At 42.4% G+C, this 57,671-nt stretch carries 54 protein-coding genes and 2 pseudogenes (2 of these 56 only partly in view); 33 read left to right on the top strand and 23 right to left on the bottom strand.

The genetic code is table 11. The features are described from left to right. From uidA to HMPREF9193_RS09150, 3 genes are all read left to right on the top strand, one after another. A protein-coding gene (gene uidA / locus HMPREF9193_RS09140; RefSeq protein ID WP_040848065.1) for a beta-glucuronidase crosses the window boundary here: on the top strand, positions 1-1,105 show its 3' portion. It extends 719 nt beyond the left edge of the window; the window shows 1,105 of its 1,824 coding nt (coding positions 720-1,824); its start codon lies beyond the left edge, outside the window; it ends in the stop codon at positions 1,103-1,105. 138 nt (positions 1,106-1,243) lie between these two features. Continuing rightward, complete coding sequence (locus HMPREF9193_RS09145; protein WP_021687842.1) at positions 1,244-1,519, top strand: type II toxin-antitoxin system RelE family toxin; 276 nt, start codon at positions 1,244-1,246, stop codon at positions 1,517-1,519. Continuing rightward, a complete protein-coding gene (locus tag HMPREF9193_RS09150) occupies positions 1,510-1,719 on the top strand; it encodes a DUF6290 family protein (protein WP_021687843.1) in 210 nt (69 codons plus the stop codon). The genes HMPREF9193_RS09145 and HMPREF9193_RS09150 overlap by 10 nt, the downstream gene beginning before the upstream one ends. A gap of 65 nt (positions 1,720-1,784) precedes the next feature. Here the strand turns inward: HMPREF9193_RS09150 and HMPREF9193_RS09155 are convergent, their stop codons facing one another. Continuing rightward, positions 1,785-2,603 (bottom strand): MFS transporter, encoded by an 819-nt coding sequence (locus tag HMPREF9193_RS09155; RefSeq protein ID WP_021687844.1) that lies wholly within the window; start codon positions 2,601-2,603, stop codon positions 1,785-1,787. A gap of 46 nt (positions 2,604-2,649) precedes the next feature. On the opposite strand from HMPREF9193_RS09155, the gene HMPREF9193_RS09160 reads away from it, so the two are divergent. Further along, the gene (locus HMPREF9193_RS09160; protein WP_021687845.1) at positions 2,650-3,132 is read left to right on the top strand and encodes an NfeD family protein; all 483 of its coding nucleotides are present in this window, start codon (positions 2,650-2,652) and stop codon (positions 3,130-3,132) included. Between the two features lie 149 nt (positions 3,133-3,281). On the opposite strand, the gene rplS is transcribed toward HMPREF9193_RS09160, so the two are convergent. The 5 genes from rplS to rpsP are packed head-to-tail and all read right to left on the bottom strand — an operon-like array spanning position 3,282 to position 5,593. Then, complete coding sequence (rplS, locus tag HMPREF9193_RS09165; RefSeq protein ID WP_021687846.1) at positions 3,282-3,707, bottom strand: 50S ribosomal protein L19; 426 nt, start codon at positions 3,705-3,707, stop codon at positions 3,282-3,284. Continuing rightward, positions 3,685-4,506: a tRNA (guanosine(37)-N1)-methyltransferase TrmD gene (gene trmD, locus HMPREF9193_RS09170; RefSeq protein WP_021687847.1), complete on the bottom strand. Its 822-nt coding sequence runs from the start codon at positions 4,504-4,506 to the stop codon at positions 3,685-3,687. The genes rplS and trmD overlap by 23 nt, the downstream gene beginning before the upstream one ends. 5 nt (positions 4,507-4,511) lie before the next feature. Beyond that, the gene (gene rimM, locus HMPREF9193_RS09175) at positions 4,512-5,096 is read right to left on the bottom strand and encodes a ribosome maturation factor RimM (protein ID WP_021687848.1); all 585 of its coding nucleotides are present in this window, start codon (positions 5,094-5,096) and stop codon (positions 4,512-4,514) included. Then, entirely contained in the window at positions 5,096-5,329 is a 234-nt protein-coding gene (locus HMPREF9193_RS09180) for a KH domain-containing protein (protein ID WP_021687849.1), read from the bottom strand. The genes rimM and HMPREF9193_RS09180 overlap by 1 nt, the downstream gene beginning before the upstream one ends. 18 nt (positions 5,330-5,347) lie before the next feature. Then, positions 5,348-5,593: a 30S ribosomal protein S16 gene (rpsP, locus tag HMPREF9193_RS09185; protein WP_040848070.1), complete on the bottom strand. Its 246-nt coding sequence runs from the start codon at positions 5,591-5,593 to the stop codon at positions 5,348-5,350. A gap of 249 nt (positions 5,594-5,842) precedes the next feature. Here rpsP and HMPREF9193_RS09190 point away from each other — a divergent pair. Both HMPREF9193_RS09190 and HMPREF9193_RS11430 read left to right on the top strand, forming a co-directional pair. Beyond that, positions 5,843-7,930, top strand: a pseudogene (locus tag HMPREF9193_RS09190) (methyl-accepting chemotaxis protein); the annotation flags it as partial. An 87-nt stretch (positions 7,931-8,017) separates the two neighbouring features. Beyond that, a pseudogene (locus HMPREF9193_RS11430) lies at positions 8,018-8,332 on the top strand (CZB domain-containing protein); the annotation flags it as partial. 38 nt (positions 8,333-8,370) lie between these two features. Here HMPREF9193_RS11430 and HMPREF9193_RS09195 read toward each other — a convergent pair. From HMPREF9193_RS09195 to HMPREF9193_RS09225, 7 genes are all read right to left on the bottom strand, one after another. Beyond that, complete coding sequence (locus tag HMPREF9193_RS09195; protein ID WP_021687852.1) at positions 8,371-9,858, bottom strand: sulfatase family protein; 1,488 nt, start codon at positions 9,856-9,858, stop codon at positions 8,371-8,373. A gap of 101 nt (positions 9,859-9,959) precedes the next feature. Continuing rightward, complete coding sequence (locus HMPREF9193_RS09200; protein WP_021687853.1) at positions 9,960-11,486, bottom strand: sulfatase family protein; 1,527 nt, start codon at positions 11,484-11,486, stop codon at positions 9,960-9,962. Between the two features lie 31 nt (positions 11,487-11,517). Then, the gene (locus tag HMPREF9193_RS09205; RefSeq protein WP_021687854.1) at positions 11,518-14,505 is read right to left on the bottom strand and encodes a polysaccharide lyase 8 family protein; all 2,988 of its coding nucleotides are present in this window, start codon (positions 14,503-14,505) and stop codon (positions 11,518-11,520) included. Positions 14,506-14,582: 77 nt separating this feature from the next. Next, entirely contained in the window at positions 14,583-16,148 is a 1,566-nt protein-coding gene (locus tag HMPREF9193_RS09210) for a type 2 periplasmic-binding domain-containing protein (protein ID WP_040848072.1), read from the bottom strand. A 166-nt stretch (positions 16,149-16,314) separates the two neighbouring features. Then, positions 16,315-17,220, bottom strand: a complete 906-nt coding sequence (locus HMPREF9193_RS09215) for a carbohydrate ABC transporter permease (protein WP_040848074.1) — start codon at positions 17,218-17,220, stop codon at positions 16,315-16,317. A 50-nt stretch (positions 17,221-17,270) separates the two neighbouring features. Beyond that, positions 17,271-18,200, bottom strand: a complete 930-nt coding sequence (locus tag HMPREF9193_RS09220) for an ABC transporter permease (RefSeq protein WP_021687858.1) — start codon at positions 18,198-18,200, stop codon at positions 17,271-17,273. 168 nt (positions 18,201-18,368) lie between these two features. After that, positions 18,369-20,561, bottom strand: a complete 2,193-nt coding sequence (locus HMPREF9193_RS09225; RefSeq protein WP_021687859.1) for a helix-turn-helix transcriptional regulator — start codon at positions 20,559-20,561, stop codon at positions 18,369-18,371. A 107-nt stretch (positions 20,562-20,668) separates the two neighbouring features. Between HMPREF9193_RS09225 and HMPREF9193_RS09230 the strand changes: the two genes are divergently transcribed. The 17 genes from HMPREF9193_RS09230 (at position 20,669) to HMPREF9193_RS09310 (ending at position 41,469) form a co-directional block, all read left to right on the top strand. Then, positions 20,669-21,712: an ABC transporter substrate-binding protein gene (locus HMPREF9193_RS09230; protein ID WP_021687860.1), complete on the top strand. Its 1,044-nt coding sequence runs from the start codon at positions 20,669-20,671 to the stop codon at positions 21,710-21,712. 69 nt (positions 21,713-21,781) lie between these two features. Continuing rightward, on the top strand, positions 21,782-23,494 hold the full coding sequence (locus tag HMPREF9193_RS09235; protein WP_021687861.1) for an ABC transporter permease: 1,713 nt from the start codon (positions 21,782-21,784) through the stop codon (positions 23,492-23,494). A gap of 11 nt (positions 23,495-23,505) precedes the next feature. Next, positions 23,506-24,585 (top strand): ABC transporter ATP-binding protein, encoded by a 1,080-nt coding sequence (locus HMPREF9193_RS09240; RefSeq protein ID WP_021687862.1) that lies wholly within the window; start codon positions 23,506-23,508, stop codon positions 24,583-24,585. Between the two features lie 32 nt (positions 24,586-24,617). Continuing rightward, a complete protein-coding gene (locus HMPREF9193_RS09245) occupies positions 24,618-25,805 on the top strand; it encodes a glycoside hydrolase family 88 protein (protein WP_021687863.1) in 1,188 nt (395 codons plus the stop codon). A gap of 18 nt (positions 25,806-25,823) precedes the next feature. Beyond that, a complete protein-coding gene (locus HMPREF9193_RS09250; RefSeq protein ID WP_021687864.1) occupies positions 25,824-26,738 on the top strand; it encodes an ABC transporter permease in 915 nt (304 codons plus the stop codon). A gap of 15 nt (positions 26,739-26,753) precedes the next feature. Then, complete coding sequence (locus tag HMPREF9193_RS09255; RefSeq protein ID WP_021687865.1) at positions 26,754-27,653, top strand: carbohydrate ABC transporter permease; 900 nt, start codon at positions 26,754-26,756, stop codon at positions 27,651-27,653. A 2-nt stretch (positions 27,654-27,655) separates the two neighbouring features. After that, complete coding sequence (locus tag HMPREF9193_RS09260) at positions 27,656-28,456, top strand: hypothetical protein (RefSeq protein WP_021687866.1); 801 nt, start codon at positions 27,656-27,658, stop codon at positions 28,454-28,456. Between the two features lie 113 nt (positions 28,457-28,569). Next, the gene (locus HMPREF9193_RS09265; RefSeq protein WP_021687867.1) at positions 28,570-30,126 is read left to right on the top strand and encodes an extracellular solute-binding protein; all 1,557 of its coding nucleotides are present in this window, start codon (positions 28,570-28,572) and stop codon (positions 30,124-30,126) included. Between the two features lie 17 nt (positions 30,127-30,143). Further along, positions 30,144-31,826, top strand: coding sequence for a DUF4091 domain-containing protein (locus HMPREF9193_RS09270; protein WP_040848205.1), 1,683 nt, complete (start codon positions 30,144-30,146; stop codon positions 31,824-31,826). A gap of 32 nt (positions 31,827-31,858) precedes the next feature. After that, positions 31,859-32,716: a 5-dehydro-4-deoxy-D-glucuronate isomerase gene (gene kduI / locus HMPREF9193_RS09275; protein ID WP_021687869.1), complete on the top strand. Its 858-nt coding sequence runs from the start codon at positions 31,859-31,861 to the stop codon at positions 32,714-32,716. Between the two features lie 86 nt (positions 32,717-32,802). After that, a complete protein-coding gene (gene kduD, locus HMPREF9193_RS09280; RefSeq protein ID WP_021687870.1) occupies positions 32,803-33,561 on the top strand; it encodes a 2-dehydro-3-deoxy-D-gluconate 5-dehydrogenase KduD in 759 nt (252 codons plus the stop codon). A 100-nt stretch (positions 33,562-33,661) separates the two neighbouring features. Further along, positions 33,662-34,933: an ABC transporter substrate-binding protein gene (locus HMPREF9193_RS09285; RefSeq protein ID WP_040848077.1), complete on the top strand. Its 1,272-nt coding sequence runs from the start codon at positions 33,662-33,664 to the stop codon at positions 34,931-34,933. A gap of 124 nt (positions 34,934-35,057) precedes the next feature. Next, the gene (locus tag HMPREF9193_RS09290) at positions 35,058-35,870 is read left to right on the top strand and encodes a carbohydrate ABC transporter permease (RefSeq protein WP_245565503.1); all 813 of its coding nucleotides are present in this window, start codon (positions 35,058-35,060) and stop codon (positions 35,868-35,870) included. Between the two features lie 3 nt (positions 35,871-35,873). Then, positions 35,874-36,743 carry a carbohydrate ABC transporter permease gene (locus HMPREF9193_RS09295; protein WP_021687873.1) on the top strand — a complete coding sequence of 290 codons (870 nt, stop codon included), beginning with the start codon at positions 35,874-35,876 and terminating at the stop codon, positions 36,741-36,743. 8 nt (positions 36,744-36,751) lie between these two features. Further along, positions 36,752-37,936, top strand: a complete 1,185-nt coding sequence (locus HMPREF9193_RS09300) for an enolase-like domain-containing protein (RefSeq protein WP_021687874.1) — start codon at positions 36,752-36,754, stop codon at positions 37,934-37,936. Between the two features lie 47 nt (positions 37,937-37,983). Further along, positions 37,984-39,408 carry a sulfatase family protein gene (locus HMPREF9193_RS09305; protein ID WP_021687875.1) on the top strand — a complete coding sequence of 475 codons (1,425 nt, stop codon included), beginning with the start codon at positions 37,984-37,986 and terminating at the stop codon, positions 39,406-39,408. A gap of 3 nt (positions 39,409-39,411) precedes the next feature. Further along, positions 39,412-41,469: a DUF2264 domain-containing protein gene (locus tag HMPREF9193_RS09310; RefSeq protein ID WP_021687876.1), complete on the top strand. Its 2,058-nt coding sequence runs from the start codon at positions 39,412-39,414 to the stop codon at positions 41,467-41,469. Positions 41,470-41,731: 262 nt separating this feature from the next. On the opposite strand, the gene HMPREF9193_RS09320 is transcribed toward HMPREF9193_RS09310, so the two are convergent. From HMPREF9193_RS09320 to HMPREF9193_RS09350, 7 genes are all read right to left on the bottom strand, one after another. Then, positions 41,732-42,805, bottom strand: a complete 1,074-nt coding sequence (locus HMPREF9193_RS09320) for a family 20 glycosylhydrolase (RefSeq protein ID WP_021687878.1) — start codon at positions 42,803-42,805, stop codon at positions 41,732-41,734. 305 nt (positions 42,806-43,110) lie between these two features. Continuing rightward, entirely contained in the window at positions 43,111-43,782 is a 672-nt protein-coding gene (locus HMPREF9193_RS09325) for a hypothetical protein (RefSeq protein WP_021687879.1), read from the bottom strand. Between the two features lie 50 nt (positions 43,783-43,832). Then, entirely contained in the window at positions 43,833-45,104 is a 1,272-nt protein-coding gene (locus tag HMPREF9193_RS09330) for a TRAP transporter large permease (protein WP_021687880.1), read from the bottom strand. Further along, positions 45,101-45,592 (bottom strand): TRAP transporter small permease, encoded by a 492-nt coding sequence (locus HMPREF9193_RS09335; protein WP_021687881.1) that lies wholly within the window; start codon positions 45,590-45,592, stop codon positions 45,101-45,103. Before HMPREF9193_RS09335 ends, HMPREF9193_RS09330 begins: the two co-directional genes overlap by 4 nt. Positions 45,593-45,615: 23 nt before the next feature. Further along, positions 45,616-46,614, bottom strand: a complete 999-nt coding sequence (locus HMPREF9193_RS09340; RefSeq protein WP_021687882.1) for a TRAP transporter substrate-binding protein — start codon at positions 46,612-46,614, stop codon at positions 45,616-45,618. 15 nt (positions 46,615-46,629) lie between these two features. Continuing rightward, a complete protein-coding gene (locus HMPREF9193_RS09345; protein ID WP_021687883.1) occupies positions 46,630-47,517 on the bottom strand; it encodes an N-acetylneuraminate lyase in 888 nt (295 codons plus the stop codon). Continuing rightward, positions 47,511-48,341 (bottom strand): SDR family oxidoreductase, encoded by an 831-nt coding sequence (locus HMPREF9193_RS09350; RefSeq protein WP_040848080.1) that lies wholly within the window; start codon positions 48,339-48,341, stop codon positions 47,511-47,513. Before HMPREF9193_RS09350 ends, HMPREF9193_RS09345 begins: the two co-directional genes overlap by 7 nt. A 140-nt stretch (positions 48,342-48,481) precedes the next feature. Between HMPREF9193_RS09350 and HMPREF9193_RS09355 the strand changes: the two genes are divergently transcribed. From HMPREF9193_RS09355 to HMPREF9193_RS09385, 7 genes are all read left to right on the top strand, one after another. Next, positions 48,482-49,201: a FadR/GntR family transcriptional regulator gene (locus tag HMPREF9193_RS09355; RefSeq protein WP_021687885.1), complete on the top strand. Its 720-nt coding sequence runs from the start codon at positions 48,482-48,484 to the stop codon at positions 49,199-49,201. A 143-nt stretch (positions 49,202-49,344) separates the two neighbouring features. Then, positions 49,345-49,863 (top strand): translation initiation factor IF-3, encoded by a 519-nt coding sequence (infC, locus tag HMPREF9193_RS09360; protein WP_371440105.1) that lies wholly within the window; start codon positions 49,345-49,347, stop codon positions 49,861-49,863. 13 nt (positions 49,864-49,876) lie between these two features. Beyond that, the gene (rpmI, locus tag HMPREF9193_RS09365; RefSeq protein WP_021687887.1) at positions 49,877-50,077 is read left to right on the top strand and encodes a 50S ribosomal protein L35; all 201 of its coding nucleotides are present in this window, start codon (positions 49,877-49,879) and stop codon (positions 50,075-50,077) included. A gap of 163 nt (positions 50,078-50,240) precedes the next feature. Then, on the top strand, positions 50,241-50,600 hold the full coding sequence (gene rplT / locus HMPREF9193_RS09370; protein ID WP_021687888.1) for a 50S ribosomal protein L20: 360 nt from the start codon (positions 50,241-50,243) through the stop codon (positions 50,598-50,600). Between the two features lie 3 nt (positions 50,601-50,603). After that, the gene (locus HMPREF9193_RS09375; RefSeq protein ID WP_021687889.1) at positions 50,604-51,152 is read left to right on the top strand and encodes a cell division protein ZapB; all 549 of its coding nucleotides are present in this window, start codon (positions 50,604-50,606) and stop codon (positions 51,150-51,152) included. A 12-nt stretch (positions 51,153-51,164) separates the two neighbouring features. Further along, complete coding sequence (zapA, locus tag HMPREF9193_RS09380; protein WP_021687890.1) at positions 51,165-51,512, top strand: cell division protein ZapA; 348 nt, start codon at positions 51,165-51,167, stop codon at positions 51,510-51,512. Continuing rightward, a complete protein-coding gene (locus HMPREF9193_RS09385; RefSeq protein ID WP_021687891.1) occupies positions 51,512-51,976 on the top strand; it encodes a YaiI/YqxD family protein in 465 nt (154 codons plus the stop codon). The genes zapA and HMPREF9193_RS09385 overlap by 1 nt, the downstream gene beginning before the upstream one ends. A gap of 3 nt (positions 51,977-51,979) precedes the next feature. Here the strand turns inward: HMPREF9193_RS09385 and HMPREF9193_RS09390 are convergent, their stop codons facing one another. Together HMPREF9193_RS09390 and HMPREF9193_RS09395 are read right to left on the bottom strand one after the other, a co-directional pair. After that, on the bottom strand, positions 51,980-53,221 hold the full coding sequence (locus HMPREF9193_RS09390; RefSeq protein ID WP_021687892.1) for a GAF and HD-GYP domain-containing protein: 1,242 nt from the start codon (positions 53,219-53,221) through the stop codon (positions 51,980-51,982). A gap of 98 nt (positions 53,222-53,319) precedes the next feature. After that, positions 53,320-55,041: an ABC transporter ATP-binding protein gene (locus HMPREF9193_RS09395; protein WP_021687894.1), complete on the bottom strand. Its 1,722-nt coding sequence runs from the start codon at positions 55,039-55,041 to the stop codon at positions 53,320-53,322. A gap of 209 nt (positions 55,042-55,250) precedes the next feature. Between HMPREF9193_RS09395 and HMPREF9193_RS09400 the strand changes: the two genes are divergently transcribed. Beyond that, positions 55,251-55,745 carry a DUF2147 domain-containing protein gene (locus tag HMPREF9193_RS09400; protein ID WP_021687895.1) on the top strand — a complete coding sequence of 165 codons (495 nt, stop codon included), beginning with the start codon at positions 55,251-55,253 and terminating at the stop codon, positions 55,743-55,745. A 113-nt stretch (positions 55,746-55,858) separates the two neighbouring features. Here the strand turns inward: HMPREF9193_RS09400 and HMPREF9193_RS09405 are convergent, their stop codons facing one another. Beyond that, positions 55,859-56,857 carry a hypothetical protein gene (locus tag HMPREF9193_RS09405; protein WP_021687896.1) on the bottom strand — a complete coding sequence of 333 codons (999 nt, stop codon included), beginning with the start codon at positions 56,855-56,857 and terminating at the stop codon, positions 55,859-55,861. 67 nt (positions 56,858-56,924) lie between these two features. Between HMPREF9193_RS09405 and HMPREF9193_RS09410 the strand changes: the two genes are divergently transcribed. Together HMPREF9193_RS09410 and HMPREF9193_RS09415 are read left to right on the top strand one after the other, a co-directional pair. After that, positions 56,925-57,566 carry a TetR/AcrR family transcriptional regulator gene (locus HMPREF9193_RS09410; RefSeq protein ID WP_021687897.1) on the top strand — a complete coding sequence of 214 codons (642 nt, stop codon included), beginning with the start codon at positions 56,925-56,927 and terminating at the stop codon, positions 57,564-57,566. A gap of 87 nt (positions 57,567-57,653) precedes the next feature. Then, on the top strand, positions 57,654-57,671 hold the start of the coding sequence (locus tag HMPREF9193_RS09415) for an efflux RND transporter permease subunit (protein WP_021687898.1). Its footprint extends 2,415 nt past the window's final position; 18 of the gene's 2,433 nt are visible here — the first part of the coding sequence; it begins with the start codon at positions 57,654-57,656; its stop codon lies off the right edge, out of view.

Here is a 57,671-nt window from a genome sequence, read left to right on the forward strand (position 1 = left end):
CACAGAAGGTTCATTAACCATCGAAAATGCGGTATTGTGGGAACCGCTTAAACCGTATTTATATGAAGTCAAAATCAGCTTCGGTGAAGACCGCTATACCCTGCCCTACGGCATCCGCAGCGTCGCAGTAAAAGGAAATAAATTCCTTATTAACAACAAACCGTTTTATTTTAAAGGCTACGGAAAACATGAAGACACCTTTCCTGCAGGCCGCGGTTTAAACATGCCTATGAACGCAAAGGACATCAGTTTAATGAAATGGCAAGGGGCAAACAGTTTCCGCACCAGCCACTATCCGTACAGCGAAGAAATGATGCGCTTATGCGATGAAGAAGGCATTGTTGTAATCGATGAAACGACAGCTGTCGGTGTACATTTGAATTTCGGCGGAGGGGCGGCACTAAAAGACGGTAAGCGCGTTAACACTTTCGATCCGATTGAACAAGGCGGTATACGAACGCAAAGTCACCATAAAGAAGTTATTAAAGACTTAATCGCTCGCGATAAAAACCATGCATGCGTTGTTATGTGGAGTATTGCAAACGAAGCGGACACCGGCAGCAAAGGTGCATACGAATATTTTAAACCGCTATTTGATTTGGCGCGCGAACTGGATCCACAAAAACGCCCCTGCACTCTTGTCAGCCTGCAAATGGTTAACTATAAAGAAGACTGCACTATAAAGTTAAGCGATGTTTTTTGTTTGAACCGCTATTACGGATGGTATACATGTGGAGCCGATTTGCAAGCTGCCGAAAAAATGTGCAGGGAAGAATTGGAATTCTGGAATTCGTTAGGTAAACCGTTTATGTATACCGAATACGGAGCGGACACTGTTATGGGCTTGCACGATACAACGGACAGTATGTTTACCGAAGAGTATCAAGTGGAGTACTACAAAACAAACCACAAAGTTACGGATACACTGGATTGCTTTATCGGTGAACAAGTGTGGAATTTTGCGGATTTTGCAACGAGTCAAGGACTGATACGCGTACAGGGTAATAAAAAAGGACTTTTTACACGGGACCGTAAACCAAAACTTGCCGCCCACTATTTTAAAGAACGCTGGTCAAAAATCCCTGACTTCGGGTATAAAAAATAAAAAACTGCAACCGATTTTTTAAAACGGTAAAAACACCTGCCGTCCTGTTGTTTTAGACAAGACGGCTGGGTTTTATTAAGTGTACAGCCTCTAATTTTAGATATTGTAAAAAATAAAAAAAAGTATTACCATATAAAAATGATAAAGTATTTGGATGAAATACTTAAAAAACTAAAAAAAGGTTTACTACCGAAAGAAATTTTCATTCATCTAAACAATGCATTTATAGCATTAGACTTAACAAAAGATCTGGATTTATTTGACATAAAACAACTGAAAACATCGAAAGATAAAAAAAGAGTTTATTATAGAATACGTAAAGGGAAATATCGTGCAATTTTTTATTTAGAAAAAGAGAACATTTATGTAATTGCATTGGATAAGCGAGAGGAGGTATATAAAAAATGGCAGTAGTATCCGTAAAAATAAATCAAGAAGAAGAAAAAATGGTAGATTATTTATCTGAATATTTTGAAGAAAAAAAATCATCAATAATAAAACGCTCTTTAACGGAAATGTATGAAGATATAGTTGATAAAAATATAATAGATAAATTTGAAAAAGAAAAACATACATTTGTAAATGCAGAAGATATTTTAAAAGAAATTCTCTAAATATTAAAGATCTGCTGTCCTGTACTTCCGACAAGGCGGCAGGTCTTTATTAAAAGTAAGTACAACTACCCTTCATTTCGCTCACTTAAAGCTTTTTGAATTTCTTCCGTTTTTTCCTTGCTGAGATTCCATATAAAAGTCATGCCTATAATTTCCAAAATAACAGCCAAAAACGGAACCCCTGTTCCCAACCTTCGGATATTGGCAACAACTTGTTCCGATTGCACCGCAGCGCTCGAAACGAAACCGATCGCAGCTAAGATACCGCTCACCCCGACCGAGGCGAGCGTCGAACCTATTTTTCTTGAAAACGTATAAATTGAATACAAAGAACCGTCATTTCTTTTGCCGGTTTCTTTTTTAAATTTACGCATTAAATAAGACGAATTTACATGAAACACTGTTGCGATTTCTTCAATCGATAACTGATCCGTAAATTTCTTATTGATATATTCCAAAACGCGTTCCGAAATATCCCCTGAAGTTTTAACCAATATACGCTGAGCACCGTCAATATAATCCTCAAAACATTCTTTATAAACTGCTCTTATTTCACTTTCCGAAGCGGCTCTTTCAAACATTACCGCATAACGTTCGGCTTTATAATGTGCGGTTACGGCATCCAGTCCGCCTTCTTCGGCTTGGTACGCATAGAGAGAGTTATAGGATAACATAATATTTTTAAGAGCACGTAATGTATCTCCGGTTCGCTTAAGAATTCCCAAGTCGGCGTTTTTAATAAAATAATAGAAAAAAATTTGCAATTCCTGCGCAGTTTTCCGATCGGCTTTCATAACCGCATGCATCAGATTCTTACGAATTTGATGAGCATACCGTATTTTTTCAGCGACAGGAAGTTTATCCAATTCTTGCAATGAAATCATCTTAAGCTTTATAGCGTAAAACGGTAAAAAATGCTATGCTGGTACTATGAAAGAATTCTTTTTAGCACATGCGCCGCTGGTGTGGTTTTTATGTGCAGTATTGTTTACGCTTATAGAAGCGATGAGTATGCAGCTTACTACCGTTTGGTTTGCGCTGAGTGCGCTTTTACTTACTTTTATATCATTTGCACCGATACGTCCGGTGTATCAAGTGTTGTTGTTTTTAATATTTTCCTGCCTTTTACTTGTATTAACCAGACCGTTTGCAATAAAAAAATTAAATGCGTACCGGACGCGTACAAACGTCGACAGCCTTATCGGGAAAAAAGCTTTTGTTATAAAAGACATCCGTAAAAATAAAAAAGGTCAAGTAAAAGCGGAAGGAGCCGTGTGGACGGCGCAAAGCGGCGACGGCGCCGAAATCGAAACCGGAAGCGAATGCATTGTAGAGCGGATTGAAGGGGTTACCCTTATCATAAGTGCCAAAAAAAGCGGCAGTGCCGACACTGGCGGAAACACAAAACTCTGACAACGGTGCAGCTCCGTGACGGCAGTCCCAAAAATCTTTAAAACAAAAAAACGGCTAAAGTTCCGCTCAAAAATTGTTCCGAGCAAAACCCCAGCCGTTTTTGTTTAACATCCGGTACTGTCGGCGACAAGCCGCCTGTTACGGGTTTATCAGCTTTCTTGTGCAGCCGTTTGCGCCGGTGCGGCAGCTGCAGGAGCGGCGCTGGAAACCGCACTTGAAGCGGAGTCGCTTTTTTTAACGATCAATTCGCGTATTTTTGCACCTTTTCCTATTTTACCGCGTACATAGTACAGTTTTGAGCGGCGCACTTTTCCGGGCCGTACCAATTCTACTTTTGCTATACGCGGAGAATACAGCGGAAACACGCGCTCAACTCCTACACCGTATGAGTTTTTACGCACCGTAAACGTGCGGCGCACTCCGGAGTTTTTAAGGCATAATACCAAACCCTCGTATACTTGCACGCGTTCGGTTTTTCCTTCAATAATCTTAAAATGAACTTTTACCGTATCGCCCACTTTAAAGGGTGCAACATCCCGCTTTTGGGATTCTTCAATCGTTTTTATTACATCCATCGCAATCTCCTTGTACTTGTGTTATTTCCGCAATGCACAATTCGGCTTCCGTATCAAGCATTCCGGCTTTGCGCGCCTCGGCAATCATATCGGGACGCACCGCAAGCGTTTTGGCTAAGCGTTGTTTCAGCCGCCATTTTCTGATTTTTTCGTGGTTTCCGGATAACAGTACGCTCGGCACTTTTTTACCGTCGAACAATTCCGGTTTAGTGTATTGGGGATATTCCAATAACCCGCCGGAATAACTTTCGTCGGCAAGGCTTTCAGCCGATATAACGCCGTCTATCAAACGATACACCGCATCTATAACGACTTGCGCTGCCGTTTCTCCGGAAGACAAAACAAAATCTCCTATGGAAATTTCATCGTCTACCCACTTGTCGATTATCCGCTGGTCTATGCCTTCATATCTTCCGCAAATAAAAACCAGCTCTTTTTCCAAGCTCAGCTGCGCCGCTTTTTTTTGGGTAAAAGGAGTGCCCGACGGGGTAACGTATATCACCCGGGCTTTTCCTTTTTTATGTTTTACCTTTGAACGCTTGCCAGATAAGGGCACTACTTTCGAAGGAAAACCCAAAACGGAACGCAATGCGGCATCAAGCGGTTCTGCCATCATAAGCATACCGGCTCCGCCGCCGTAAGGAGTGTCGTCGCAGGTTTTGTGTTTATCAAAGGCAAAGTCTCTGATATTCACCAATTCGTAGGCAATTATTCCTTTTTTTACCGCTTTAGCCATAATTGAATTTTCAAAAAAGCTTTGCAGTATTTCAGGAAATAAGGTCAGCACATGGAATTTCACAGATTTTACTCCAAAATCCAGAGGTGCATCAGCTGAATAGTTCCGTGCTCAATGTCAACCGCACCGATAAACTCCTTTTTAAAAGGAACAAGAGCCGTGCGCTTTTTTTGCGCATCCTCTTTTTTATCCGCACGGATGTCAACGGTATTCACGCTTTCGGCTACGGCAACTTCCAAAAGGTCGCCGTTTCCGCCTTCCAATACGCCCGTAACGACTCCCGCTTCTAGCGGCCAGTCCGCTGTTTCCGTTTGTGCACCGCCGTAATACAGCAGCGTACAGCCTTTTAAATCTTCAGCATAATACTCGTTCGCACGAAGCGGACAAGCCATGCTGCGGGGCACCGCTATTTCCCAAAGCATAAACGCTTTTGCTTGTTCGGGAGTATCGATACCCTTAAATTTTACCAAAAGATAGGACGTTCCGTTTTCAACGGATTCGATACGTTGCCGTATCTCTTTTTCGCCCTTTCTTAAAGTAACATCGGTTAACGTAAAAAAATGCTGCGTTTCACCCGACGTACTTTCCACTTTTACTTTACCCGCAAGACCGTGCACGGCGCGGATAATTCCGACTGTAAGCGTTTGCTCCATCAGTCTAAAATATCAAGACTGTAGTGTTTACCGGATTTTCCGGCTGTTGCGCTTAACACCGTCCGCAAAGCTTTGGCTATGCGTCCGTATTTTCCGATGACTTTACCGACATCGTTTTCGGCAACCTTAAGCTGAATTACCGGTCCGCGCTCTCCTTCGGCTTCTTCTACCGAAACCGCTTGCGGATCGTCAACTAAAGATTTCGCTATGTATTCGATTAAGTCTTTTTCCATAATCCGTCCCCTGTACGCTTAGCGTGTAAAATTCTTTTTGTTCAGTATTTTACGGACAGTATCGGACGGCTGAGCTCCTACGCCGAGCCAATAACGCACCCTGTCGGCATCGAACACAATTTGTTTGTCTTCGACTTCAATAGGATGATACAAGCCTATTTCTTCAATGGTCGTTCCGTCCCGAGGTTTTCGGGAATCCTGCACGACGATGCGGAAATAAGGACGTTTTTTCGTTCCGAATTTTTTCAGTCTTATTCGTACCATGAACACCTCCCTAACAAAGATTTGCATACGGCATGAAGTTTATTTTTATCACAAAACGCTCTTTTGGTCAAGGCAGCTGTTGACAGACGCCGATTGCCGTTGCGCTGATGACAGGCGTACCGATTGGCGCTGGTACGCTACCAAGTTAGCATTACCGATTATCTATTGTTCAATTGTTCAATCTTCACTTGTTCTTTTGCATAAAAAGGATTATAATATCCGCCGTAAAGGTAACAAAAGGAGAGCACTATGCAAAAAAGGTTTTCTTTACGCTACAAATTAATTATTATCTTCGGGTTATTGATTGCTTTAGCGTCGCTTATTGAGGGCTTGTTTGCCGTACGTACGGCGAGTAAAGCGGTAACCGAAAAGGTTGAAGCGCACCTTATCGATAAAGCAATAGATACGGCGGCTATTATAGACGAAAAAGTCAATATTTTGCTCAGTTTTATTGAAGGAATTGCCCGGATGCCCATGCTGTACAGCAATGAGTTTTCATATCAAGAAAAAGTAAAAGTGTTGGCACAAGAAGCAAAGCAAAACGATAAAATACTTGAATTAAATGTAACGGATCCGAACGGTACCTTTTACTATGTAGGCGGCAGCGTTAAAGTAAAAGACAGAAAATGGTTCCAAACGGCTTTGGGCGGTACCGGCTTTGTTTCGGAACCGTACATAGAAAGAGCAAACGGAACTTTAGTAATTACGCTTGCCGTTCCCATTTTCGATGCGGCACACAACGTATTTGCAGTATTGTCTGCCGATATCAAAGGCAGTTTGCTGTCTAACGATATTGCCGATATCGTTGTCGGTAAAACCGGACACTGTTACGTACTCGGTTTAACCGCTACGACGATCGCAGATACGAATCTTAGTTTGGTAGAATCACAATTTAACGCATCGGAACTTGCTAAAACGGATACATCCGTCGCTTCACTTGCCGCATTTGAAAAAATGGCTGTAGAAATAGACGAACCTTCAGTCGGTTTTTATGACTACAAAGGTATAGCTAAAATCGCTTCTTATGCAACGATGAAAACTACCGGCTGGACGGTTATCGTCAATGCACCGCGCAACGAATTTATGGGAACGGTAAATATACTTAAATGGGAGATGGTAGGTATCGGCGTGATTATCTTACTCGTTACGCTTACCTTTATATACTTTGTTGCAAGCACTATAGTAAAACCCGTACGAACCGTAGTGTCCGCACTGCAGAATATAGCGCAAGGTGAAGGAGATTTAACGGTGCGCTTGCCCACAACCGGCAACGATGAAATTACGGATTTGTCCTCATATTTTAACCAAACCATTGAAAAAATACGTGCATCCATTCAAAACATCGACATCAATACCGATACTATGCTGCATATCAGTGAAGATCTCTCAAGTAATATGACCGAAACTGCGGGCGCCGTAAATCAAATAAGCGCAAACATCGACGGTGTAAAACAGCAAGCATTAACACAAGCTGCCAGTGTAACCGAAACCGCCGCGACAATCGAAGAAATCGTACGCACAATAAAACAGCTTAATAACAGTATCGAAACACAAGCGGCAAGCGTCGCTCAGTCTTCAGCTTCCATAGAAGAAATGGTTGCAAACATTGCTTCTATCGGGCAAACACTGGAAAAAACGGATGAAGTTATTAATACACTTGCAAGCGCTACCGGAGACGGTAAAGAAACGCTTTTAACTTCAAATAACGTAACCGCAAAAATTGCAGAAGAATCCGGAGCTCTTATGGAAGCTTCCGGCGTTATTCAGCACATTGCCAGTCAAACGAATTTGCTCGCTATGAATGCTGCAATAGAAGCTGCCCACGCAGGAGAAGCGGGCAAAGGATTTGCCGTTGTTGCCGATGAAATCCGCAAACTTGCCGAAGAATCTTCCGCACAGGGTAAAAGCATAACCGAAACACTTAAAAACTTAAGCGGCGAAATAGAAACGCTTTCCGCTTCTTCTAAAACGGTTGAAGAAAAATTTAATGCAATTTTTACTTTATCTGAACAAGTAAAAGAAATGAGCGATCGTCTTACCGAAGCAATGAAAGAACAAGAACACGGCAGCAAAGAAGTACTTACCGCAATAAAAGACATAAACATGGTAACGACAGAAGTGCAAACCGGATCCGAAGAAATGCTAAGAGGCGGCGAAGGCGTTGCTTCGGAAATGAATAAACTCGACGGACTTACCCGCATCATCACCGAAAGTATGAACGAAATGGCTTCAGGAGCAATTCAAATCAACAACGCTATACACGAAGTTAACGAAATTACATACAAAAACAAAACAAATATAGAAAATCTTTCCGCCGAAATAAGCAAATTTAAAATCCAAAGCAACGATGCAAACCAAAGTGAAGCAGAAAAAACGATCGGCGAAATTGACTTTAATAAAGCAATTAGGCGGCATATTGAATGGAAAGTAAAGCTCCGTAATGCCATTGCAACACATACAAAACTTAACGCCGAAGAAATTGCCAAAGATAATATGTGCGAATTCGGCAAATGGCTGCACGATGATGCAAAAGCGCTGTATAAAGATTCACCTAATTATATACAGTGTATGGAAAAACACGCAACTTTTCACCGTGAAGCCGGAGCGGTTGCCTTAGCAATCAACAATGGTAATTTTACGCAAGCGGAAGCAATGCTTGGCTCGGACTCATCATTCAGCCAAGCATCAAGCGATGTTGCCGCTGCCGTAAGGCTTTTACAAAGCGAAGCAAAAGCATAAAAAACGCAGCCCCTTCCCCCGCCCCGTGCAATCAGGTTTTATACTTCAGGGGCTGCAGGTCCTTTGTGGTTACAGTAGCCGCAAGGATGACTTCGCCAACGCGGATCAGCTTTGTATTCGAGTGAGCGGTACGGGTCGTTTGTTAAATTTAAATACTTTTCAAACAAAGAACGCATGCGTTTTAAATCTGCAGTATATGCAGGATTTTTTGCTTGGTTTTTCTTTTCGTGCGGATCGCACACCAAATCGTACAGTTCTTCAAAATCGTCTTCGGCATAGTGAATGTATTTATGTGTTTCGGTCCTAATCATGCGGGCAGGAGATACGGTATAGCCCCACTCGGTGTGCCACTGGCATGCGGCATACGGACGGTCCGGTTTTGTACCTTTATATATGGAATCGTATAAGGAGATGCCGTCAAAATTGTCGGGGCACGAAAGTCCTGCAATATCGCAGAGCGTGGGTGCGATATCCAAAAGGCAGGCAAGACCGCCGATTTTTTCGGTTCGTTGAAAAATACCGGGGCCGCACACCGCCAAAGGTACTTGTATGCATTCTTCGTACATGTTTACTTGTTTCGTAACCGAGCCGCGAGCGGTTAAGTTGTCTCCGTGGTCGGAAAAGAATAAAACGACGGTATCGTTAAGCTTGCCGCGTTTGTCCAAAATGTGTAAAACGCGCCCTATTTCGCGGTCGACAAGCGAAAGATAGTGGCGGTATGCGGCAAGGTAGCGGCGGAAGGTATGTTTTTTCCATAAAGCTGCTTGAGCTTGACGTACGTGCGAACAACAAACGTAGCGTATTGATACCGCCCGGTTTCCAATATCGTCAAAGTCGAAATTGTCGGGAAGTTCCGGAAGTTCTTGGAGCTCGGAAAATTCCGGATATTCTGAATGTTTTTGAGCCGGAATACTGCATGCAGAACCGTCCTCTTTTAACGCCGCCGTTAAGGGAGTGTTTTGCGGAAGCGGGACATCGGCGGGCAAACCCTTGTTTGCACCGACCCAGCCGCAAATATTGTGGGGATTTACAAAATCGACCGCCATTAAAAGCGGTTGCGAAAAATTCCATTCGTTTAAAAAATGGCACGCTTTTTCGCAGGTATCACGATCTTCATAAGTATCCATATTATATGGGAATTCGGCGTGTTCGCTTTGTACGGCGATTTCTCCTTCGGGCGCACAGTCAAAACCGCGCAGCGTACCCGCATCGTGACATTTACCGAAGTGAACGGCTTTGTATCCTGCTTCCCGAAAAATTTCGCCAAGCGTTTTATACCTTGTGCCGAAATTTTGCACTTTCCACTTACGTCCATTGGAAAGTACGTCCGTTTTATGCGGATACATACCGCTCCACAAAGAAGCGCGCGACGGCTGACACAGAGGGAATTGGCAAAAGCAGTTTTCAAATACTACGCCGCGTGAACATAACTCGTCTATAACCGGTGTAACCGAATAACCTCCGTATGCTTTGAGTGCCCGGCTGTACAGTTGATCGACTTGAATAAGTAAAATATCGTTTTTCATATATACGTAGTTTTTTCCATTTACTCGGGTAAGTGCTGCGAATCGTACCGTGGCGTATGCCGATCAACACGACAAAACCGGCTGGCGCAGCAGACTCCGTTTTATTCGTTCCGTTCAAATAAAAAAAAGTCTTTGTGGCGGCGGCACCATGCCTTAAGCAATTTGTCGTAAGGCGCGCAGCGCGGATCCGAAGCGGATAATTCAATCGGATGCATTTGATAAGGGTCTTGCACATTGTCGTACAAAAAACGCCTTTGCTTTGTGTGCGGCTCGGTGCCGTTGTCGATAACGTAGGTTTTGTCCTTTGTGCGTATGCCGCGCCAGCCGAAACACTTACTGTCCAAACCTTCTTTTTTAAAGGGCTCGATTAATTCCGGCATTCCCGGAAGCATACACAAAAAAGCGTGCGACTTTCCCGTGTTGACCTTCCCGTCCGAAAAATCGGCACCGCAGCATGCGGCGGCTAAAGCAAGTGCAGCGCTTGTACCTTCCACGCAATCGGGTATCGGAACGCCCAATATGTCAAGCAATGTGGGCATGTGATCGCAGCTTTCGATTAAAGCAGGACAAACGAGCGGCGTATGCAAACGGACATCGGCAGACGTTCGGGATTGACTGTCTGCCCCCTCGCCGGCAAAGGACATCATCGCACCGCCGCCCACATACAACGGAATACGGATGGACTCTTCGTACCATACGTTTTTTCCGTACAAACCGTGAGACCCCATACAATCGCCATGGTCTGCGGATAGCACGATAAGCGTGTCGTCTTTTAATCCCGTTTTTTCCAAAAAGCTCATAATGCGACCGAATTGTTCGTCCAAGCCGCTGATTGCAGCATAGTATTCGCGCATTTTTTTTTGATAGCTTTCATCGCGCCGCATCGCTTCCGGTACGTTTTGCCTAAAGTTTAGTTTTCCTGCATACTGTTTAAGGTAGCGTTCGGGTACTTGATCGTAAGGCGGGTGCGGCGGATTCCACGATAAAAAAGCGCAAAAGGGCGTGTCCGCTTGAGCCGGAGAAACTGCCTGATCCAGTTGAGCCGCTTGTCCCGTATGTGCCGCACGCCAGCGTTCAAGGTACGAAAGCAGCACATCGGTTTCGTGCTCCGGCGACCATGTACGTATATCGCAGCGCTCGCCGTCGGTTGTCCAATAGTGCGGACTTAAGTGCTCGTCCATAGCCCCGTACGAGTACCAAAAGTCAAAGCCATGCCTGCGGCAGCCGGCAGGCGTATACGCGTCCCATCCGCTGCAAGCGCTTGCAGGATGTGCAGAATAATTCAAATCGCTTGAATCCAAGTGCCATTTTCCGATATAAGCGGTATCGTATCCGTTTTTTTTGAGCACGTCGCTGATAAGGGTTTCTTGCGGCGCAAGGCAGGGGCTGATATCCAAACCGGTTTTACAGTTTGTCCACATACCACACGACAAAGGATATTTACCCGTTAAAAGCGCAGCACGGTGGGGAGAGCACAGCGGATAAGTGCTGATCGCATTTGTACAGCACACGCTTTCGGCTGCAAAAGAGTCCATGCACGGCGTAAAAACCGTATCTTCGTGTGCGGCACCGAGCGCATGATAGCGCCACTGATCCGCAAAAATGTATAATAAATTCTTGCGCTGCATAGCCGTTTCTCCGTTCTCCCACCCCTGCCGTTTACTCAGCCGTTTTAATTTTTATATAAGACGATGCTCCGTTTGTTCCGGCAGTATATACCCGTATCACAAGCACATCGCCTTTTATTTCGGCTTTGACGTTGTCGCCGTGTTCCAAAACAGCAGCGGTTTTCTTTTGCAATTTAAGTTCAATATAATCGGTATTCTTCATCGTAGGATCGGAAACGGCAAGTTCGATTATACCGCCCTCTCCCTCTTTAAGTGTAACAGAGGCTTTGTGCAGCGAAACAAGAAAATCCGCTTGCGTTTCGGTATCCGTCCAAAAATTAAAACCGCTTACCTTTGTACGCGCATTGCGTACCGCTTGCACTTGCGCTGTGTTTGCTATAATCGTAATATCCGGTTTTTGAGCATAGTTTTTTACTTTTGCTTCGTTTGCGCACGGCAAAATAACATACGCATAGCTTTGAGAAACAGGATTTATTCCGTGGTCGAACCACAGTTCAAAAAAGTTCGTTGTTTCTTTTTCTTCAGTTTGTTTATAACCGATATTGCTCCAGCTTCCGGTATAGGCTGCTTTACGCACATACAATGCTTCTTTTTGAGCGTTCGGGAAATACACACCGATATCACTTGCACTGTCGTTTCCTTCAAGCCACAACCAATTCGCATCGTTTGAAAATTCAAGGCGCTGTCCTTCCATAGAAGCACTGCCTGAACCTTTGCCTTCGGTTTTTACGATTTCGGCAGTATCGAGCGCAAGCATATTTAAATCGAGCTTTGAACCGTTAAACACTACGGCATTTGAGCCGTCCGCTTTTAATTTACGGTTGAGCGCTGTCGTTTCTACCTTGAACGTGCTGTTTAAATCGCTTATACCGGCACCTAAACATACGATTTCATCGCCTGTCATAAAATAGGATTTGTGCGCTCGCAAATTCGGTTCGTACACAACGCTTTGCTCGTTGATGTCGCCGGATAATAGCATGCCGTTTGTACCGAAATTGTACAATGCGCTGCCGCCCGTCCAATCTTCTTTTGAACTGTAATCGCCTTCTTGGTAAAACCCGCTGCTGTCCGGTGTTCCGTTTCCGATATTTTTTGATACGGTTGTAGTTCCCGGCAAGCGGAACGGGTTTATCGTATTCCAATACCCTTCGGTATAATAAAGCGGCTGTCCGGTATACAAAAAGGTCATACCGTCGCCCTGGTGCCATCCGTACAGGTTTTCGCCGTTCATTATTTCGCAGTTAAAAATACGGCTTGAATACATGCTGAGTCCGAACAGCCAATTTTCGCTTCGGTGAATGACTCTGTCCATCAGCGGAAAATTGCGGTGAACGGGTTGTAATGCCGTATTTACGGATGTATCGTTTAAAAGCCGTTTTGCTTCGGACCGAACGGCAAGTTGTGTAATTTCGGTTAAAGAATTTATGTATTCCGGATCGTGTATCAGCCAGTTTTTTATGTAGCGCTTCATCGTTTTTTGTGTTTCGCTGTCCAAAGCGTCCATTAAAAGCAAAACATAAGTGGTAATATCGCGTCCGATACTTTTATCGGTTACTTGTTTTCGCGCTACGGCTCTTCCGCGCAGCATATCGAGCGCATAACCGTTGTACACCGAAAGACCGTAGCTTTCAATCATCATAGTTTTAAGAATGGCGCTTTTTTCTTTATCGTATTGCCACGGAGACTTATTCAAAATTGAAGCGATTTTACTTAAACCTTCAATAACGACGACACCGTATGAATTGGTATAAGGAGTGCGCGAGTGATCAAGATACGAGCCGTCTTCGTAATATCCGGAAGGGAATCCCTTTTCCGATAAAACAAGACTGTCTTCTATCGTTTGCAGCGCTATAGTTGAAGCGGAAGCTTGCTGCGCCAAATAGACGGATTCGTTGTCTTCCAACAGCAGCCCTATTCCCAATGCGCTCACGGAACAGTCCACTCTGTTTGCCGCAAATTGCATACGGTATCCTTTACCGTGAGTTGAAGCCGTTCCGATAGCACCGCCGTGGAACGGGTCGCTTTGAAAAAACACAACGGGCGTTATGTAGCGCTGCTTTTGTTCGGAGCTTAAATCATCGGCTAACAGTATTAAAGTCGGCACCAGCGATTTGGGTATACCGATTTCCCACGTCCACCAATTATCGGTTTGTGATTTGGGTGTATAGCAAAAGGTGGTAAGATAATCCAATATGGCAATCATATCGGAAAACAAATTTTTATTTTTATAGTATTCGCCATAGCGACTTTCGTACGCTACAGCCAAAGTGTACAATTTTTGAAAAGCGGCTCGGAATTCAACCGCATCGTCTTCGTATTTTATGTCCGGATTACCTTTTAATCCAATATCTTCCGGCCATGGAGGCGTTTGGCACGAGTTTTTTCCTTTATATGCATAAGAATTCCACACAGCAAAAGCTTGTTCGTCAACTTTTTTTACCGCTTGCACTGCAACATCATCATTCATATCGAGTGCGCCGCCGGTAAGCTGCGTTTTCCATTTTTCCCGTAATTTGTGATATTGTTTTTTATTTGCTTTAGGCAATACTTTTTTATCAACGGCATGGATAATCAGCTTCCATGTTTTTGTATTACCCTTTTCGTCGCTTGCGGCAATTGTTACAATTCCTTTTTCTTTTGCGTTTACGTAAACGCCGTCCGTACCGGGCGAAAGTTCTACTAAATGTTCAGCCGCCGCAATGCCTTCCGTGCGTCCTTTATCGTCTTCGCCTGCTTGCAATTCACGTTTAATTTTATAAAATCCCACATTTTTTAAAAATGTTCCGTCGAGTGCAGTAAATCCGCTCCTCCACATATTCGGAACAAAATCAACAGGATTTTTTATAAACACAGTGTTTCCGCAAACCACGTGTACAGTGTTTTGAGCGCTTTGAAAGTCTTGAGTGCTTTGAACGAACTGCGCATTTTCGGCACTTTTAGTATTTTTACCGTCGGATTTTCCGCGCGCAAAACAAGCACACGCAGAACAAAGCAATAACACGGCTGCCGCCTTTTTCATCTGAATCCCCCTTTGGTAAAAGAATGCGGAAGCGTTCAAAACCGCAGTTCGTAACACTTCCGCATCAAACAGTCAGCTTATTTTTTATACGTTATATCGTATGCTCTTTGTAAAATTTCAATAGCGTCTTTTATACCGCGTTTTTCCAATTCGGCTTTAAATGCAGGATAATCGCTGTCGAAATCCGAAGCACCCAAAACCCACGATTGGAATTTTTCGTCTACATACGGGCGTATCGACGTCATAATTTTTTTATAGCGTGCATCGTCTTCCGGTTTTACTTTCATAATAAGACGGGCGTCGGCAAACGGCGGTATGCGTTCCGGATACCACTGCGGATTATCGGTATACAGTTGAGCAACGGCTTTTGCCTCCGGCGACATAACCGAAATTTCGTATTCGCCGTCTTGCGCCATACCGATGCGGTATTGAGCTCCGATACTGCGTAAATAGCCGATGGGTGTTTGTCCCGATTTTGTTACCATGTCGGTAAATTGTTTTTTGCCCGAAGCGTCGCGGGTGTATTCCTGACCTTCAACACCCCAGTTCATAAGGTCACTTCCTTCTTGGGTAAAGAAAAAGTCAAAGAATTTAATAAGGGTTACCGGGTCTTTACACTGGGAAGAAATTCCCCAGCCTGCTCCGGCTGTTCTGGCGTCGCGCAAAGCAACTTTTCCGTACGGATCTTTGGGCGGTGCAATACCTTCGATTTTAAAACCGGGAATATCTTTTGCCAAAGAGGCATTGTAGTTGCCGGTACTTACCCAGTCAAAGGTAAAACCGCCTACGTTGCCCGACAACAAAATATCGCGCGCTTTTGCTCCGCGGGTAAAGAATTCGGGGTCAACCAAGCCTTCTTTGTACCACTTGGCAAAAGTTTTTACACCGAGCGCAAATTCTTTTTCCATCGGGTCGAATACCATTTTTCCGTTGCGTGCATAAAATTCGGTACTTGTGTCGAATAAATTCAAATACTTATCGGGAGCTTTTACCGCACCGCGGTCAAACAGCGGAACTTCATCTTTTTTGCCGTTACCGTTCGGGTCTTTGTTTCTAAAAGCCGACAATACCGTGTACAATTCATCGACGTTTGTAGGAGCTTTTAATCCCAGTTTTTTAAGCCAATCCGTTCTTATCCAATAGAATTCGGAAAACTTAAGCGTTTGGTCTTTAGGAATAAAATAGATATTGCCGTCCAAAGAATACGCGGTGCTGGCAAAGCCGGGAACCGTTTCGAGCCGTTTTTGGATATTCGGCGCATGTTTTTTTATTAAATCGTTTAAGGGAATTAAACCGCCGTCTCTTCCCAGTTTTTCCAAATCGGAAATACTTACATAGCCGATAACGTCGGCAAGTTTTCCGGAAGAAAGCATTAAGTTAAACGCTTCTTTTTCGTTTGAGTTTGCCTGGCTGATAACGCTTTTAAGCGATACGTTTGTGCGCTTTGCGATTTCCTGCCATACCTTCCATTCGGGATTAAACACCATGTTGTTGAAGTTTAAAAACACCGTAAATTCAACAGGTTTTGCGGATACCGTTCCGGCAGTCCCGAGCATATCGGATCCTGTTTTATCCGAAGAGCCCATTGCAAATGCCGAAAAGACGGCAAACAGCAAACAGACAATAAGTCCGATTTTTTTCATAGAAATCACTCCTACAAAAAAACTATACGGAGATCATCCGCCGCAAACCGGCGGAAAGTACAGTTCGACAAACAACGTTTTCGAACCGAAAACACCGGCTGACGTTTGCAGCTTGCCGGCGCTTCTCCTTTATGCGATGGCGTTTTATACCTTATAAAAACGCCTGTCAGCCTTTGTTAGCGCCGAGCGTAATACCGCTCCTAAAATACTTTTGTACATACGGATATGCGACCAGCATGGGCACAATCGCTATAATGATAATCGCATAAATAACCGTCAGCGGCGACCACGTGGAATTAAATGTTACGATTTGCGCTTCGGTTTCGTTTGAAATTTTATTGACAATCAGTTTTTTAAGCAAAACCTGCAGCGGCATTTTATTGTCGTCCGTAAGCAAATTCATTGCCCAAAAGTAACCGTTCCAGCGGTTAACACCGTAAAAAAGCCCGACCGTTGCAAGAGCCGGCTTGGAAAGCGGCAGGTAAATCATTGAAAAAATCCGCAAATTACCCGCACCGTCGATAAAAGCAGCTTCTTCAAGCGAAGACGGCACTTGTTCAAAAAAGCTTTTTAAGATAATCAAATTGTACGTATTGAGCGCAAAACCGCCTAAAACGGCAAAGCGCGTATTAAGTAAATGATAATCTCGGAACGTCATATACAGCGGAATAATTCCCGCACTGAACCACATGGTAAACACAACAAAAATAGTCAGCCATTTGCGCGCAAGCAAACGCGTTTTACTTAAAGCGTATGCCATAGTGGCGGTAAAAAACATATTAAACAGCACACCGAACACGGTATAAAAAATCGTATTGCCGTAAGCAATCCAAATGCTGTTTTTTGCAAACGCTTGTTTGTAGCTGTCGAGCGTAAAACCGATAATGCGGAACATTACGTCTCCGTTTTCCACATAGTAAGGCTTACTGAACGAAGCGATAAACACATAATACAGCGGATACAGTGCAAGCACCGTTATCAATATACCGAACACGTTCATAATGTTATTAAACATATGCTCGCCGCTGCCGATTACTTTTATACTTTCATCTTTACCGAATTTCTGTTTCATATAATACCCTTTGCTCTTTTGCAGTACTTGTTGCTTAGTACACCCGTTAATTACCACAACGAATTTTCGGTAACGCGTTTGCTGATTTTATTTGCAACGCTTACCAAAATAAGAGCCACTACGGCTTCAAATAAACCGGCTGCCGTAGCCAAACCGTAGTCGCCGTTTTCTATACCTATTCGGTACGAATACGTACTGATAACGTCGGCAACCGGATATGTCGTCGGCTGGTACAAAAGCAAAATAGACTCATAGCCTACTTTTACCATCTTTCCGATGTTCATAATAAACATAGTAATAACTGTAGGCAAAATACCGGGAACAGTTATGTGCACAATGCGTTTCCATTTGTTCGCCCCGTCCACAATCGCCGCTTCGTATAGCTGCGAATCTATACCCATAATTGCAGCAATGTACACGATTGCGTTAAAACCCGCCGTTTGCCACAGCGTCATCATCGTATATATAAGACGGAAATATTTGGGTTCTACCATAAAATATACGGGAGTAAAACCCAATTTTTTTATTATTAAATTAACTATACCCGTACTCGGCGAAAGAAAGTTTATAACCATACCGCACACAACTACTACCGAAATAAAATACGGCAAAAAAGTAGCGGTTTGTGTCAGCTTTCTGATAAAACGGTTTTTCATTTCCGTTACCGCTATGGCAAGCACAATGGGAAGCGGAAAACAAATAAATATTTGCCATAACGCTATCATCAGCGTATTTTTTATCGTACGCACAAAATCGGGACCGTTTATAAATTCGGAAAAATTGGCAAACCCGACAAAGGTGCTTCCCGCCAAACCTTTAAATACGTTGTAATCGTAAAAAGCCGTTATAAGGCCTGCCATGGGCTTGTAGCAAAACAGCAAATACCACACAAAACCGGGCAAAAGCAGCAGGTATAAATCCCAATCTTTTGCAATTTTGTTCAGTACGCTTTCTTTTTTGTTTTGAACGATTTTAGTCACCGCACGCCCTCCTTATTTTATTGTGAAGTATAAAAAAAGATTTGTAAATCATTATTTTTCCGCTTTTATCAACAATAAGCGTCAATACGCATTAGGCTGCGACGTACACCGCAGAGACGGTTACGGCGACTGCGGCTGAGCCGGCTATTCCGATTGCAGCGAGTACGTTTATTGCTCTTGTTGAGGCGCAATATTTTGCAGCACGCGATCGGCATATACTTGCGGGGATACGCCGGCATATTTATTGAACACGCGAATAAAACTGGTTGCGCTGTTAAAGCCGACTTTACCGGCAAGATCGACGGTTTTAACTAAAGGGTTTTCACAAATAATGTTTTGCGCTTTTTGTATACGCAGCGCATTAAGGTAATTCTTAAATGTATTATTGCTTAAGCGGGCAAACAGTTTGCTGCAGTATTTGGGAGTAATATTGAATTCGTCGGATAAATCCTGAAGCGATATATCGCGCTGAAAATTGCGACAAATATAATCGTTCATTAACTGAAGGATTTTTGTATCGGCGTCGAATTCTTTTTTTCTGACGGCATTCGCAATTTGAACGGCTATATTTTTTATTTCGTTAAAAGCTGTTTTGTCGGGCTGCCCCGTGTACAACGCGTTCCAATCCTCGGTTTTTCCGTACAATTGTTCGCTGGTTGTTTTTAATTCCTGCAAAGCCCGCATAAGGGTTGCCGAAAGTGCGTGTAACAAATTGCGCCGCGCCGAAAAAGACAAATCCTTATTACGTATATTTTCGTTTATAATTTCATCAAAACATACTGCCGTTTGCGTACTGCCTGCGATAACAAAATCGAGCAATTTTTTTTCGGTTGCAAGCGGATAATCGTAATGCTCCGCCGTGGCAAAGGCAACATCGCAAGCGGTTAAAATACTCGCGTGCGGACGGGTATGGCGGAATTCCAGCACATCGCGCGCTTGTTTTAGCGCTTCGGCTAAACACGCTTTTCCTTGAGTCGCACCGCTTAAAGCTGCCTGCATTCCCACAAACGCTGAATTTGAAAAAAGCTGCAGTTTTGCCAAAAACGTTTTTAGCTTTTCTTTTGCTTCGGTTTCGTCTGCGCAATCGAGTATTAGAGCAAACTCTTTTATGCCGTACTGTACATAATGTATGCCTTCTTCGCCGATCGAACAAGCTTCGGCGCACAGCTGCACATAGGGACGCCGGTCGCGCTCGGCGGTTCCTTCTTCCGCAGTTAATATAACCGAAGCGACAAAAAAAACATCCGTATTTTTTGCGTCTTCTTCGGATACTACTCCTTCAAGCAAGCCGCGGTTATATTTTTGAACGGCAAGAGCTTCGTTTTCTTCAATCGTTTTTTGCAGCTCTTGCGAAAGCAATTCCATTTTACGGCTATTTGTACGCAGTATTTCAAATTCGTCGTTTACCGCTCCCGCATTTTGCGGAATAAAGCGGCGTACAATTTCGCCCAAAGGAGAATACAAACGCCGTGCCGTGCGCGAAGCGGCGTATATGCATAAAATAAAAACACACAGTGAAAACACCAAGGGAACGGTTGCCAAGAGCAAGCGGACGGTTTTGCCGATACGGTATTCAACCGTCAAATTCCACGAGGGAATGTGCAGTGCTTGCGAATAAGATCGGTAATTTTTATTGTCCGCATGCATTGTGTTGCCGTTTTCGCCGCTTCGCGCATAAACCGAAACGCCGCGCGCAAGCGTAATGCAAAAGTTTTCGTTTTCGGCGGGTATAAACACGGGATCGGCAAACAGTTTTAAAACGACAAACGTAATTTGTGTTTTCCATTGTAAGCAGCGTATAAAATACAGTTCTTTTAATATGCCCGTGTTATCGTCGTATACGGGAAACACGGTTGTACCGTCTTGATTGCGCGCGGCATCACTAAGGCTTTTAAAACGTTCGGCGCTCAGCGATGTTTCGTATTTTACGTACCAGTCGCGCGGTCCCGAGCCTAAACCCGAAATAGTCATGGTATCGTAACGTTCGCCGATAACGGCAAGTTCGTAAGACAGTGGAGCGAGCTGGCTGGAAATGTTTTTTATATAACCGTACAGCACAACCGCTTTGGCGTAATAAGCGTTTGCGTTTTCGGCGTCCGCCCATTCGGCTAAATACGGATTTTTAATAAAATTATCCATAACGCCGGTTACTACGGCAGCGGCGGTATCGATAAGGTTGTAACGGTTTTGCGCAAAAGCTTTAAAAGCATTTTTTTCGTTTTCCGCCACGCGCAGCCCGATATAAAACGAAAACAGCGCAACCACTGCAGAAAATAAAACGGCGCTCCCTGTAAAAACGGCGAATAAACGTTTATAGTACTTTCCGCCGTAAAACCTGATGTCTGAAAGGCGCTTTTTCATCGCTTTAATTATAATACATAGTAAAAAATACCGCAATTAAAAAAAACTCCGGCTATTGACCCTTGTTTTTTCCCAAGAATAGGTTTATAGTTTTTACAGGAGTTACTATGAAAAAGCTATGGATAATTGCGTTGTGCGCCCTTGTAGCGACTGCGCTTTCCGCCGGCGGAGCAAAAGACCAAAATGCCGGAGAACTCGTTGTGTACGGTTCGTGTGAAGAAGAACACGTAGCCGCAATTTGCGCCAAATTCGAAAAACTTACCGGAATTAAAACAACCTTTCAAAGACTTTCCACCGGCGAAGTTTTTACGAAAATCGAAGAAGAAAACGGCAACCCGTCGGCAGACGTGTGGTTCGGCGGTACAACCGACCCGTATAATATGGCGGCAAAAAAAGGTTTGCTTTACCCGTACAAAGCGGAAAATGCAAAACACCTTATCGGTCAGCAGTACAAAGACAAAGACGATAACTGGTACGGTATTTACCGTGGCATTTTAGGCTTTTTTTGGAACAAAGAAGAGTTGGCTCGCTTAGGTTTGCAGCCGCCCAAAGATTGGGATGATTTATTAAAACCCGAATACAAAGGGCTTATTTCTTTTGCAAACCCCAACACTGCCGGAACCGGCAAATTAATCGTTAACACAATCGTTCAAATGCGCGGCGAAAAAGAAGCTATGAAATATTTTGCCGCACTGGATAAAAACATAGCTCAGTATACAAAATCCGGTTCCGGTCCGTCTAAAATGGTTCCCACCGGCGAAATCGTTATCGGTATCGGCTTTTTGCACGACATCGTATATCAAACGGTCGACAACGGTTACAACAACCTCGGTATGACCGCCCCCGCTTCCGGCACCAGCTACGAAATCGGCGCAACGGCAATATTCAAAGGAGCAAAAAACCTTGAAAACGCAAAAAAATTCATTGAATACGCTCTTTCGCCCGATTGTGTAAACCTTGCACAGGAAAACGGCGCATATCAGTTCCTCGTTATAGATAATGCTAAACCAGTTGAACCTGCCGTAAAATTCGGCTTGGATAAAATCAAAACAATCAATTACGATTTTGAAGACGCTGCGGTAAACGGTCCCAAATATATAAAAGAATTCTTTGAGACCATTGCAAACGACGATCGTATTAAAACAAAATAACAAAACAAAGGGGGATGTCTTAAAAACTAAAATTTTCGGACATCCTCGTATTACAATACAGGAAGCTTTATGTCTTTTTCACAGCGAAAAGAACTCGACAGAAAAAAACTGTTTGCCGACCCGTTTTTAATAACGGTTATTGTCGGTATTTTTTTGTTTTTAATATTTTTTATTCTCTATCCGTTAAGTATACTTTTAGTCGACAGTATGTATGTGGATGAGCGCTTTTCGCTGTCCGTGTTTTTTAGAGTATTGCAAATGCATTCCTTTAGAACAGCTATAACCAATACGCTGTTTTTAGGAATGATTACCGGCATTACGGCAACTTTGATAGGCTTTTTATTTGCATACGTAGATGCGTACGTTAATACCGGTTCAAAAGCGCTCAAAGGACTGTTTAACGCCGTTTCGATTTTACCCGTTGTTTCGCCGCCTTTTGTACTGTCGCTTTCGGCAATTCTTTTATTCGGCAGAACCGGAATCGTTACCAGACACTGGCTCAATTTAAACAGCACCGGTTTGTACGGACTTCCCGGCATTGCCCTCGTGCAAACACTAACTTTTTTTCCGGTATGCTATCTTATGCTCAAAGGTTTGCTTAAAAATATAGACCCTTCGCTTGAAGAAGCCGCACGCAACATAGGCGCTTCGCGCTGGCATGTATTTAAAACGGTTACCCTGCCCCTTTTGCTGCCGGGTTTGGGCAATGCATTTCTTATTACGTTTATAGAATCGGTTGCAGACTTTGCCAACCCGATGATTATCGGCGGTAACTACGATACACTTGCAACCTCAATATACCTTCAGCTGACCGGCGCGTACGATAAAAGCGGTGCTGCAGCAATGGCTGTTGTGCTTTTAACCATATCTATGGGCTTGTTCCTTATGGAAAAATACTATTTGGAGCGTAAATCGGTCGCGACTTTAACGGGCAAAGCTTCACGCGAACGGCTGCTTATGAACGATAAAAGCGTACGCATTCCGCTCATCGCTTTTTGCATTATCGTTACGCTGTTTGTTCTGATTATGTACGCTTTGGTACCTTTTGGCTCGCTATTTAAACTGTGGGGACGCGATTTTTCGCTGTCGCTTAAATGGTACCATTACGTGTTCAAAAATAACGGCTACCGCGTTTTTACGGACTCCATTTTACTTTCGTTAATTGCTTCTCCTTTAACCGCTCTTTTGTCTATGATGATTTCGTATTTAGTTGTAAAACGTAACTTTAAAGGCAAAGCACTTATGGAATTTACCGCTATGCTTGCAATGGCGGTTCCGGGAACCGTTTTAGGTGTCGGCTTTATACGCGGCTTTAACAGCGGATTATTCCACAGCGGATTTTTGCAAGGTTTGTATGGAACGGGCACCATATTGGTAATAGTCTTTATCGTGCGCTCGCTTCCCGTCGGCACCAGAAGCGGTATAGCGGCATTGCGCCAAATAGATAAATCAATTGAAGAATCCGCATACGATTTGGGAGCAAACAGCGCAAAAGTATTCACTTCGGTTACGCTTCCGCTTATTAAAGAATCTTTTTTTAGCGGCTTGGTAACCACATTTGTGCGCTCCATAACTGCAATTTCGGCAATTATTTTGCTGGTAACCCCCAAATATCTTTTAATAACCGTACGCATAAACGAACATGCGGAAAAAGGAAATTACGGCGTTGCCTGCACCTATGCCACTATTTTAATACTGATTACATACACGGCTATCGTCATTATGAATATACTGTTAAAAAAATTCGGTACAAGTAAACAAAGTCGTAATTCCGTGCGGTAAAGGGGAGACAAATGGAAAAATCTTCAAAAGGCGTACGCCTTGAACATATAACAAAAATCTACCGCGATCCGAAAACCAAAAAGGAATTCGCTGCCGTAAACGATGTAACGCTTAACATAAAACCGGGCAGTTTTGTAACGCTGCTGGGACCTTCCGGCTGCGGTAAAACTACGACGCTTCGTATGATTGCCGGCTTTGAAAGTCCGGACAAAGGCGAAATATATTTGGGCGATCAAGCCATCAACGCTTTAACGCCGAACAAGCGCGACACGGCGATGGTTTTTCAAAGCTATGCGCTTTTACCGCACTACAACGTATTCGACAACGTTGCCTACGGCTTAAAGCTGCGCAAAGTACCCAATGACGAAATACGCCGGCGCGTGCTCGACATGCTTAAACTGGTTGAACTGGAAGGCTTGGAAGAGCGCATGACCAATCAGCTGTCAGGCGGTCAGCAGCAGCGGGTTGCATTGGCGCGCGCTTTGGTGGTGGAGCCGGGCGTTTTGCTGTTCGATGAACCGCTTTCTAACCTCGACGCAAAACTGCGCGTCGCAATGCGAACGGAAATCAGAAAGATTCAGCAAGCGGTCGGCATAACGGCAATTTACGTAACCCACGATCAAGCCGAAGCGATGAGCTTATCCGACGAAATAATTATTATGCACAAAGGAGTCATTGCGCAAATCGGCAGCCCCGAAAAAATTTATTACAAACCGAACAGTGAATTCGTCGCCGACTTTATCGGAGAAGTAAATTTTTTGGACGGTACGGTCGTTTCTTTGAACGGTGCAACCGCTTCGGTTACGGTCGGCAATTCGCGCATTCAAGCTGCGGCAAACGAAAACTTACAAGAAGGTTCAAAATGCAAAATCGTACTGCGCCCCGAATCGGTGTCGTTATCGGATACGGGAATTCTTCCTTGTAAAGTAAGCCTTTCTACTTTTATGGGCGCTTATCAATACTATTGGGCGCAAACAGACGGCGGAACGGTAAAAATTACCGACTATAATCCGCAAAATAAAAAAATCTACCGTGCAGGCGATAAAGCATTTTTGACATTCGACAGTTCAAATCTGCACATACTGCCGTAAAACACGTAAAACATACCGGAGGCATTTTACTTATGAAAAACATCTTAACCGAACCGATTAAAAATCCCGAACGCTTTTTGTGTAAAAAGCTCGACAAAGCGTATATTGAACAAGCAATTAGCAAAGTGCTGAAAAAGATAGATATAATGATGGAGCGCTTCGGCGAACGCTTTCCCTTTTGCGCAAGCGAAAATGGAAAATACGAAGTTATTGAAAACATAGAATGGACAACCGGTTTTTGGACAGGCATGCTCCACCTTGCTTATGAATACACAGGCAACGAAAAATACCGCGCGCTTGCGGACAAACACGTGCTTTCATTTAAAGAACGCATAGAACGCAAAGGAAAAGACGTTCAGCACCACGATTTGGGCTTTTTATACACCCTCTCCTGCATTGCCGCTTACAAAGTATACGGAAACGAAACGGCAAAAAAAGCCGCGTTGGAAGCTGCCGATTTTTTATGTACGCGTTATTTAAAAAATGCAGGCATTATTCAAGCATGGGGCGATTTAAACGATCCTGAACAACAGGGACGCATGATTATAGACTGCAACTTAAACTTACCGCTTTTGTATTGGGCAAGCGAAACAACGGGAAACGGCGAATATAAAAAAATCGCATACACGCACGTAAAAAATGCGCAAAAATACATTATCCGCGAAGACGCATCCACTTTTCACACTTTTTATATGGACGTTGAAACGGGAAAACCGAAGTTCGGTAAAACGCACCAAGGTAAATCGGACGACTCGTGCTGGGCGCGCGGACAAGCATGGGGCGTATACGGCTTTATGCTGTCTTACGCATATACAAAAGACGTTTCGCTTTTGGAAACGGTACAAAAGTTAACTGCGTATTTTTTAAACAGACTACCGGACGATCTTATTCCCTATTGGGATTTGTCGATTGCAAATGGTTCGGATGAACCGCGCGACAGCTCTTCTGCGGCAATTGTAGTGTGCGGGCTTTTGGAATTGCTTAAATATCTTCCGCTTACCGATGAAAAGCGCGGTTTTTATGAAAACGTCGTATATGCAATGGTAAAAAATATGAACGAATTGTACGTTAGCACCGACAGCACCGAAGACGGAGTTTTAGCTCATTCAACTTATGCTCTCCCCCAAGGCAAAGGTATAGACGAATTTTGTTCGTGGGGTGATTATTATTATTTTGAAGCTTTAATGCGTATGTATAAAACATGGCAGCCGTATTGGTAAACGGCATACGGAAATAATATGCAAAAAAACAAAAGAAAAAGCAAAATAAACAGCGACCAAAAAACTTTATATCTAATCGCTTTACCCTGTTTTTTGTGGTATGTTATTTTCGAATACAAGCCCATGTACGGTCTTTTAATCGCTTTTCAAGACTACAGTCTTTTTAAAGGCATATGGGGGAGCACATGGGTCGGACTAAAAAATTTTGCCGATTTTTTAAGCAGCCCTTATTTTTATACTACGGTAAAAAACACGCTCGTATTGAATTTATGGGCTTTGTTTTTAGCGTTTCCCTTTGCAATTTTATTTGCTTTGCTTTTAAACGAAGTGCGCAACCGGTATTTAAAAAAAATTATACAAACCGCTTCGTTTTTGCCTTATTTTATCGCAGTTGTAGTAGCGTGCGGTATTCTTATAAACATGCTTTCTCCTTCAATTGGTATTATTAATCACTTGATAGAAAAAGCAGGCGGACAGCGGACATATTTTTTAGCTGCACCCGAATGGTTTCCTCCGATATTTACCGGCTTGGGCATTTGGAAACATACCGGCTTTAATGCGGTTATTTATCTTGCAGCTCTTACATCAATCGATGAAAATTTGTACGAAGCCGCCAAAATCGACGGCGCAAACAAATGGCAGCAAATTATCCGCATAACCATACCGTCGATTATTCCTACTATTGTGGTTATGCTCGTATTAAGAATCGGCAGTATGCTGAATGTCGCCTTTGAAACAGTATTGCTTTTATACCAGCCGGCAACCTATGCTACATCCGACGTTATAAGCACATACGTATACCGCTTGGGTATGGAACAGCAAAACTTCGGACTTGCTACCGCAGTAGGTATGTTTAACGCCATAGTAGGCTTTATTTTAGTGTACAGTTCCAATAAATGGAGCAAAAAAATAAGCGAAATTAGCTTATGGTAAAAAAAAGGAATCGCTATGAATAAAAGCCGTATACAAAAAAAAGTTCGCAAAGGTATGGATGAAACTATATTTTATGCATGTAATACCGTTTTTTTAATTACGGTAAGCATACTGTTTTTATACCCTATCATATACGTTTTTTCTGCATCGTTGAGTAAACCCGTGCACCTTATGCTCGGCGATATCGTATTATTTCCCAAAGGCTTTACATTCGATTCGTACAAAGAAGCTATACGCATTCCGAATTTTTGGCTTTCGTACTGGAACAGCATTCACATTACCGCAATCGGAACAATTGTCAATATGTTTTTTACCGTTACGGGAGCTTATGTTTTATCCAAACGGGAATTAAAAGGACGTACTTTTTTAATAATAGCAGTTGTTGTCGTTATGTGGTTTGATCCCGGACTTATACCGCGCTATTTAAATTTCCGCAGCTTGCATTTAATAAACAAGTACACGGCGGTTATATTAGGTTTTAGCGTAAATACGTTTAATTTAATTATTTTAAAAAGTTTTTTTGAAACAGTGCCAAAATCTTTGGAAGAATCCGCACGCATAGACGGAGCCGGACAATGGACTATTTTACGCAAAATATACATACCGCTGTCCGGCTCGGCGTTAACAACGGTAGCGCTTTTTTATGCGGTAAGCCGCTGGAACGGTTATTTTTGGACAATGATATTGCTTACCGACGATAAAAAAGCGCCGCTGCAAGTTTTATTAAAAAAACTGATTGTAGAAAAAAACGTAACGGCTGAAGCCGGCTCTTTAATGAATAAAGCCGGAACCGCTTCTTCCGACACTATCATCTATGCCGTTATCGTACTGTCGATTATTCCCATTATGTTGGTATACCCTTATGTACAAAAATTTTTTAGAAAAGGCATCACTTTAGGAGCCGTAAAAGGATAAAAATGAAAAACACATTAACATTTGAAATTAAAAACAAAAGCGGTGAAGTTCTCGCAAAACAAAGCGGACAAGATTTTGTACACTTGGTTTATGAAAACGAATACGCAGAAGGCGACTGCATTGTATTTTCCGTATCGCAAAAAAAAAGCTTTTTGGTTATTCAATTCGATACGGTTTTAAACCCCGCGTTCGTGTATATAAAAGAACATACGTTTGTATACGAAATTCCGTTCGGAGAAAAACGCTTTTCTTACGACCCCAAAACTTTCACCGGTAATCTGCATTTGCTAAAAGCCCGTGCAGCTCGGCCTGAAGAAATCGAAACATACAAAAACCTTGCATTAAACGACCACGATACGCACACAAACACTGCCTGCTTTCCACATGCAAAAGCCAATATCGAAACGCGCGGAGAATCAGTTTTTGCCGCACGCAATGCAATTAACGGCAATTGCGAAAATCGTTCGCACGGCAAATGGCCCTACGAATCGTGGGGTATCAACCGCGATCCGGAAGCTTTGCTTACGCTTGACTTCGGGCGCGAAATATACACGGATAAAATCGTATTGGTTTGCCGCGCCGATTTTCCCCACGACAATTATTGGAAACAAATAGAAATAGGTTTTTCAGACGGCAGTACACAAACGTTTTTTTTGGAAAAAAGCATTTTACCGCACGAAATCAAAATCCTTCCGAAAAAAACAACATATATAACTTTCGGAAAACTTATTAAAGACGAAACGCTCGATTCACCCTTTCCCGCACTGACTCAAATCGAAGTATACGGAACGGAAAGTACATAAAACATCTGTTATATCGTAAAAAATATCGACACTTCGTAAAAATACGTATTGACAGACGGAATAAGACATCTCATACTAAAGTTCCAAAGAATACGGACAATCGGAGGAAAACGATGGGAAAAAAAATTGCAGTACTGATAGTACTTGTAACTTGTGCAGGTCTTTTATTTGCTGCAGGCGGCTCTGAAAGCGCTAAAGCGGGAAATTCAAAACAATTAAGCATGCATTTGGTATTTAACGGTATAGTTTTTGATGAAAATTGGGACATTTACCGTTATGCAGCGGAAAAAACAGGAATTTCGCTTACCGGAACAGCTTCAAAAAACAATACCGATTCAAAACAAGCATTTAACTTAATGATAGCGTCCGGCAATTTGCCCGATATTATAAGCTATACCATAAGCGACCTTGAACTATTAGGATTTAAAGACGGTGCCGTTATCGACTTAAGCGATTTAATCGAAAAGCACGCGCCGAATATCAAACGGTTTATGAAAGAACATCCGCGTTTGGCAAAAGATATGTATGCATACAACGGAAAAATATATGCCCTTCCTACCTATTACGATTATGATAAACTAAACGTAACCACTACTATTTTTATCCGTACCGACTGGCTTAAAAAATTCAATTTAAAAGTACCGTCAACAATTGAAGAAATGGAAAAAGTATTAACAACAATTGTAAACGGTGATGCAAACGGCAACGGTAAAAAAGATGAAATAGGCTTATTCGGCAGGGGAACCGGAACTCAAACACCCTTGCGCAACAGCATGAACATGCTCGGAGCACGCTCCATAACCTCTTTTTATATTGATGAAAACGGGAAAATACAACATAACGTACTTGAGCCATCCTTTAAAACAGCGGTTGAAACAATGGCATCATGGTATAAAAAAGGTTTGGTAGATAAAGAAATATTTACACGCGGCTGGGCAGCCCGCGACCAATTGCTTCCAACCGATTTGGGAACGGCAACCTTTGACTGGCCGGCGTCCACTTCAGGCTATAATTATCGAAACGACACACCTGCAGGTTTTGAGTTTAAAGCAATACCGCCGCTTCGCGATAAAAACGGTAAATTAATTACTAAAAGCCCCAAACGGAATACTTCGGTTTCATGGGCATGGGGTATCAGCGCTACGGCAAAAGACCCCGTTGCCGCCATCAAATACATGGATTGGTGGTTTTCCGAAGAAGGCAGACGTACATGGAACTGGGGTATTGAAGGCAAGCATTACACTATGGTAAACGGCAAGCCGCAGTTTACCGATTACGTATTAAAAAATTCCGAAAATCTTACCCCCTTGCAAGTGCTGCATAAAGCGGGCGCGCAAGTTTCGGGTATCGGCGTACATCAAGATGCCGAATATGAATTTGCAACTGCCGCCAATGCCGTAGCGCTTGAAGCATGGAAAATATACATGGAAAACAACGGTACTGTTTCCGAAATTCCCATACTCAAATTTTCGCCGGAAGAACAAGCGGAAATAGCAAAAATAAAACCTGCCATCGATCAAACAACGAGCGAATACATACAAAAATGGATACTCGGCGCTTCCGACATCAATGCAGAATGGGACACTTACATAAAGCGCTTAAAAGAATTAGGACTTGATAAATTTATAGCACTGTATCAAAAAGCATACGATCGTTTTAACAAAAATTAATGATACTGGACTCGGTTATGGTTATAGCAAAAGAAATAAAAATCTACAACGTTTCGTCGCTTGAAAAAATTATGACAAGCAGACAGATGCATGAAGAACAAACCGACAGTGCTACGGCGCTTAGAGGAGAACGTTTTTCCTATCAAGCCGTACTGCAAGTAAAAGCAGAAGAACACTGCACTTCTTTTGCACAAATCAGCATAGAATCAAAACTGCTCGATTACTGCACCGTATACCGAGTCGGTACGGTTTGCGGACGTTATACCGCCCGCAAAGACCGTTGCGATCAAAATTACATTACAACCGAAGCAGGTTTGTTTCCCGATATACTCTACCCTATTAAAACCGAAAACGGCGTATTGCAAGAAAAAATGGTTTTAACTACCGAATACGCCGAATGTTTGTGGATTCAAGTAGACATACCCCAAGATATTCAGAGCGGACTTTATGAAATCGTTGTAAACGCATACGCTTGCGACGACAACATACAAAGCCGTTCGGTTTTTACGCTGCACATCGCCGAAGAAGTTTTACAAAAAGACTGTTTTAAGTATACCCAATGGCTGCACCTCGACTGCATAGCCGATTACTACGAAGATAAAATTTTTTCGGAAAGCCATTGGCAGCGTATTGAACAATTTGTAAAAACCGCATGCGAACACGGTATTTCTATGCTGTTGACCCCTGTTTTTACCCCGCCGCTCGATATGTATACCGGCGATGAGCGCAAAACGGTGCAATTGGTAGATATAGACTGTACGGACGGCGTATATTCGTTTTCGTTTGAACGTTTTCACCGTTTTGCTTTTTTGGCAAAAAAATACGGCGTACAGTATTTGGAAATAGCACACTTATTCAGTCAATGGGGGGTACATCATCCGGTACGTATAGAAGCGCGCGTTGACGGAAAGCACACCGTATTGTTCGACCGTCACACAGCAGCAAATGACGGCGCTTACGAGCAATTTTTATCGGTGTTTTTGCCGCGCTTGGTACAGGAAATAGAACAAGCCGGCTTTGCACAACACGCATATTTTCACGTATCCGACGAGCCTCACCTTGAAGACATTCAACGCTATGCGTATGCGCAAAGCATCGTAAAAAAATATATCGGAAACTACCCGATTATAGATGCGCTGTCGGATTACGAATTTATTGAAAAAGGAATTGCTCATACACCGGTGCCGGCAGTTAACAAAATCGCACCCTTTATAGAACACAAAGTACAGCCGCTGTGGACATACTATTGCTGCAGCCAAAACGTAAATGTAAGCAACCGTTTTTTAGCCATGCCCTCGTGGCGTAACAGGATTTTGGGCGTGCTATTGTATAAGTTCGACATCGACGGTTTTTTACATTGGGGCTATAATTTTTATTACAGCCAGTATTCAAAAACATTGATCGACCCGTTTACCGTTACCGACGCGCTCGGAGCTTTTCCGGCAGGCGATACGTTTAGCGTGTATCCGGGGAAAACGCAAACGCTTGCCTCGATTCGTTTAAAAGTGTTTTACGAAGCGCTGCAAGACAGATGGTTTTTAAAACAAATGGAAAAAAAGCTCGGAAAAAAACGCGTGCTTGCCGTACTTGAAGACGGACTGAACAGAGCGTTGCAATTTGACGAATTTCCTGCAAGTGCAGCCTACATTTTAAACATAAGAGAGCGTTTTTTAAATGAATTGAAAATGTCCGGAATTTAATATATACTACATTTATTATTCAGGAGGCAATTATGGACATTCGCTATTCGGTAAATCAACGTGATGTAAAACGGTACACTTCGCAAGAACTTCGCAACGAATTTTTAATCGAAAAAGTTTTTATAGAAGACGATGTAACCGCCGTATACAGCCACGTAGACCGCGTGGTTACTTTGGGCGCTTTACCTAAAACACAAAAGCTTAACATTGAAAAAAATATTGACTGTTGGAAAAACTTCGGCGTACATACGTTTTTAGAACGCCGCGAACTGGGCATTATCAATATCGGCGGAGAAGGAACCGTGTATGTAACGGACGCGCAAGGGGCGGCACAAACATATGATATGGGAACCTTGTACGGTTTATACCTTCCGATGGGAACAAAAAAAGTCGAATTTGAAAGCCTCGACAGACAAAAACCGGCAAAATTCTACATGTGTTCCGCCCCTGCACACAAAGCATTTCCTGCAAAACTGATTACGCAGGAAGCGGCGAACAAGGTGGCGCTCGGCTCTTCGGAAACTTCAAATAAGCGCGTTATCTATCAGTTTATTCACCCCGCCGTATTGGAAACCTGCCAGCTTTCGATGGGCTGCACCGCGTTGGACACCGGTTCGGTATGGAACACCATGCCTGTACACACACACGAGCGGCGTATGGAAGTTTACTTTTACTTTAATATCCCCGAAAACAATGTCGTGTTCCACTATATGGGCGAAGGGCAGGAAACCCGCCACATCGTTATGCAAAACGAACAAGCGGTCATCTCTCCGAGTTGGTCAATCCACTCCGGCTGCGGCACTTCAAACTATACGTTTATTTGGGCGATGGCAGGCGAAAATCGCGTATTCGACGACATGGACGGCATTAAAACAACCGACTTGCGCTGATACAGTAAAAGCGGCTGTTCTTCGGAGCTCCGCGCTATTTGTGCAGAGCTTTTAAATGTTCGACAAAAATACCTCAAGGAGTTAGCATGATTTTAGACGATTTTAAATTAACCGATAAAGTTGCAATCGTTACCGGATGCAATACCGGACTGGGACAAGGCATGGCATGCGCGCTTGCCGAAGCAGGCGCCGATATTTTCGGCGTATATCGAAGCGATGCGGGCGATACACCGGAACTTATAAAAAACTGCAGCAGACGTTTTGTCGGCATACAAGCCGATTTATCGGTAAGCTCAAACGCGTCCCTCATCGTTCAAAAAGCGATTGAAGCGTACGGTCACATAGATATTTTAATCAACAACGCCGGCATTATCCGGCGTGAAGACAGCATCAACTTTTCCGAAAAAGATTGGGACGATGTTTTAAATACCAATTTAAAAACCCTGTTTTTTTTGTCGCAAGCGGCAGCCGAACATTTTATCGCGCAAAAAAGCGGCAGAATTATAAACGTCGCTTCCATGCTTTCGTATCAGGGCGGCATACGGGTTCCGTCCTACACCGCTTCGAAAAGCGCCGTAAAAGGCTTAACGATGACGCTTGCAAACGAATGGGCGCAGTACGGCATAACGGTAAACGCTATCGCCCCCGGTTACATGGAAACAAACAATACCGCAGCATTACGCGCAGATGAAAAGCGCAATGCCGCTATTTTAGAGCGCATCCCTGCCGGAAGATGGGGAACCCCCGACGACATGAAAGGAGCGGTCGTTTTTTTGGCCTCAAAAGCGGCGTCCTATGTAAACGGCTTTACGCTTGCAGTCGACGGCGGCTGGCTGGCACGGTAAAAAGTTTTTAGAAAACGGATTTTAGGGCTGTTTCAAAAGCCGGTTGCTCTTTCGACAGCCCGTCAAATCTTTAAAAGCTTTTGTAAAGGAGGAGGAAAACATGAAAAAAAACATTGTATTCATCGGAATTGCAGTTGCAGCGGTACTTACAATTTTGACAAGCTGCAGCGCAAAAGGGCAAAGCAGCGCCGCTAAGGGAAACGGTAAAAAGTATGACGGTGTTAAACTCGTATACTGGTCGAACTGGGAAGCTACGGAACCGCAGGGTATTGTAATAGCGGAAACCGTAAAAGCATATGAAAAAGAAACCGGTATAAAAGTTGAATTGGAATTCAAAGGAAGACGGGGTATAAAAGAAGGTTTAATTCCCGCTTTGGATGCAAATCAGCAAATAGACTTATTTGAAGGACAAGAAAATAAAAGCAATTACGGAGAACGCACCATCAGCTTGGAAGATTTGGTAAAAAAAGCCGACTACGAAAAACGTACAAATCCGGTTATGATGAAACTGTCCAGAAGCTATACTAACGGCGTTTTAAAAGAAATTCCCTATCAATTCAAAGCAAACGCATACCTGTATAATAAAAAAATATTTAAGCAAGCAGGAATTCAAAAAGCACCGGAAAATTGGAACGATTTTTTGGACGCGTGCAAAAAAATAAAAGATGCCGGTTTTATTCCGTTAACCACCGACGATGCGTATACCCCCCAAGCTTTCGGCACTCACTTAGCCAGATTGATGGGCTCAAAGAATGTAGCGGATGTAGTACTCAATAACGGATGGGACAAGCCCGAAGTGTTGGCGGCTGCACAAGCTTTTGAACAGCTGGCGGCAAAAGGTTATTTTTCAAAATTGGTCGGTTCAAATGTATGGCCTACCGGACAAAATACGGAATTTGCAACGGGAAAGGTTGCCATGTACTGCGTCGGCACGTATTTGGTTAACGAAGTAAAAAATATTACGGGAAGCGACTTTGAATGGGGCTTTTTTAACTATCCGGAAGTAGAAGGCGGAATTAACGGCACAGAAGCTATGGTTATAGGAGCTCAAAGTTTTGCCATTACTTCAAAGTGTCAAAATCCGGAAGCGGCTTTCGGCTTAATCGAAAAACTGACGCGCGGCGAATATGATGCAAAACTGGCAAAAGAAAGTATCGGACTTCCTGCAGATTCGGAAAACAAAATATGGCCCGAGCAGCTTGCAGACGTAAAACCGTATTTCGATAACTGCAGCGAAATTTTTACCGTTGCAGGCGGCATACAAAGCAACCCCGACATTACCCCTGCATTAAAAGAAAACCTTCAAAAATTATATGCAGGAAAACTGACAGCAAAAGAATTCGTAGCGAATATGAAAAGCGCCGCAAAATAAAACAGAGATCATTACAATGCAAAATTGTACAAAACGCAACAGAAGTATGATTTTGACCTTTGTTATTCCCGGCACTGTACTGTTCGTTGGAGGATTTGTGTATCCTATTATCCGAACAGTAATTATGAGCTTTTTTGCTATTGAAGAAATTACCGATCCCGTATCCAAGTGGTCTTTTTACGGGCTCGGTAATTATCTCGGTTTGTTCCGCACCGGCTTATTTCAGCAAGCTATGCGCAATATTTTAAATATATGGGCTATAGGTGCGGCACTTACCTTGGGTATTTCTTTATTGCTTGCCGTAATTTTAACCGGCGGAGTAAAAGGAAAAGATTTTTTTCAAGCGGTTATTTACCTTCCGAATGTCATCAGTGCGGTAGCTATGGCTACCATGTGGATTCAATACGTATTTAATTCTTCTTACGGATTTTTAACGACTTTTTTTAACCGTATAGGATTACACAGCATAGCGGAAATACAATGGCTGGACAGCGAACATAAATTTTGGGCTCTTTTGCTTTCCTATTGCTTCGGCATGATCGGGCACCATATGCTTATATGGATAAGCGGCATTGAGCGAATTAACAAAGATTACTATGAAGCGGCAAGCATAGACGGTGCGGGCAAAACAGGACAATTTTTTCACATTACACTGCCGTTGTTAAAAGGAATTTTAAGAACAAATATTATTATGTGGTCAATCAGTATTGCCGGATTTTTTATTTGGTCTCAACTGTTTTCGCCGTTAACTCCCGATACTTCGACGATAGTTCCGATGGTGTACATGTACGTAAAACTGTTTGGAGCCGAAAGCGTTGACATTGTTTCCAGAAATGCGGGAAGCGGTGCGGCAATCGGCGTTATTTTATGTTTATCCGTGGTTACGATATTCAAGCTGTCAAATTTTTTGCTAAAAGACGACGATTTGGAGTTTTAGAATATGCATGTAAAACAAAGTACGGCGATTTATAAAAATACCATAAAACTTTTACCCGGCTATATCGTTTTAATAGGCTGGGTACTTTTTACGGTTATATTGCTCGGCTGGGTGCTGTCGGCAAGCCTTTCTACAACTTCCGAAATTTTTTCCGGCAATGTACTGAAATTCCCTTCGGGATTACATTGGGAAAACTATAAAAAAGCATGGATATCATCAAACGTTTCCGTTTTTTTTACTAATTCGCTCATTTACGCAACGATATCCTGTATATTGCTTATTATAATCTGTGCTCCGTACGCTTATACATTACAGCGTTTTAATTTTAGAGGCAAAAAGATTATTTATTCGACTTTGGCGGCGACAATGGGAGTCCCCATCGTTATGATAATCATACCCTTGTATACCATCATAGCGCAAACAGGCGTACTGAAAGCCCCTTTGTCAAACCGGATTGTGCTTATTACCCTGTTTACCAGTGTAAAAATCCCCTATACAACAACGTTTTTAATGGCATACTTTGCCAATATATCGAGCACGTACGAAGAAGCCGCCGCTATCGACGGTTGTCACCCTATTCGCACCTTTTGGAAAATTATTTTTCCATTGGCACAAGGCGGCATAATAACGGTAACTATATTTAATTTTATTAACATTTGGAACGAATATTTTCTTTCTTTGCTGTTCGTTAATTCGGATAAACTGCGCCCCGTAGCTTTAGGCTTATTTTCCATGATTAACGGTATGAAATATAGCGGAGATTGGTCTGGCTTATTTGCATCCGTTATTATCGTTTTTTTGCCGACTTTTATTTTATATTTATTTTTATCGAAAAAAATTATCGGCGGTATAACCGGCGGTATTAAAGGTTAAGGAAATCAATGGAAACATCAAACGGCAATTCGGCTTTCGACGAAAACATACCGCAGGTTTTGCGTAATATACACAGCCCCGTTACTGAAATTCGGCTGTATTTAAAAAATATCTACGCACGCAAATGTTTTAGCTTCGGCACATGGACCAGCCGGCAGCACCTTATACTGGCAATTCAAAGCAACAGCGAAACCGGTTTCGGCGAAAGCATTATCAGCGTTAATAAACCGGATATATCTTTGGATGAATGTATAGAGCATTGCCGTGCTTTAATCGGAAAAATGATAAGTCAAGCTCTTGTATATACCAGAAAAAAAAGAGGCGACTGGGCGGAACATTTTACCGAAATGACCGAAACGGCGCTGTTGGATGCAGCAGGAAAAATACTTAAACAAAGCGCCGTGCAGCTATTGGGTTTAAGCGGAAAAAAACCGGTAAACGGCGTATACGTTATATTAAGCGATGATACGGACGATATCGCCGTAAAAACCCGTTGGGCGGTTGAACAGGGTAAAGACACCTTTATAAAAGTAAAACTGTTCGGAAACGAAAAAACGGATTGCTCCATTATCCGGACAATCAGAAAGTATACAAGCGGAAAAAACACTTACCTTATAGGCGATGTAAACGGCGGTTACCGTATGCCCGGTGATACGGCGGATTTAGATGATATAGCAGAACATTTAGTAATGCTGCACAAAGAAGGTCTGAGTGCATGTGAAGATCCGGCTTACATTCCTTTGAAAGATTGGGTAACTCTTCAAAATAAAGTAGGAACTTTGCATTTAATACCCGACTACCCTTTGCGCCCGTCAAGAGAAGCGATTAAAACAATTGTACCGGGTATGGGACGTATTTATAACATTCACCCCGATTCGGCAGGTTCAATTTTAGATGCCGTGGCACTTGCACACAAAATAAAACAACTGGGAGCACAGCTTATGGTGGGGGATGACAGTTTAGTAGGTCCTGCAGCTTCGGTGTGGCAGCAGCTTGCCGTCGGCTTGGAAGCAGCATGGGTAGAAGCAACGGAAAAAGCCGAAGAAAGCGATTTTTACTATAAAGCAGTAATAAGTATTCCTACAGATAGTTCGCATAACCCCATTACTCCTAAAGACTGTCACGGTTTTGGTATTTATTTAAATGAAGACATATTAAAAGCAAATACCGACACGGTATTTACAATAGTATAAAAATACTACCGGCAGTTTAAAGGTATTTTACACGGAGCACATTAAACATGAAAAGAAAAAATTTATTGTATGTATTTGCAGACCAATGGCGTGCAAGTTCGTTAGGCTATGCCGGAGAAGAGCCGGTTGTAACGCCGCACATGGATGAGTTTTGCCGAGAGTCGATATATTGCGATCATACGTACAGTACGTTTCCTTTGTGCTCCCCTCACCGCGCAAGTCTTTTAACGGGTAAATACCCGCTTTCTTGCGGATTTTTTACCAATTGCAAAACAGGGCTGCCCTTAAGACTTTCAGACTCGGAAATAACAATAGCTCAAGTATTAAAGGATGCAGGCTATCATACCGGTTATATCGGAAAATGGCATTTGGATGAACCGGAGCAAAATCACTGCGCACACCCAAAATCGCATGCACAAGCATGGGACGCTTTTACTCCGCCCGGGAAACGACGGCACGGCTTTGATTTTTGGTATTCGTATGGAGCATGGGACGATCACTTGCACCCCCATTATTGGAAAGACAGTCCTAAAAAAATAGATATTGATCAATGGTCGCCCGAGCATGAAACATCCGTTGCCCTTTCCTATTTACAGGAAAGAAAAAATACCGAGCAGCCCTTTGCTTTATTTCTTTCTTGGAATCCGCCGCACAGCCCGTACAATATGGTACCGGAAAAATATAGGAGTTTATACGCTCAGCACAAACCAAGCACAAGAAAAAATGTACGAATACAGGGGGATTTTTTATATCATCACACAGGGGAAAAAGTTCCCATAGACGAAGCTTCTTTTAATTCCACTCTTACGGATTATTATGCCGCCATATCCGGTTTGGATGAACAATTCAGCCGTTTAATTCAGTACCTCAAAGAACAAAATTTATATGAAAACACCGTCGTTATTCTTTCCGCAGACCACGGCGATATGATGGGCTCGCACGGACTTATCGGCAAACATGTATGGTATGAAGAATCGGTAAAAATTCCGTATATCATACATTTTCCCGGAGTAAAAGCACACACGTGCAGTACATGCATGGGAAGCCAAGATATGATGCCGACGATATTGGGTATGCTGCAGCTTAATATACCTGCAAGCGTAGAAGGAACGGATTGCAGCGAAGCCGTGCTGCAGGGAAAAGAACAGCCGGAAAAAATGTGTTTTTTGTGCGGATGTCCGGGGAATGCCGAATACTTAAAAAAATACCGTGTGGCAGAAAAAAATCCGCAAGCTCACGGTTGGAGAGGGGTGCATACCGCACGGTACACCTATGTTGTGGATGCAGGTTACGAGCCGAAAAGCCTATTCACCCGTTTTTTATACGATAACGAACAAGACCCTTTTCAAATGCACCCCTTGAATATACACAACGGAAAAGCAAAGGAAATTGCACAGCGTTTGGAAAAAGAACTTGTTACATGGATAAAAAAACAAAAAGACGAATTTGAAATCACACTGCAAGAGAGGTAATTTATGGCACACTATGAATGGGAACCGACACATCTTGATTTTACCCTGTCGCCCTACACGGGGTTGACGCGCGCGTCATGGATAGATGCCGCAAAACATTTTTTAAAAGGGATCTTCTCCAATATAAAAGATTTTAATTCCCCGGTTATAATGCCGCGCTGCGAAACCGAAGTAAGTTATCCGAACAAAGAAAGTCCGGCGCATAAAGTACAAGCTGAATATTTTGAAGGTTTGGCACGCTCGTTTTTTTTGACAGCTCCCCTATTGCACATAGAGCCGGATTTGGAAATTTGCGGCTTCCGCCTTAAAGACTACTACAAAGCGCACGTGCTAAAAGCGTGTACGGCAGCCGATCCGCTGTGGGTGTTCGACATACAACACATGAAAGAAATCGAAAAAAAATCGGGCGGCGCACAGTCGGCAGCCTTTCAGCAAACGGTGGAAACCGCCGCTTTGGTTATTTGCCTGTGGGTGTGTAAAGAAGTTATATGGGATACGTACACTAAAAAAGAAAAAAAACGCATTGCCGATTTTATCGGCGGCTATGCACACGAAAAAACCATACCGCACAATTGGCGTCTTTTTAATATGCTCGATATGGCATTTTTGCACATGGAAGGTTATAGCATAGACAAAGATATTATGAGGGACCACGCGCAAACCATATTGAATTACTATGCCGGCGACGGCTGGTACCGCGACGGACACAGCTTTGATTATTATTCGTGCTGGGCCTTTAATTTATATACCGCTTTGTGGAACCGTTGGTACGGCTATAAAAACGAACCGTATCTTGCTTCGCGTTTTGAAGAAAATGCAAATTGCCTTATGCAAACATATCCCGATTTTTTTGATAAAGACGGTTGGACCAATATGTGGGGAAGAAGCACCATTTACCGCAATGCCGCAACTTCGCCTTTAGCGGGAAACTTTTTTTTCGCTCACAGCGAAGCCGATCCGGGCTTGGCGCGCAGAATTTGTTCGGGCTCTTTGCTTCAATTTATAACCAGAAAAGATTTATGGTATAAAGGCGTGCCTGTACTCGGTTTTTACGGCCCCTTTGTGCCTATGGTGCAAAATTATTCGTGTGCCGAATCGCCTTTTTGGCTTGCAAAAGCATTTTTATGCCTGTACTTACCCGAAAATCATCCCTTTTGGACGGCAAAAGAAAACAACGGCAGCTGGGAAACATTGGAAAAACGCGGTACTAAAGTAACGGCTTTAAACGCTCCGGCTTTGTGTTTTTCCAATCATCAAGCAAACGGCACAACCGAATTGCGCACGGGAAAGGTTATAAAAGCGCAAAACAATACTAACGGTTTGTGGAATTATGCAAAACTGTGCTATAACACGAAATTCCCGTGGGAAGCTTCAAACAAAAAAGACATGGAGTCCCAACAGTATGTGCTGTACGATAAAACGTCGGACACATACAGCCGCGCCAACGCCTTATTGTGGAGCGGCGAGCGGCAAGAAGTGCTGTACCGCCGCAGTTTTTTCGGCTTTACCGACACAAAAGAAGAGTTGTGGATGCCGGCAATCGATTTGGCGGACTTTGTCGTGCCCTACGGCATATTCCGTGCCGACAAAATGCGTTTTTTTCAAAAGCCTTTGTCTTTAACGCTCGGTGCGTACGGTTTTCCCGATAACGGCACCGAAATAACGTATAAAACCAAAGGCGACGCTAAAGCCGTTATTTTAAAAGGTTGCGACCGATTAGGAAAGCCCAGACAACTTGCTTTTACCGTTTTTGCCGGCTGGGACGGCATCGGCATTAAACGCAGCGCACACACAAATGCTGACAGCATCAAAAGTATTGTGCCCTACGCATACCTCAAACGGAAACGTCAATACGGCTACGAGCCTTACGTGCTTATGTCGCAAGTGTTGACAAAAACCGACGATGCCGATTTTACCGACGCCGATTTATTCCCGTTAAAAGCGATACGCTACACGGATAAAGAAAAATGCGGGGGGTACGGCCCTGTAACGTTGGTCTTTAAAAACGGCACACAACGCATAATAGATTTTTCAGGCATGGAAGGAAACTTGAGTTTGTAGTACGTTTTTTTGAAAATCGCTCGGAAGCATGCCGCCGTATTTAAAAAAAATGCGGGTTAATATATCGGAATTGCAACCGCACTCCGGCTCGGAACAGTTTATCTTTCGGTTCCCAAAATACGGCAGGGCGGCTATATCCCATTCTTTGTGACGCATTTGAAATATCATTTATTTGAACATATTCTTTTAAGGCAGTTTCAACCAGCTCTTTTTCTTTTTCACCTTCGTCCAAGATGAATTCATAAGACGAGCGTCTGTACGCCTACGGCCGGATCAGTTTTTCGATTGTTTTAACCATCGGTTTATACCGTGAGAGATTTTTGTTTGTAAAATTGTCCCATGCCGTGTACATGTGCCCGAGCATGGCAGGATTCGCCTTGTATAAAAGCGAATAGTCGATGAGAGCGTTTACCGCTTTAATCCCCTTGAAACTTGTCGGCAGGACGCGAAAGCCCTTGTTTAAAAAAAACGGAATGGAGCCGTAGCGCTCCAGCTCGTCATAGTGCCAGTCGCAGATGATGATGTCTTTGGGAATAAGGTTGACGGCGGCTGCGGTACCGTTACATGAGCTTTCGTATTCACCCTTATAACCGCTCTGTTCATCCTCGCTGTCGATGAGGCGGTCGCCCCACATATACATTGTAAGTCCCCGTTTTTTGACACAGTGATCGTAGAGTCTGTTCACGGCACCGGCAAACAGCTCAGCCTTATCTTTTCCGCGGCAAAGAGGGCAGGCATCTTCACCGATTAAAAACACTTCGTCCAAGCCGACATGTATTTTTTTTACCGAAAAAACTTCGGTAATTTCGTCGATTAAACCGAATAAAATCGTGTAAACTTTTTCATTGGAAGAGCAGAGGCTTCGGCAATAAATACCCTTATTGCCGGGGTAGAGGCCCGGCGTTTCGTCCAGTTCGGGGTAAGCTTTGAGCAGGGCAAAGGTTTCGTTTTCCCACGACTGATGGCCGAGGCAGTTTATTTCCGGGATGAGGTCGATGGAAAGCCTGCGGCATTCGGCGGCAATTTCGCGTGCGACGGTTTCTGAAAGTACGTATTTGTTATAGAGTTTCGGATCGCTTTTCCATTGATAGTTGTAGCCTATTTGAAGAAAAAGCGTGTTGATTCCCCGTTTTTGTAAACCGGGCAGTTCTTTTATCAGATTTTTACCCGTTTTGTCGGTATTTACAATTGCGTGAAAAGCAATAACGAATTCGCGTTTCGGCATGCCGCTTTTTACGCTTCCATTTGTCTCGTCAGATATTGTGCCCTTTGTTTGAGCGTAAACAGCCAGCTGCAAAAGTACGAGCAATAGTAAGAGTATACGTTTGGTGTTCATATTCGTTTTCTCCTACAAAATCATCATATAATAAATACAGATTCTTGTTCCATATTAGGAGTTTTTATTTCTTTACCAGCACCATCCTGTGTCCACACGATATTTTACTTCTGTACCGAAGCCATATTCCTAATATATTTATATAGCGACAATTTCGAATGGTCAATATGATTGTGTACAATAAAGTTCGCAATTTGGGGTAGAAAAAAGCCATTGAAAATTCCAGAATGTTGGTTACCACACTAACAAAAAAGGATTCACGCACAAAGCCGATTTTGTATCAATTGAAGAAAATATACCGCCGCTTAATATTTTTTTGTGCCGTACCATATATACGTTCCGACACCGGCAGCAGCGCCGTATACAATTCCTGCAGCTAAAACAAGCCATACCGGAAGCGATAACAGATGCATTACGTCAAGTGCAGGAGGAATAAGCATGCATGCGCTTAAAGCCGCCGCAGGACGCAGTGCAGGATATGTTTTTTTGGTCACAGTACCTAAAAAAGCGGCAGGCAATTTAAGGCATCCGTATAAAAGTAAAACCGTATTTTTTATTCCGAACAGCATACATGTGTATACAATAGGTTTTTGAAAAAGCAAATACCAGTCAAAAACCGTATTGCGGTGAATAATCCTTGCAGGCATAAATACCGAATAAAAGGCGGCAAGCACAAAATATAAAACAATAAAGTTTTCTTTTTTTACTTTTACAAACACCAAACAAGCGGCTAAACAAAATATACAAGGAATAAGCACTTCAAAAGCTAAATGAGAAAAATAATTAGGGAAAAAAGCATAGGGTATAAGATAATACGAAGACGTAAATACGCACTCTATAAATGCATATACAACTCCCGTTAAAAAACCGACGATTGCTGCAGAATAACGGATATCCGGTCTTCCTGCAGGATACGCGTTTTTAGTCAGCACATACATCAGCGTAATCGGAAGTAAAAAAATCATAAACAATTTCATATTGTTTTATTATATCGGAAAATCGCTAAGTTTCAAGTACAGTCCGGAGATTAGTCTTTTAACAAAAGATTAGGAAGCCACGTAACCAATGACGGACAATACACACATAAAAACAATACGGCAATAAGCGGAATAAGAAAAGGTGTAATCGCTTTATACAATCTTTCCAACTTGATTTTTGCAATGTCGCTTGTAATAAATAAGCACACGCCGAACGGTGGCGTAACTTGACCTATCATTAAATTAAAAACGACTATTACACCGAAGTAAACCAAATCGAACTGCAGCTTATGTGCAATGGGTAAAAGTACCGGAAGCATAAGGGTAAGAATAGCTCCGGGTTCCATAAACATTCCCAATATAAGCAAAATAATATTTATGGTAAAAATAACAGCACGCGGGTCGGAATTTATACCAAGTATCAAATCTGCAAGTCGGGCAGACACACCTTCTTTAGCCATAACATAGGTAAATAGTGTAGATGTTCCGATAATAAGCAGCGTATTTGCCGAAGTTATCGCACTGTCCAAAACACATTTAATAAATGATTTTACATCAAGCGTACGGTATAAGGCAGCGGCTATTATCAGCGCATATATAACGGCAACACACGAAGCTTCGGTTGGAGTGAACCACCCTGCCGCAAATCCGCTTAAAATAATAAGCGGGGTTATAATCGATAACACGGAATTCAAAAATTCCGTACCGAGTTTTTTTAAATTAAACCGTTCACGCGGATACCCCGTTTTTAATGCAAGCACAAAAGTCAACAACATCATGGATATCACCATTAAAAGTGCCGGCACAACACCGCCGACAAATAGCTTTGAAACGCTTACACTTGCAATCGAACCGTAAATTATCAGCGGTATGGAAGGGGGGAAAATAGGACCGATTACCGAAGACGCAGAAGTTACCGCTGCCGAAAAATCCTTATCGTAACCTTTAGATGTCATAGCTTCCATTTCGATGGTACCTAAACCTCCCGCATCGGCAGCGGCACTTCCGGACATACCCGCAAAAATCAAACTGGCAACGATGTTAGCATGGGCAAGTCCTCCGGGAATCCAGCCGACTAGAGCATCTGCAAAGTTAAAGATTTTTTCGGTAAGTTTGCCCGCATTCATTAAATTGCCGGCTAAAATAAACAGAGGAATAGCTATAAGCAAAAAAGAATCTATACCGAAAATCATTTTTTGCCCGATAACCGTCAGGGGATAACCGAGCCATAAACAGCCGATAACGGCACTCGCACCTATGGAAATACCTATGGGAATACCGATTAACAAAAAAAGTATAAATACAATAAAAAATACCGTCATTGTAACGCAGCCTTTGTGTTGTATAATTTTTCAAGTATATTATATGCAGCTTTGAATGCTAAAAAAATACCGCTGAGCGCAAGCGGTAAAAATTGCCACATTTTAGAAAAACTAGGCATTGAAGAATAGTATTCGGTTATCACAAAAGGAAACAATCCCCAAAAAGCGATAACCATAACAATGCCGAAAACAAAAATAACGATATGACGTATGTACCAAAAAATGCTTGCAAGCATTCCCCGCATACGTACTGAAACTATATCCAGCGATATAAGACCTTCTTTATCATACAGCACCGTGATACCCAAAAAAGCCATCCATAAAAACAAACATCCTGCCAATTCCGTCATTCCGCGGAATGATTTATTAAAAATATTCCTTAGGATAAGCTCATTAACCATAAGCACTACTATAGCGCACACAGTTAAAACTAATAAAACGGAAACTGCTTTTATAAACACATCCAAAATCTTCTTATATAATTTCATGTAACGTACCGGGTTAAATAAATTTATTTTACCAGTCGATCAATAATTTCCTGATCGTACCAGCTTTCATTAACATAGCGTTTATAATAATTTTTACCGCCCAGTTTATCTTTAAAACTTTGAATATCGGGTTTTGTATCAAAGCTGACTCCGGCTTTTTTTAATGTTTCCGTTGCACCGATGTTATCCGAAGCAATCGTATCAAAAGAATATTTTGCGGCAATAAGAGCTTGCTCTTTTAAGATTTTTTGCTGTTCTGCACTTAACGAATTCCATTTTTTTTGATTAGCCGCCATCGTGCAGCCCATCCACATGTAATTGATAAAACTATAATATTTAATGTCATCGTATGTTGCATTTGCAACCAAATGGTAGGTGGCATTATCCTGTGCTTCAGCCGTACCGTTTGAAAGCGCTATTGCCAATTCGTTTAGCGCAAGAGCTACCGGAGTTGAACCGAGTGCCGTCCATACATCAAGATACATTTTACTTGTAGGAACGCGTATTTTTAATCCTTTTACATCTTCAACCGTATGAATAGGCCGCTTTGTCGTTGCAATGTGGCGCATACCGTTATCACCTTCGGCAAGATACACCAAGCCGACCGAAGGAAGGTTCGCAAAAATTCTTTCGCCGATTTCTCCGTTAACTTTTTTGTATGCGTCTTCGGCACTTTCAAATAAAAACGGTAAATCAAGCAGTTTTGCTTTATCGTAAAAACTCGTAAAACCGGACGTACCGGCAAAGATAATATCGATTGTTCCCATCCGCGCCGACTGCAGCGCTTCAGCATCGTTTCCCAACTCACCGCCTGAATGAACATCCAAGACAAGATTGCCGTTCGATGCTTGGCGTACCAATTCGGCATATTTTACAATCGTTTTTGTAGGTACCGACGTCGCATTTCCCGGAGAATACACAGTGAGTTTAACGCTTTTTTCTCCGCTTTCTTTAGCCCCGTTTGCAAAAATCGCAACAAAAATACTTACAGCGACTAAAAGCGCTATAACCTTTTTTTCCATAATAATACCTCCACGTTATAATATATCCGCAATATCACGCATTGCGAATTCTATGCTTTTTTTATGCTCTCCGGTAAGAGTCGCAAAAGGTTTACGGCAATAACCTACATCAAATCCTTGTAATGCAAGCGCATATTTTGCTGCCGGAAATACGGAAGCTTTTACAAAAACTTGTACTATATCGTTCAGTTTGGACTGTAATGCATGTGCTTGTTCAGTATTGCCTTTAAAAAATGCTTCACGGATTTTCAAATGCAGTACGGGGCACACATTTACCATCGTTCCGATTGTAGCACTCGCTCCTGCAGCGAGAGAGCTTACATAAATTTCATCAAAACCGTTTATCAATATTTTTTCCGGATACAATTTACCAATACGTTCCAAATCATATAAATTCATGGATGTATGTTTGATACCTAAAATCCGTTTGTTTTTTAAAAGCGGATTATCGGCGGTAAATGAAATACCGGTAAATTGCGGGATATTGTATACGATAAGACCAATATTTATCGCCTGAAGAATATCCAAGTAATAAGCGTTGATTTCATCCTGTGAATAATGATAATAGATGGGCGGAATAGCAGAAACCGCACATACTCCGGCTTTTTCTGCATGTTTTGCCAAGTTAACCGCATTTTGTGTACTTAAAGAACCGACGTGAGCGACAACGGGAACTTGAGCACCGACTTCGGCTAACACGATTTCGACTATTTTTTTGCGTTCATCATTCGAAAGCAGTAAACCTTCACCGGAAGAACCGCAACAATAAAAACCTTCTACGCCTTTATCAAGTTCATACTTTACCAATTTCCGCAACATCGCCGCATCAACCGCACCGTCTTTATCGTACGGCGTTATAAGAGCGGAGTATATGCCCGATCTCAAAAATTCTTTTTTTACCATGCTGTCCAGCCTCCGTCTACAACAAGATTTGAGCCGGTCATATATTTGGAAGCGTCGGATGCAAGAAATATAACGGCTCCGTTGTATTCATCCGCTTGAGCCATACGTCCTATAGGCATTCTTATGCAATAGTTTGCTTGAAATTCTTTGTCTTGCGTATCGCGGTAAACGCCGGAAGGCGTTAAAGTATTCACCCTAATCCCTTCTTTTCCCCAATAGGTCGCACAATAACGTGTAAGATTATAAATACCGCTTTTAGCAGCGGAATATGCAACGGGTTTAATAAAAGCCGTTCCGGTTTTTTCCTTTTTATATGCATAAATATCCTGTACAGGACTTACTATACCGTAAATAGAGCCGATATTTATAATGGAACCGCCTTTTTTTGCCGAAACCATACGTTTGCCGACCGCTTGGGTCATGAGAAAAGTACCGATAAGATTGACATTTACCACTTCTCGGAAAATCTTTTCGGGAAAGTCTTCAAACGGACCGGAAACTTCAGGCGGTGCGCTCGGCTGCGTATCGATGCCGGCGTTGTTTACGAGCACGTCGGGACTCCCCCATTTTTTTTCAAGCGTATCAAGAAAAGTATTTATTTCGCTTTTATTTTGAATGTCCAGAGCGTACACTGCAATACGTTCACTTTCGGCAAGTTTCGTACCGAGCGTTTTTTGTATGCGTTCGGGATTTACGGTACGGGCAATAACAGCAACTTTTGCTCCTCTCCGATAAAATTCTTTTACAAATTCCGCACCGATTTGTCCAAGTCCGCCGGTAATAATTACAATTTTATCTGAAACATCAAACAAAGGATCTGTCATCTTAATTCCTCTCATAATAAAAGTAGTCCGTCACTGTAAAATTGTCGGACAGTCCTACAAACAGTATAACACCTTTTTATGAGTTGTCAAGAAAATAATTGACAAATCACCGAATGTATTATAGCCTGACATCAAACAACATGAAAACGATTACGCGCATTCCAATTACAGCGCAAGTAGTTGAAGCGCTAAAAGAAGCAATCAAAGAAAAACAGTTTCCCGTCGGCAAAAAGCTTCCTGCAGAACTTTCATTATGTAAAATGCTAAATGTAAGCCGTTCGTCACTCAGAGAAGCTTTATACCAACTTCAAGCACAAGGCTATGTCGAATTAAAAACGGGAAAAGGTGCTTTTGTACGCAGCAGTTCTCCGGATAACAATCATGAAGCAATACGACAATGGTTTATTGCAAGTGCGCCGAATCTTGAAGAATGCATGGAAATACGCTCCGCAATAGATCCTTTATCGGCTTCTTTGGCATGTACAAAAGGCAGTGAAGATGAAATTAAACGACTTATATATATCCACAATCAATTTGTGCAAGCTAATCACGATCATGACATTCCGCGTCTTGTCTCACTTGATGAGCAATTTCATTCTCAGATTTTAGAAATGACACATAATAAATTACTCAAACACATAAGTGAATTATTATTAAAAGAATTAAAACAATACCGACTGATGTCTATCTCAGCAAAAGAAAATTCCGATAATACGGTTACCGAACACCTTGCCGTTTTAGAAGCAATCCGTAACAGAAACAAAGATGATGCACAAAAAGCAATGATGTTTCACCTAAATAAAGCCCGCGAAGGAATTAATGCGGTCATTAATAACAACACGGCAACAATTAAACAGTAAAGCGGCTCAGATGCATTTTTCGCGACTACTGGACAATAAAAAGGCATTTATGCTATAATACGCGGTATGCTTTAGACCTATGTTATTTTTCATACTTATTCGGGAAGCAGGGAAAATAACGGGAAGGAGGATCGTTGGCGGAAATAAAAGAAAAAGGACTGCGGATAAATGAACAAATCCGCGTGCGTGAAGTAAGGCTTATAGACGACGAGGGCGAACAAAAAGGTATTGTTCCTACCATTGAAGCTCTCTCTATGGCAAAAGAGCGCAGTCTTGACCTAGTGGAAGTTGCCCCTACGGCAAATCCGCCGGTTTGCAAAATACTGGATTACGGCAAATATCGTTTTGAAACGGAAAAAAAGCTTCGAGATTCCAAGAAAAAACAAAAATTGCTGAAAATTAAAGAAATCCGTATGCAGCCGAAAATAGGCTCCGGCGATTTGGACTTTAAGTCAAAGCATATACAGGAATTTCTAAATGAAGGAAACAAAGTCAAAGTAACGGTACGTTTTAGAGGGCGCGAGTTGGCGCATACCGACTTGGGACTGGTAGTTTTACAAGAAGTTCTTAAACGACTGAACGATGATTATGTAGTGGAAAAACAGCCTGCAATGGAAGGGCGTTTTATGTCCATGACATTAAATCCGAAAGCGAAAAAATAACGAGGTAGATATTATGCCCAAAATGAAATCAAAACGCAGCGCAGCCAAGCGCTTATCGTTTACCGGCAGCGGCAAGGTAAAGTACAAAAAAATGAACCTTCGCCATATTTTAACAAAAAAAGCGCAAAAACGTAAACGCCAATTACGTAAAACCGGAATTCTCAGCACGGCCGATGCGGCAAAAGTACGCAAACAGCTTTTACCATACAGCTGATTACTTAGGAGAAGTGATAAAAAGTACCGGCTAAAATGGCGCCGTTCCTTTTTATCTTGAGTTTGCGTTGCAAACTCATTTATTTACCGTGCGCTCAACGCGCATGATTAAAAACCTTTCCGAAACCTGAAAGTTTCAAAAAGATTTTTAGCAGGAGAAGAAAATGTCAAGAGCAATAGACGGTTCAAAGAGACTTAACCGGCGTAAAAAAATATTAAAACTTGCAAAAGGTTTCCGCGGACGCAGAGGAACAAACTTTAAAGCGGCAAAAGACGCGGTTACTCAAGCGTTAACCGACGCTTACGTAGGACGCAGAGATAAAAAAGGAACGATGCGTTCTTTGTGGATAGCGCGTTTAAATGCTGCGGTGCGCGATCAAGGCTTAAGCTATTCGCGTTTTATCGACGGCTTAACAAAAGCACAAGTAATTATAAATCGCAAAGCCCTTTCTAACATGGCTATTGAAGACCCGGAAGCTTTTAAAGCGGTAGTTGAAACGGCAAAAAAAGCTATCGGAGCGTAAGCGGTGATTTCCCTGGAGCAAATCCGCATTCTTGAACAAAAGGTTGAAAGCGCGCTCGCACGTTTAAAAGAGCTGCAAAACGAAAATGCAGTTTTAAAACACGAAAATACCGAGTTAAAAACACAGATAAGTGAATTAAACGAAACGTGCAGCCGCTTTGAACAAGAAGAAGGAAAAATTGAACAGGGAATACTGCATGTACTGAACCGTCTTAATACTATGGAAGATACGGTTCAGCGTACGCTGCTGTCCGACAACCAAGCCTCTCAATCTAAAAAAGAGCCGGTACAACCGGATATTCACAATACAGCTAACGGCAGCGATACGGTGCCGGAACAAAACCATACAAAAACCGAAGCGCAAGTAGCGGAAGAACCGGTACAAACGTACGTACAAGAAAAAATGCCGGAAGAAAAACAAAGCTTCGGCACTGTAAGCGAAAGTAAAAGTCTTTTGCAAAGCGCCGAACGTAATATACAAAACGAACAAAGCGCCGGCACAACAGAAACAGAGCCGCTCGCAGCTTCCGACAATCAGCTGGATATATTCTAGACGGGTACTGTTATGGGCACTTTAAACATTAACGTGCTGGGAACTTCATTTAAAATACAAGCAAAAGAAGACGATAGATATTTGGAAGAACTGCTCGCACGCTATAAAGCCGCAGCCGCTTACGTCGAACAAAGTGCCCACTTAAAAGACAGCTTAAAAATTGCCGTTATGGCAGGGATAACATTATGCGATGAAATTGCAAAGTTACAGCAAAAAACAACCGGAGCCGAAAAAACCGAATACAGCGGCAATGGTAGCGTTGACGGCAGCGTTGAGCGCAGCAAAAAAACAGAAGAATTGTTTGAAGCCGAACGCATTACGCTGCAAATGATAGAAAATTTGGATAAAGCGTTAAGCTAATGGAAAAACCGACGCTGTGGGTCGACGCCGATTCTTGTCCGGTAAGCGTACGCGATATGATTATCCGTTTTGCACAAAGACTTAAACTTCATGCGGTTTTTGCGGCAAACCGCCTTATTCCCCTACCCCGCTGCGATTTACTGACAATGGCGGTAACCGAAGCCCTGCCTGACAGTGCGGATAATTATATCGTACAAAATAGTACCGACAACGATATTGTCGTAACAAGGGACATTTTACTTGCCGAACGCTTATTAAAAAAAGGGGTTACGGTATTAAACGACCGCGGCGTTTTATATAGCACCGACAGTATCCGCGAACGTTTGTCGCTTCGCAACTTTAATTTACACTTGTATGAAAGCGGATGCGCCGGCGAAAGAACCGACAGTTTCGGAAAAAAAGAATTAAATGCATTTGCAAATAGTTTGGACAGAGAATTACACAAAAAGCTGCGCAGTCATTAACACTCAGCAGCTTTCCGGCCACGCTTCTTTTATTTTACGGATAATCGGCTGAATTTCCATAAACGCTTGTACGATTTCCGGATCAAAATGTTTGCCCGATTGTGCTTGAATTTCTGCAAGCACTTCTTCTTCGCTCCACGCTTTTTTATACACACGCTTTGAAGACAGTGCATCAAAAACATCCGCCAGCGCAACGATACGGGCTGCAAGCGGAATATCCTCCCCTGCCAAAGGCGTACCGTTTACCATAGAAACTGCATTTTCCTGCGTAACCTGCGTCATATCCACATTTCCCGGATATCCGCTTCCGTCCCAGTGTTCATGATGGTGCAAAGCGACATCGCGCGCCATAGCATCAAGCGGAGACTCTATACTGGGAAAAAGCAAAGCTCCTATAACGGTATGTGTTTTTATAATATCGTATTCTTCGCGGGTAAAAGCGCGCGGCAGCTTTAAAATAGCGTCGGGAATTCCGACTTTACCCACATCGTGCAGTATTGCGGATATCTTTAACATATCGCGGAATTTATTTTGCTCGCTAACATCGATACCGCGCTTAAACGCCCAGCGATCGTAAATTTCAACCGCATAACTTGAAACACGCTGAACATGCGAACCGGTTTCTTTAGGATCGCGAAGGCGTGCCATATTGATCATGCGCAAAACCATAGCCCGGGTAAGGCGTGCACGTTCAAGCGCTTGCACCGCACCGGAAGCAAAGTGGTTTATATACAGCTCATCGTTTTTATCGAATTCGACTATTTGCCCCTTTTCGTCGAGCGGGTTTATAATTTGCAAAACACCGAGGGTTTCTTTATTTCCGGTAATCAGCGGCACAGTTAAAATGGCTTTGGTACGGTAACCTGTAAGAGAATCGGGCTGTTTATTGAATTTATACGGCTTATCGTCGGGCAAAGTGTATGCGTCGGCAATATTTAAAATAGTACCGGTTAAAACGCTGTAACCTGAAATCGACTTTTCGTTTATTTCAAAAGAAAAAAAAGAAAACGGCAGTTTTTGTCCGCACTCGAGCATACGTTGTAAACTGTCGTTTTGCGCATACTTGATAGTCAGCATATTGTGCTTGCGTATGTAAATGGAACCGGCGTCCGCATTAACAATACTGCGCGCTTCGCTTAGTAAACGCTCCAGCAAAATATCAATGTCTTGAATTTCATTGAGTACTTTTTCCGATTCTATAATTGTTTGTAATTTTTTTTCGCGTGATACTGTTTGAATTGCCATATTATACCGATACGGCTTTATTATAACATGTACCGAACCTTCTGTCCACAGCGGTAAAAATCTGCTGCAAAACTGCAAAATCCGTTATATCAATAAAATTAATAACGATATTTTTCAGTTGCACTCGATTTTTCAATCATGTTGCGGTACAGTGCTGATTTTTGCAACAGTTCGGCATGAGTGCCTTCAGCATCGAGTTTGCCGTTATTCATTACGATGATTTTATCGACGTTTTCAACAGACTTTAAACGGTGAGAAATAATTACTACCGTTTTACCTTTAATAAGGCTATTAAGACTTTGCTGTATTTGCATTTCGTTTTCAACATCAAGTGAAGCGCTTATTTCATCCAAAATGATAATCGGTGCATTTTTTAAAAATGCACGGGCAATCGAAAGCCTTTGGCGCTCGCCTCCTGAAAGACGGCTGCCGTTTTCGCCGATGATTGTATCATAGCCTTGCGGCAAACGGGAAATAAATTCTTCGCAATGAGCAAAACGGGCAGCTTGTTTTACTTGTTCATCATCAGCATTTTTATTACCAAGGCGAATGTTTTCGAGTACCGATGTGTTAAACAAAGATACTTCTTGGAATACTATCGAAATTTTGTCGAACAAACTGTCCGTATCGATTTTATCTATTTCTTTACCGTCTATAAAAATATGCCCCTTATCGTAATCGTACAAGCGCGACATAAGACGCAGCACGGACGTTTTACCGCAGCCGGAAGGTCCGACAAGGGCAGTTACTTGGTTTTGTTTTGCAACAAACGAAAGCCCGTCTATTACTTTTCGCTCGGCATTATAAGAAAATTCCACATCTTTAAATTCAATATCGAAATTTTTAAGCTCAACTTTTTCGCCGGTTTGAATTTTCGTTTGGCGCAGTTCTTTAATGCGTTTAATTCGTGCGTCGATATACATCATTTCCGCAAGATTCATATATAAAGCGGCAACTGCATCTTTTATTTTTGCCCCGGCGATAATATAGCCTAATAAAAACAACAAAGATACTTCGCCGTTTGACAGCATCGGCACACCGAAAAGCAGCGTAAAACCTATCATAAAACTTAATACCGAAGCGCTCAGCGTCGTAGGACCGGCTTGTGCAAACTCAACCGGTATGTGCAGTTTTTCATCAAATCTTACTTCGCTTATCAGATTTTGCTGTACCGATTCGGCTTGACCGTAACTTTTTATTTCTTGATGAAGTTCAATCGCTTCTTGAAACGCTTCGCTCGTTTTACGCAGTTTTTGGTGATATTTACCGGTTTCCAAAACTTGCATTTTTTTCGATAATAATACCATGGCAAAACTGACAAATATAGGCACAATAATGCAAAGAGTGAGTTTTGCGTTCATAGCACACATTGCAGAGCATATAATAAGTAAATACAGCGCCATACCGAACGATTGGGGAATTGCATGACTCATCGCATGTTCAATCGCCGCAACGTCGGCTAAAATTACTTGCGATAAATCGGAAATGTCGTGTTTTGAAAAATACGAAAGCGGTAAACTTTTTAGAATATTCGCCACTTCAATGCGCAAGTTTGCACTTTCATTATAGGTTTCGCGGTACTGTGCATTATATGCTGCATACAAAATGATATACATAATAAGCACAACAATTGCAATGCTTGCAATAAAAAACGGCATAGGCTGTAAGCCGCCTTCAAGTACACCTTGGGCAAACAGCATAACTATCATCATCGGCAAAATATAAGCCAACGGCATTAAAGCCGAATAAAAACTTGCCTTTAAAAGACCTTTTGCCCCGCTTTCAGTAAGTGCGAATGTCCGTTTCAGTGCTTGTATCATACTAACTCTCCGCTAACCGTAGTGCCATAACCGACAGTACTGTCAGTTACAAAGTATACATAAACTAACTTTTATGTCAAGGGAAAGGTTTAACCGCAATTCGCCACCGCGCCGGAACCCGCTAGCTGCAAAAATCAGCCGAAATCTTGACAAACAATTGTATTCCTTTCATACTCTATGCATTGCCTTTGGCATTAAGGAGTTCATTTATGAAAAAATTGATTTTTATGCTTATACTTTTATGTACAGCCATTGCTGTTTTTGCAGCCGATCCGGTCGAAGGCTATTGGGTAAGCATTAACGAAGAAGGTAAATTGACTGCGCTCTGGCATATTTACCAAAAAGACGGTATTTTGTACGGCGAAATTCTTGCCGCCGCCGGAAAACCGCGCGACACTATTGCGAATGCGGTAAAGAAATCGTACAAAGATTTTCCGGTCAGCGGAATCGTAAACGAAATGCCTTTAATCGGAACACCTTGGATTTGGGGGCTTACGTCCAAATCAGAAGGACAGTGGGCAAACGGCAATATTATCGACCCTGCCGACGGTAAAGTGTATAAATGCAAAATCACTTTCCGAAAAGCGGATAACAAAAAATATAAAACGGACACCCTCGAAATGCGCGGAGAAATCGGCATGGGTATAGGACGCAGCCAGTTTTGGAAAAAATCCACACCGGAAGAAATAGATAACATACAATAAGTGTGCGTCATAGCAGCCCGCAGCAAAAACTTGCATGCGGGCTGTGTAAAAACTTTCAAATAAAATCCTGTACGCCGCTTCTTTTATAAATTATTGGCATCTAGGCACTATATTTATTCGATTCGCATAGCAGCAACAAAATCAAAATAACGCTCTGCGGACTCGGGGTAAATATCGCCGTAAGACTCAAGAAGAATAAAGTGTGTTATGCGGTCTTTGCAGCGATTATACTCCGTCTCGTGCGGAAACATCTTTTGCTCGGAATTATTTATCCTGTTGCTCGGTATAAACGGTTCTTCTATATCCAATTCGCAAGAAGATTTATACGGTGCTTTTACAATAGTGACTAAACCGCGAATATCTTCCTCTTCGCTGTTTTCCTGCAATTTGCTGCACTCATACGTTTTATAATGCTTGGGAAAACCTATATTAACTTTTCGTGTTTTCCCCAAAGATTTTAAAAACTTTTTTACGGGAATAGATTTTGATAAGATAGAAAAAATACTAATATTATATGGAACATTGCTGTTTGTTTTTTTATCAAAGGCAAACAAAGTCACCTGTATTTCCGTTGCGCCGTCTTGCAGACCTTGCCAACTTACTTCAGAATCCTTCGGAACCGGAATCCACAGTCGCAGCAAGCGCGAAAAAAGCCCCTTCCCTTCTTCACGGTAACCGACTTGAAACAAGCGGTCAGATTCTATATCCGATTTTCCATCATAATCAATAAAATTTTTCTTTAAATCTTGTAATAGAATATTTTCTTCTGCTTTAGTACCGCTTTTTTTATGATAGTCGATAAAATCGGCAATGGCCCATTTTTTCATAAAAGCAAGAGATTCGGCATATGCACACTCAGCTATACACGCAGGATTAATTTTTTTATCCGGTACCTGTTCAAAAATAAAATCGAATTGTTTTATCGATTCAAAAGGTTGAAGCGCACGTGCATAAAACGTACCCAAAAACCAGTTATAACGGTAATCTTTTTGTTTAAGTTGAGCCACCTCATTGTAACCTTGCACGGCTTTTTCATAAAATTCACCAGTATGCGCCCAAAATACCGATTTTGCAAGTTTTTTTATTGTTTTTTGCTGTAGTTTTAACGGCATCGAACAAGCTTGACAGTTTTACAGCGTCAACTTATAGTACTTATAGTAAAAGCGGAGAGCCGATAATATGAAAACCCCAAAAAGTGATACTTACACGGAAATCCTCAAAAATGCAAAAACGGAGTTTTTGCAAAACGGTTTTGAAAAAGCGTCGATGCGCTCCATTGCGGCGATGACCGGCATAACAGCAGGAGCTTTGTACAAGCACTTTCCGTCAAAAGCGGCAATCTTTGAAGAACTCGTACAGCCGGTTATTGCGCAAACTTTACACATCGGAACCGATTTTACTCAAATCGCAATGCATTTGTTTAAAACAAAAAATGAAGCGGCAGTAAAAGAAGCAATCCGCGCGCTTTTGCAGAATTTGTGTACCTTTGCCTATAGCCGCTTTGATGAGTTTAGACTTTTGTTTAACCGTTCTGCCGGAACAAAGTACGAAAACATCCGCCACGAATTTGTAATGGCAGATGTTAAAGCTTGTAAAAAATTCATCGCCGACTTAAAAAAAAGCGGAACCCGTTTACAGTCTTTTAATGATGAACAACTCCACTTAATTTACAGTGCAGCTTTAACGCCTTTTTTCGAAATTATCACCCACGAATACTCCTATAAAAAAACCCAAAGCTTTATGGATATATTGACCGACGTAATGTATTTTTGCTGGATAAAAATCATGCAGCCGGCAGAAGGTAGCCGACAAAATAAGTAATACATAGGGGCTCTTGACAATTTTGTAAGAAAAGTTATACTAAAAAAGTAAACACTGTTTACCACTTTTGTATTGCGAGAGGAACAAATGAAAACGGAAAGATTG

It is taken from the genome of Treponema lecithinolyticum ATCC 700332 (assembly GCA_000468055.1).
Taxonomy (GTDB): domain Bacteria; phylum Spirochaetota; class Spirochaetia; order Treponematales; family Treponemataceae; genus Treponema_C; species Treponema_C lecithinolyticum.

What these genes read in the sequence shown, in the direction of transcription:
- HMPREF9193_RS09230 (WP_021687860.1), top strand. Translation starts at nt 20,669, where the DNA reads ATGAAAAAGCTATGGATAATTGCGTTGTGCGCCCTTGTAGCGACTGCG.
- zapA (WP_021687890.1), top strand. Translation starts at nt 51,165, where the DNA reads ATGGGCACTTTAAACATTAACGTGCTGGGAACTTCATTTAAAATACAA.
- HMPREF9193_RS09205 (WP_021687854.1), bottom strand. Translation starts at nt 14,505, where the DNA reads ATGAAAAAGGCGGCAGCCGTGTTATTGCTTTGTTCTGCGTGTGCTTGT.
- HMPREF9193_RS09150 (WP_021687843.1), top strand. Translation starts at nt 1,510, where the DNA reads ATGGCAGTAGTATCCGTAAAAATAAATCAAGAAGAAGAAAAAATGGTA.
- HMPREF9193_RS09260 (WP_021687866.1), top strand. Translation starts at nt 27,656, where the DNA reads ATGAAAAACACATTAACATTTGAAATTAAAAACAAAAGCGGTGAAGTT.
- HMPREF9193_RS09160 (WP_021687845.1), top strand. Translation starts at nt 2,650, where the DNA reads ATGAAAGAATTCTTTTTAGCACATGCGCCGCTGGTGTGGTTTTTATGT.
- HMPREF9193_RS09335 (WP_021687881.1), bottom strand. Translation starts at nt 45,592, where the DNA reads ATGAAATTATATAAGAAGATTTTGGATGTGTTTATAAAAGCAGTTTCC.
- HMPREF9193_RS09405 (WP_021687896.1), bottom strand. Translation starts at nt 56,857, where the DNA reads ATGCCGTTAAAACTACAGCAAAAAACAATAAAAAAACTTGCAAAATCG.
- HMPREF9193_RS09155 (WP_021687844.1), bottom strand. Translation starts at nt 2,603, where the DNA reads ATGATTTCATTGCAAGAATTGGATAAACTTCCTGTCGCTGAAAAAATA.
- HMPREF9193_RS09350 (WP_040848080.1), bottom strand. Translation starts at nt 48,341, where the DNA reads ATGACAGATCCTTTGTTTGATGTTTCAGATAAAATTGTAATTATTACC.
- HMPREF9193_RS09355 (WP_021687885.1), top strand. Translation starts at nt 48,482, where the DNA reads ATGAAAACGATTACGCGCATTCCAATTACAGCGCAAGTAGTTGAAGCG.
- HMPREF9193_RS09255 (WP_021687865.1), top strand. Translation starts at nt 26,754, where the DNA reads ATGAATAAAAGCCGTATACAAAAAAAAGTTCGCAAAGGTATGGATGAA.
- HMPREF9193_RS09225 (WP_021687859.1), bottom strand. Translation starts at nt 20,561, where the DNA reads ATGAAAAAGCGCCTTTCAGACATCAGGTTTTACGGCGGAAAGTACTAT.
- HMPREF9193_RS09235 (WP_021687861.1), top strand. Translation starts at nt 21,782, where the DNA reads ATGTCTTTTTCACAGCGAAAAGAACTCGACAGAAAAAAACTGTTTGCC.
- HMPREF9193_RS09345 (WP_021687883.1), bottom strand. Translation starts at nt 47,517, where the DNA reads ATGGTAAAAAAAGAATTTTTGAGATCGGGCATATACTCCGCTCTTATA.
- rimM (WP_021687848.1), bottom strand. Translation starts at nt 5,096, where the DNA reads ATGGAGCAAACGCTTACAGTCGGAATTATCCGCGCCGTGCACGGTCTT.
- HMPREF9193_RS09290 (WP_245565503.1), top strand. Translation starts at nt 35,058, where the DNA reads ATGAGCTTTTTTGCTATTGAAGAAATTACCGATCCCGTATCCAAGTGG.
- HMPREF9193_RS09410 (WP_021687897.1), top strand. Translation starts at nt 56,925, where the DNA reads ATGAAAACCCCAAAAAGTGATACTTACACGGAAATCCTCAAAAATGCA.
- HMPREF9193_RS09400 (WP_021687895.1), top strand. Translation starts at nt 55,251, where the DNA reads ATGAAAAAATTGATTTTTATGCTTATACTTTTATGTACAGCCATTGCT.
- HMPREF9193_RS09245 (WP_021687863.1), top strand. Translation starts at nt 24,618, where the DNA reads ATGAAAAACATCTTAACCGAACCGATTAAAAATCCCGAACGCTTTTTG.
- HMPREF9193_RS09265 (WP_021687867.1), top strand. Translation starts at nt 28,570, where the DNA reads ATGGGAAAAAAAATTGCAGTACTGATAGTACTTGTAACTTGTGCAGGT.
- HMPREF9193_RS09200 (WP_021687853.1), bottom strand. Translation starts at nt 11,486, where the DNA reads ATGCAGCGCAAGAATTTATTATACATTTTTGCGGATCAGTGGCGCTAT.
- HMPREF9193_RS09385 (WP_021687891.1), top strand. Translation starts at nt 51,512, where the DNA reads ATGGAAAAACCGACGCTGTGGGTCGACGCCGATTCTTGTCCGGTAAGC.
- HMPREF9193_RS09325 (WP_021687879.1), bottom strand. Translation starts at nt 43,782, where the DNA reads ATGAAATTGTTTATGATTTTTTTACTTCCGATTACGCTGATGTATGTG.
- HMPREF9193_RS09330 (WP_021687880.1), bottom strand. Translation starts at nt 45,104, where the DNA reads ATGACGGTATTTTTTATTGTATTTATACTTTTTTTGTTAATCGGTATT.
- HMPREF9193_RS09390 (WP_021687892.1), bottom strand. Translation starts at nt 53,221, where the DNA reads ATGGCAATTCAAACAGTATCACGCGAAAAAAAATTACAAACAATTATA.
- HMPREF9193_RS09195 (WP_021687852.1), bottom strand. Translation starts at nt 9,858, where the DNA reads ATGAAAAACGATATTTTACTTATTCAAGTCGATCAACTGTACAGCCGG.
- HMPREF9193_RS09180 (WP_021687849.1), bottom strand. Translation starts at nt 5,329, where the DNA reads ATGGAAAAAGACTTAATCGAATACATAGCGAAATCTTTAGTTGACGAT.
- HMPREF9193_RS09395 (WP_021687894.1), bottom strand. Translation starts at nt 55,041, where the DNA reads ATGATACAAGCACTGAAACGGACATTCGCACTTACTGAAAGCGGGGCA.
- rpmI (WP_021687887.1), top strand. Translation starts at nt 49,877, where the DNA reads ATGCCCAAAATGAAATCAAAACGCAGCGCAGCCAAGCGCTTATCGTTT.
- HMPREF9193_RS09270 (WP_040848205.1), top strand. Translation starts at nt 30,144, where the DNA reads ATGGTTATAGCAAAAGAAATAAAAATCTACAACGTTTCGTCGCTTGAA.
- rplS (WP_021687846.1), bottom strand. Translation starts at nt 3,707, where the DNA reads ATGGATGTAATAAAAACGATTGAAGAATCCCAAAAGCGGGATGTTGCA.
- HMPREF9193_RS09310 (WP_021687876.1), top strand. Translation starts at nt 39,412, where the DNA reads ATGGCACACTATGAATGGGAACCGACACATCTTGATTTTACCCTGTCG.
- HMPREF9193_RS09285 (WP_040848077.1), top strand. Translation starts at nt 33,662, where the DNA reads ATGAAAAAAAACATTGTATTCATCGGAATTGCAGTTGCAGCGGTACTT.
- HMPREF9193_RS09240 (WP_021687862.1), top strand. Translation starts at nt 23,506, where the DNA reads ATGGAAAAATCTTCAAAAGGCGTACGCCTTGAACATATAACAAAAATC.
- HMPREF9193_RS09305 (WP_021687875.1), top strand. Translation starts at nt 37,984, where the DNA reads ATGAAAAGAAAAAATTTATTGTATGTATTTGCAGACCAATGGCGTGCA.
- kduI (WP_021687869.1), top strand. Translation starts at nt 31,859, where the DNA reads ATGGACATTCGCTATTCGGTAAATCAACGTGATGTAAAACGGTACACT.
- HMPREF9193_RS09215 (WP_040848074.1), bottom strand. Translation starts at nt 17,220, where the DNA reads ATGAAACAGAAATTCGGTAAAGATGAAAGTATAAAAGTAATCGGCAGC.
- HMPREF9193_RS09320 (WP_021687878.1), bottom strand. Translation starts at nt 42,805, where the DNA reads ATGAACACCAAACGTATACTCTTACTATTGCTCGTACTTTTGCAGCTG.
- HMPREF9193_RS09210 (WP_040848072.1), bottom strand. Translation starts at nt 16,148, where the DNA reads ATGAAAAAAATCGGACTTATTGTCTGTTTGCTGTTTGCCGTCTTTTCG.
- rpsP (WP_040848070.1), bottom strand. Translation starts at nt 5,593, where the DNA reads ATGGTACGAATAAGACTGAAAAAATTCGGAACGAAAAAACGTCCTTAT.
- HMPREF9193_RS09295 (WP_021687873.1), top strand. Translation starts at nt 35,874, where the DNA reads ATGCATGTAAAACAAAGTACGGCGATTTATAAAAATACCATAAAACTT.
- HMPREF9193_RS09340 (WP_021687882.1), bottom strand. Translation starts at nt 46,614, where the DNA reads ATGGAAAAAAAGGTTATAGCGCTTTTAGTCGCTGTAAGTATTTTTGTT.
- rplT (WP_021687888.1), top strand. Translation starts at nt 50,241, where the DNA reads ATGTCAAGAGCAATAGACGGTTCAAAGAGACTTAACCGGCGTAAAAAA.
- HMPREF9193_RS09250 (WP_021687864.1), top strand. Translation starts at nt 25,824, where the DNA reads ATGCAAAAAAACAAAAGAAAAAGCAAAATAAACAGCGACCAAAAAACT.
- HMPREF9193_RS09300 (WP_021687874.1), top strand. Translation starts at nt 36,752, where the DNA reads ATGGAAACATCAAACGGCAATTCGGCTTTCGACGAAAACATACCGCAG.
- HMPREF9193_RS09145 (WP_021687842.1), top strand. Translation starts at nt 1,244, where the DNA reads ATGATAAAGTATTTGGATGAAATACTTAAAAAACTAAAAAAAGGTTTA.
- kduD (WP_021687870.1), top strand. Translation starts at nt 32,803, where the DNA reads ATGATTTTAGACGATTTTAAATTAACCGATAAAGTTGCAATCGTTACC.